At 71.4% G+C, this 53,924-nt stretch carries 58 protein-coding genes (1 of these 58 running past the window's edge); 34 read left to right on the top strand and 24 right to left on the bottom strand.

The window, feature by feature from the left end:
• The 7 genes from V6M57_RS10360 to V6M57_RS10330 all read left to right on the top strand — a co-directional run.
• Positions 1-424, top strand: the end of a protein-coding gene (locus tag V6M57_RS10360) for a long-chain fatty acid--CoA ligase (protein WP_332814911.1). The gene continues 1,289 nt to the left of window position 1, outside the view; the window shows 424 of its 1,713 coding nt (coding positions 1,290-1,713); its start codon lies beyond the left edge, outside the window; it ends in the stop codon at positions 422-424.
• Positions 425-533: 109 nt separating this feature from the next.
• A complete protein-coding gene (locus V6M57_RS10355; RefSeq protein WP_332814910.1) occupies positions 534-1,028 on the top strand; it encodes a MarR family winged helix-turn-helix transcriptional regulator in 495 nt (164 codons plus the stop codon).
• Positions 1,029-1,097: 69 nt separating this feature from the next.
• A complete protein-coding gene (locus tag V6M57_RS10350; RefSeq protein WP_332814909.1) occupies positions 1,098-2,678 on the top strand; it encodes an ABC transporter substrate-binding protein in 1,581 nt (526 codons plus the stop codon).
• Positions 2,679-2,782: 104 nt separating this feature from the next.
• The gene (locus tag V6M57_RS10345; protein WP_332814908.1) at positions 2,783-3,724 is read left to right on the top strand and encodes an ABC transporter permease; all 942 of its coding nucleotides are present in this window, start codon (positions 2,783-2,785) and stop codon (positions 3,722-3,724) included.
• A 38-nt stretch (positions 3,725-3,762) separates the two neighbouring features.
• On the top strand, positions 3,763-4,695 hold the full coding sequence (locus tag V6M57_RS10340) for an ABC transporter permease (RefSeq protein ID WP_332814907.1): 933 nt from the start codon (positions 3,763-3,765) through the stop codon (positions 4,693-4,695).
• Positions 4,696-4,697: 2 nt separating this feature from the next.
• Positions 4,698-6,365 (top strand): ABC transporter ATP-binding protein, encoded by a 1,668-nt coding sequence (locus V6M57_RS10335; RefSeq protein WP_332814906.1) that lies wholly within the window; start codon positions 4,698-4,700, stop codon positions 6,363-6,365.
• Between the two features lie 37 nt (positions 6,366-6,402).
• The gene (locus V6M57_RS10330) at positions 6,403-7,599 is read left to right on the top strand and encodes a M20 aminoacylase family protein (protein WP_332814905.1); all 1,197 of its coding nucleotides are present in this window, start codon (positions 6,403-6,405) and stop codon (positions 7,597-7,599) included.
• Positions 7,600-7,632: 33 nt separating this feature from the next.
• Here V6M57_RS10330 and ureG read toward each other — a convergent pair whose 3' ends face one another.
• From ureG to V6M57_RS10295, 7 genes are read right to left on the bottom strand one after another with little or no spacing between them, the layout of a single operon-like run.
• Entirely contained in the window at positions 7,633-8,274 is a 642-nt protein-coding gene (gene ureG, locus V6M57_RS10325; RefSeq protein WP_332814904.1) for an urease accessory protein UreG, read from the bottom strand.
• Entirely contained in the window at positions 8,271-8,990 is a 720-nt protein-coding gene (locus V6M57_RS10320) for an urease accessory protein UreF (RefSeq protein WP_332814903.1), read from the bottom strand. The genes ureG and V6M57_RS10320 overlap by 4 nt, the downstream gene beginning before the upstream one ends.
• Entirely contained in the window at positions 8,980-9,495 is a 516-nt protein-coding gene (locus V6M57_RS10315) for an urease accessory protein UreE (RefSeq protein WP_332814902.1), read from the bottom strand. Before V6M57_RS10315 ends, V6M57_RS10320 begins: the two co-directional genes overlap by 11 nt.
• Entirely contained in the window at positions 9,495-11,207 is a 1,713-nt protein-coding gene (ureC, locus tag V6M57_RS10310) for an urease subunit alpha (RefSeq protein ID WP_332814901.1), read from the bottom strand. Before ureC ends, V6M57_RS10315 begins: the two co-directional genes overlap by 1 nt.
• Before the next feature lie 22 nt (positions 11,208-11,229).
• Positions 11,230-11,538 carry an urease subunit beta gene (locus V6M57_RS10305; RefSeq protein ID WP_332814900.1) on the bottom strand — a complete coding sequence of 103 codons (309 nt, stop codon included), beginning with the start codon at positions 11,536-11,538 and terminating at the stop codon, positions 11,230-11,232.
• A gap of 10 nt (positions 11,539-11,548) precedes the next feature.
• Positions 11,549-11,851, bottom strand: a complete 303-nt coding sequence (locus tag V6M57_RS10300) for an urease subunit gamma (protein ID WP_332814899.1) — start codon at positions 11,849-11,851, stop codon at positions 11,549-11,551.
• Between the two features lie 13 nt (positions 11,852-11,864).
• Positions 11,865-12,761 carry an urease accessory protein UreD gene (locus tag V6M57_RS10295; RefSeq protein ID WP_332814898.1) on the bottom strand — a complete coding sequence of 299 codons (897 nt, stop codon included), beginning with the start codon at positions 12,759-12,761 and terminating at the stop codon, positions 11,865-11,867.
• A gap of 179 nt (positions 12,762-12,940) precedes the next feature.
• Here V6M57_RS10295 and V6M57_RS10290 point away from each other — a divergent pair, with 179 nt between their 5' ends.
• Genes V6M57_RS10290 through V6M57_RS10275 form a run of 4 tightly spaced genes read left to right on the top strand, consistent with a single transcriptional unit; the run spans position 12,941 to position 16,519 of the window.
• Complete coding sequence (locus V6M57_RS10290; protein WP_332814897.1) at positions 12,941-14,233, top strand: SDR family oxidoreductase; 1,293 nt, start codon at positions 12,941-12,943, stop codon at positions 14,231-14,233.
• A gap of 3 nt (positions 14,234-14,236) precedes the next feature.
• On the top strand, positions 14,237-14,713 hold the full coding sequence (locus V6M57_RS10285) for a DUF2269 family protein (RefSeq protein WP_332814896.1): 477 nt from the start codon (positions 14,237-14,239) through the stop codon (positions 14,711-14,713).
• Between the two features lie 4 nt (positions 14,714-14,717).
• Positions 14,718-15,641: an NAD(P)/FAD-dependent oxidoreductase gene (locus V6M57_RS10280; protein WP_332814895.1), complete on the top strand. Its 924-nt coding sequence runs from the start codon at positions 14,718-14,720 to the stop codon at positions 15,639-15,641.
• 20 nt (positions 15,642-15,661) lie between these two features.
• Positions 15,662-16,519: an ion transporter gene (locus tag V6M57_RS10275; RefSeq protein WP_332814894.1), complete on the top strand. Its 858-nt coding sequence runs from the start codon at positions 15,662-15,664 to the stop codon at positions 16,517-16,519.
• A gap of 42 nt (positions 16,520-16,561) precedes the next feature.
• Here the strand turns inward: V6M57_RS10275 and V6M57_RS10270 are convergent, their stop codons facing one another.
• Complete coding sequence (locus V6M57_RS10270) at positions 16,562-18,718, bottom strand: amylo-alpha-1,6-glucosidase (protein WP_332814893.1); 2,157 nt, start codon at positions 18,716-18,718, stop codon at positions 16,562-16,564.
• Positions 18,715-19,851, bottom strand: coding sequence for a glycosyltransferase family 4 protein (locus tag V6M57_RS10265; protein ID WP_332814892.1), 1,137 nt, complete (start codon positions 19,849-19,851; stop codon positions 18,715-18,717). Before V6M57_RS10265 ends, V6M57_RS10270 begins: the two co-directional genes overlap by 4 nt.
• Before the next feature lie 212 nt (positions 19,852-20,063).
• Here V6M57_RS10265 and V6M57_RS10260 point away from each other — a divergent pair, with 212 nt between their 5' ends.
• From V6M57_RS10260 to V6M57_RS10250, 3 genes are read left to right on the top strand one after another with little or no spacing between them, the layout of a single operon-like run.
• Complete coding sequence (locus tag V6M57_RS10260) at positions 20,064-21,221, top strand: DUF3182 family protein (protein ID WP_332814891.1); 1,158 nt, start codon at positions 20,064-20,066, stop codon at positions 21,219-21,221.
• A complete protein-coding gene (locus V6M57_RS10255; RefSeq protein WP_332814890.1) occupies positions 21,205-22,011 on the top strand; it encodes an alpha/beta hydrolase family protein in 807 nt (268 codons plus the stop codon). Before V6M57_RS10260 ends, V6M57_RS10255 begins: the two co-directional genes overlap by 17 nt.
• Positions 22,012-22,022: 11 nt before the next feature.
• The gene (locus V6M57_RS10250) at positions 22,023-22,493 is read left to right on the top strand and encodes a hypothetical protein (protein WP_332814889.1); all 471 of its coding nucleotides are present in this window, start codon (positions 22,023-22,025) and stop codon (positions 22,491-22,493) included.
• 19 nt (positions 22,494-22,512) lie between these two features.
• Here V6M57_RS10250 and V6M57_RS10245 read toward each other — a convergent pair whose 3' ends face one another.
• On the bottom strand, positions 22,513-23,847 hold the full coding sequence (locus V6M57_RS10245; RefSeq protein ID WP_332814888.1) for an NAD(P)/FAD-dependent oxidoreductase: 1,335 nt from the start codon (positions 23,845-23,847) through the stop codon (positions 22,513-22,515).
• 75 nt (positions 23,848-23,922) lie between these two features.
• On the opposite strand from V6M57_RS10245, the gene V6M57_RS10240 reads away from it, so the two are divergent.
• Entirely contained in the window at positions 23,923-24,942 is a 1,020-nt protein-coding gene (locus V6M57_RS10240) for a methionine synthase (RefSeq protein WP_332814887.1), read from the top strand.
• A gap of 74 nt (positions 24,943-25,016) precedes the next feature.
• Positions 25,017-25,523 carry a cupin domain-containing protein gene (locus tag V6M57_RS10235; protein ID WP_332814886.1) on the top strand — a complete coding sequence of 169 codons (507 nt, stop codon included), beginning with the start codon at positions 25,017-25,019 and terminating at the stop codon, positions 25,521-25,523.
• 162 nt (positions 25,524-25,685) lie between these two features.
• Here V6M57_RS10235 and V6M57_RS10230 read toward each other — a convergent pair whose 3' ends face one another.
• Positions 25,686-27,011 carry an erythromycin esterase family protein gene (locus tag V6M57_RS10230; RefSeq protein ID WP_332814885.1) on the bottom strand — a complete coding sequence of 442 codons (1,326 nt, stop codon included), beginning with the start codon at positions 27,009-27,011 and terminating at the stop codon, positions 25,686-25,688.
• A 62-nt stretch (positions 27,012-27,073) separates the two neighbouring features.
• Between V6M57_RS10230 and V6M57_RS10225 the strand changes: the two genes are divergently transcribed.
• The 4 genes from V6M57_RS10225 (at position 27,074) to V6M57_RS10210 (ending at position 30,147) form a co-directional block, all read left to right on the top strand.
• The gene (locus tag V6M57_RS10225; RefSeq protein WP_332814884.1) at positions 27,074-27,514 is read left to right on the top strand and encodes a hypothetical protein; all 441 of its coding nucleotides are present in this window, start codon (positions 27,074-27,076) and stop codon (positions 27,512-27,514) included.
• A gap of 61 nt (positions 27,515-27,575) precedes the next feature.
• Positions 27,576-28,880 (top strand): ergothioneine biosynthesis protein EgtB, encoded by a 1,305-nt coding sequence (egtB, locus tag V6M57_RS10220; RefSeq protein WP_442968808.1) that lies wholly within the window; start codon positions 27,576-27,578, stop codon positions 28,878-28,880.
• Complete coding sequence (gene egtD / locus V6M57_RS10215) at positions 28,877-29,869, top strand: L-histidine N(alpha)-methyltransferase (RefSeq protein ID WP_332814882.1); 993 nt, start codon at positions 28,877-28,879, stop codon at positions 29,867-29,869. The genes egtB and egtD overlap by 4 nt, the downstream gene beginning before the upstream one ends.
• Positions 29,866-30,147, top strand: coding sequence for a DUF427 domain-containing protein (locus V6M57_RS10210; RefSeq protein WP_332814881.1), 282 nt, complete (start codon positions 29,866-29,868; stop codon positions 30,145-30,147). The genes egtD and V6M57_RS10210 overlap by 4 nt, the downstream gene beginning before the upstream one ends.
• A 70-nt stretch (positions 30,148-30,217) precedes the next feature.
• On the opposite strand, the gene V6M57_RS10205 is transcribed toward V6M57_RS10210, so the two are convergent.
• The gene (locus tag V6M57_RS10205) at positions 30,218-30,682 is read right to left on the bottom strand and encodes a methyltransferase family protein (protein WP_332814880.1); all 465 of its coding nucleotides are present in this window, start codon (positions 30,680-30,682) and stop codon (positions 30,218-30,220) included.
• Between the two features lie 18 nt (positions 30,683-30,700).
• Complete coding sequence (locus V6M57_RS10200) at positions 30,701-31,171, bottom strand: bacteriohemerythrin (protein ID WP_332814879.1); 471 nt, start codon at positions 31,169-31,171, stop codon at positions 30,701-30,703.
• Between the two features lie 112 nt (positions 31,172-31,283).
• Between V6M57_RS10200 and V6M57_RS10195 the strand changes: the two genes are divergently transcribed.
• Complete coding sequence (locus V6M57_RS10195) at positions 31,284-32,012, top strand: 2OG-Fe dioxygenase family protein (RefSeq protein WP_332814878.1); 729 nt, start codon at positions 31,284-31,286, stop codon at positions 32,010-32,012.
• Between the two features lie 28 nt (positions 32,013-32,040).
• Here V6M57_RS10195 and V6M57_RS10190 read toward each other — a convergent pair whose 3' ends face one another.
• From V6M57_RS10190 to V6M57_RS10180, 3 genes are read right to left on the bottom strand one after another with little or no spacing between them, the layout of a single operon-like run.
• Entirely contained in the window at positions 32,041-32,802 is a 762-nt protein-coding gene (locus tag V6M57_RS10190; RefSeq protein ID WP_332814877.1) for an SDR family NAD(P)-dependent oxidoreductase, read from the bottom strand.
• Positions 32,803-32,829: 27 nt separating this feature from the next.
• Complete coding sequence (locus V6M57_RS10185) at positions 32,830-33,438, bottom strand: protocatechuate 3,4-dioxygenase (RefSeq protein ID WP_332814876.1); 609 nt, start codon at positions 33,436-33,438, stop codon at positions 32,830-32,832.
• Positions 33,439-33,463: 25 nt separating this feature from the next.
• Positions 33,464-34,123 carry an RluA family pseudouridine synthase gene (locus V6M57_RS10180; RefSeq protein ID WP_332814875.1) on the bottom strand — a complete coding sequence of 220 codons (660 nt, stop codon included), beginning with the start codon at positions 34,121-34,123 and terminating at the stop codon, positions 33,464-33,466.
• Between V6M57_RS10180 and V6M57_RS10175 the strand changes: the two genes are divergently transcribed.
• From V6M57_RS10175 to V6M57_RS10165, 3 genes are all read left to right on the top strand, one after another.
• Entirely contained in the window at positions 34,122-34,490 is a 369-nt protein-coding gene (locus V6M57_RS10175) for a DMT family protein (RefSeq protein WP_332814874.1), read from the top strand. The two genes, V6M57_RS10180 and V6M57_RS10175, sit on opposite strands and share 2 nt — an antisense overlap.
• A gap of 68 nt (positions 34,491-34,558) precedes the next feature.
• Positions 34,559-35,206, top strand: a complete 648-nt coding sequence (locus tag V6M57_RS10170) for a DUF47 domain-containing protein (protein WP_332814873.1) — start codon at positions 34,559-34,561, stop codon at positions 35,204-35,206.
• Between the two features lie 12 nt (positions 35,207-35,218).
• On the top strand, positions 35,219-36,229 hold the full coding sequence (locus V6M57_RS10165; RefSeq protein WP_332814872.1) for an inorganic phosphate transporter: 1,011 nt from the start codon (positions 35,219-35,221) through the stop codon (positions 36,227-36,229).
• Positions 36,230-36,403: 174 nt separating this feature from the next.
• Here V6M57_RS10165 and V6M57_RS10160 read toward each other — a convergent pair whose 3' ends face one another.
• Both V6M57_RS10160 and V6M57_RS10155 read right to left on the bottom strand, forming a co-directional pair.
• Complete coding sequence (locus tag V6M57_RS10160) at positions 36,404-36,850, bottom strand: TM2 domain-containing protein (protein ID WP_332814871.1); 447 nt, start codon at positions 36,848-36,850, stop codon at positions 36,404-36,406.
• Entirely contained in the window at positions 36,847-37,374 is a 528-nt protein-coding gene (locus V6M57_RS10155) for a GNAT family N-acetyltransferase (protein ID WP_332814870.1), read from the bottom strand. The genes V6M57_RS10160 and V6M57_RS10155 overlap by 4 nt, the downstream gene beginning before the upstream one ends.
• Before the next feature lie 147 nt (positions 37,375-37,521).
• On the opposite strand from V6M57_RS10155, the gene rpsP reads away from it, so the two are divergent.
• The 6 genes from rpsP (at position 37,522) to V6M57_RS10125 (ending at position 41,603) form a co-directional block, all read left to right on the top strand.
• Positions 37,522-37,794 carry a 30S ribosomal protein S16 gene (rpsP, locus tag V6M57_RS10150; RefSeq protein ID WP_332814869.1) on the top strand — a complete coding sequence of 91 codons (273 nt, stop codon included), beginning with the start codon at positions 37,522-37,524 and terminating at the stop codon, positions 37,792-37,794.
• 8 nt (positions 37,795-37,802) lie between these two features.
• Positions 37,803-38,369, top strand: coding sequence for a ribosome maturation factor RimM (gene rimM / locus V6M57_RS10145; protein ID WP_332814868.1), 567 nt, complete (start codon positions 37,803-37,805; stop codon positions 38,367-38,369).
• A 13-nt stretch (positions 38,370-38,382) separates the two neighbouring features.
• On the top strand, positions 38,383-39,150 hold the full coding sequence (trmD, locus tag V6M57_RS10140) for a tRNA (guanosine(37)-N1)-methyltransferase TrmD (RefSeq protein ID WP_332814867.1): 768 nt from the start codon (positions 38,383-38,385) through the stop codon (positions 39,148-39,150).
• 103 nt (positions 39,151-39,253) lie between these two features.
• Entirely contained in the window at positions 39,254-39,643 is a 390-nt protein-coding gene (gene rplS / locus V6M57_RS10135) for a 50S ribosomal protein L19 (RefSeq protein ID WP_332814866.1), read from the top strand.
• A gap of 66 nt (positions 39,644-39,709) precedes the next feature.
• Positions 39,710-40,429: a CoA pyrophosphatase gene (locus V6M57_RS10130; RefSeq protein WP_332814865.1), complete on the top strand. Its 720-nt coding sequence runs from the start codon at positions 39,710-39,712 to the stop codon at positions 40,427-40,429.
• A gap of 175 nt (positions 40,430-40,604) precedes the next feature.
• Positions 40,605-41,603 (top strand): CobD/CbiB family protein, encoded by a 999-nt coding sequence (locus V6M57_RS10125; RefSeq protein ID WP_332814864.1) that lies wholly within the window; start codon positions 40,605-40,607, stop codon positions 41,601-41,603.
• Positions 41,604-41,761: 158 nt separating this feature from the next.
• Here V6M57_RS10125 and rsgA read toward each other — a convergent pair whose 3' ends face one another.
• Genes rsgA through V6M57_RS10110 form a run of 3 tightly spaced genes read right to left on the bottom strand, consistent with a single transcriptional unit; the run spans position 41,762 to position 44,304 of the window.
• Positions 41,762-42,688: a ribosome small subunit-dependent GTPase A gene (gene rsgA, locus V6M57_RS10120; protein ID WP_332814863.1), complete on the bottom strand. Its 927-nt coding sequence runs from the start codon at positions 42,686-42,688 to the stop codon at positions 41,762-41,764.
• 12 nt (positions 42,689-42,700) lie between these two features.
• Entirely contained in the window at positions 42,701-43,036 is a 336-nt protein-coding gene (locus V6M57_RS10115; RefSeq protein ID WP_332814862.1) for a 4a-hydroxytetrahydrobiopterin dehydratase, read from the bottom strand.
• Positions 43,033-44,304 (bottom strand): M48 family metallopeptidase, encoded by a 1,272-nt coding sequence (locus tag V6M57_RS10110; protein WP_332814861.1) that lies wholly within the window; start codon positions 44,302-44,304, stop codon positions 43,033-43,035. Before V6M57_RS10110 ends, V6M57_RS10115 begins: the two co-directional genes overlap by 4 nt.
• A 52-nt stretch (positions 44,305-44,356) precedes the next feature.
• On the opposite strand from V6M57_RS10110, the gene orn reads away from it, so the two are divergent.
• On the top strand, positions 44,357-44,944 hold the full coding sequence (orn, locus tag V6M57_RS10105; RefSeq protein ID WP_332814860.1) for an oligoribonuclease: 588 nt from the start codon (positions 44,357-44,359) through the stop codon (positions 44,942-44,944).
• 204 nt (positions 44,945-45,148) lie between these two features.
• Positions 45,149-46,780, top strand: coding sequence for a DEAD/DEAH box helicase (locus V6M57_RS10100; protein ID WP_332814859.1), 1,632 nt, complete (start codon positions 45,149-45,151; stop codon positions 46,778-46,780).
• 266 nt (positions 46,781-47,046) lie between these two features.
• On the opposite strand, the gene V6M57_RS10095 is transcribed toward V6M57_RS10100, so the two are convergent.
• From V6M57_RS10095 to V6M57_RS10085, 3 genes are all read right to left on the bottom strand, one after another.
• Positions 47,047-48,282, bottom strand: coding sequence for a multidrug effflux MFS transporter (locus V6M57_RS10095; RefSeq protein WP_332814858.1), 1,236 nt, complete (start codon positions 48,280-48,282; stop codon positions 47,047-47,049).
• A 127-nt stretch (positions 48,283-48,409) separates the two neighbouring features.
• Positions 48,410-48,685 (bottom strand): hypothetical protein, encoded by a 276-nt coding sequence (locus V6M57_RS10090; protein ID WP_332814857.1) that lies wholly within the window; start codon positions 48,683-48,685, stop codon positions 48,410-48,412.
• Positions 48,686-49,033: 348 nt separating this feature from the next.
• The gene (locus V6M57_RS10085) at positions 49,034-50,155 is read right to left on the bottom strand and encodes a PepSY-associated TM helix domain-containing protein (protein ID WP_332814856.1); all 1,122 of its coding nucleotides are present in this window, start codon (positions 50,153-50,155) and stop codon (positions 49,034-49,036) included.
• 49 nt (positions 50,156-50,204) lie between these two features.
• Between V6M57_RS10085 and V6M57_RS10080 the strand changes: the two genes are divergently transcribed.
• Positions 50,205-52,304 (top strand): TonB-dependent siderophore receptor, encoded by a 2,100-nt coding sequence (locus tag V6M57_RS10080; RefSeq protein WP_332814855.1) that lies wholly within the window; start codon positions 50,205-50,207, stop codon positions 52,302-52,304.
• Between the two features lie 16 nt (positions 52,305-52,320).
• Positions 52,321-53,924 (top strand): FTR1 family protein (locus V6M57_RS10075; RefSeq protein WP_332814854.1); only part of this gene is annotated, 1,604 nt, incomplete at its 3' end.

The following is a 53,924-nucleotide window of genomic DNA, read 5'->3' as shown; positions in this document are numbered from 1 at the left end:
GGCCACCGAGGCGGCCTTCTTCGAGCTGGACGGCCAGCGCTTCTTCCGCTCCGGCGACCTCGGCCGCATGGACGAGGACGGCTATTTCTTCATCACCGACCGCCTCAAGCGCATGATCAACGCCAGCGGCTTCAAGGTCTGGCCGGCCGAGGTGGAGGCGCTGATGTTCCGCCACCCCGCCATCCAGGAAGCCTGCGTGATCGCGGCCCGCGACGCCTACCGCGGCGAGACGGTCAAGGCCGTCGTGGTGCTGCGCGCTTCGCACAAGGGGCAGGTCAGCGAGCAGCAGGTCATCGACTGGTGCCGCGAGAACATGGCCGTGTACAAGGTGCCGCGCATCGTGCAGTTCGCCGACGCCTTGCCCAAGAGCGGCTCCGGCAAGGTCATGTGGCGCACGCTGCAGGAGGCCGAGCCTGCGGCCTGAGCGCGCCAGCCTCAGGGATTGTCTCTAGTGACGCCGGCAGCAGCCGGGCCCAGACTAATTGTTGAAATATTCAACTATTGGTCTTGGCAATCAACTCCGCCTCCCCCTCATGCGCGAACCGCTGGACGTCAAGTTCGACTACCTGACCCTGACCCTGGATCTGGCCAACGAGAAGGCCAAAGCCGCGGCCTCGCTCGTCTACGAGCAGGAATGCGGCGCTTCGCTGCGCGAGCTGCGGCTGATGCGCTTCATCGCGGCCGAGCCCGGCCTGACGCTGGGCCGCCTGATCGAACACGCGTCGCTGGAGAAGACGCTGGCCTCCAAGGCCGTCTCGGCGATGGTGGGCCGCGGCTGGGTGACGCGTTCCGTCGGAACCAGTGACGCCCGGCACATCAGCCTGGAGCTGACCGAGGCCGGCGAGGCCGTCGTGCTCAAGGCGGACCCCATCGGCCGCTACATGGAGAAGACCCTGTTGAGCAACCTGACTGCCGAAGAACTCGTGGTGCTCAAGCGCTGCCTGGACAAGCTGGTCGCCACCGGCGAGGAAATGAGCGCGTCGCTGCAGGAGCTCATGGCCGTCGTCCGTGACCAACCGGTGACCTGAAGCCGCAGCCGTATTCCCCACCCGTGCATGCCGCACGTCTTCCGAACCTCCCAAAGAAAGGTGGCTCCCATGTACCGACGTCCCTTCCTCCGCGCGGCCGCCGCCGCGGTGCTGGCCTTCGCCGCCGTCGGCGCTTCGGCACAAGTCGATGCCAAGGTGCTGCGCATGGTGCCGCAGACCGACCTGAAGATCCTGGACCCGATCTGGACCACCGCGTTCGTCACGCGCGACCACGGCTACATGATCTACGACACGCTGTTCGGGGTGGACGTGGGCGGCAAGCCGCAGCCGCAGATGGTGGACAAGTACACCGCCTCGGCCGATGCCAAGGTGTGGACCTTCACGCTGCGCAAGGGTCTGGCCTTCCATGATGGCCAGCCGGTGACCGCCGCCGACGTGATCGCCTCGCTGACCCGCTGGGGCAAGCGCGACAGCCTGGGCCAGCGCATGTTTGCCGCCCTGGACAAGATCGAGGCGGTCGGCGGAACGGGCTTCCGCATGACCTTCAGGCAGCCCTTCGGCCTGGTGCTCGAAGCGCTGGCCAAGCCCTCGGGCAGCCCGGCCTTCGTCATGCCCAAGCGGGTGGCGGACACGCCGGCCGACAAGCAGATCGACGACTACACCGGCTCGGGCCCCTACGTGTTTGCGAAGAGCGAATTCCGGCCCGGGGAGAAGGTGGTCTACCTGAAGAACAAGGCCTACGTGCCGCGGACCGAATCGCCCTCGGGCACCGCCGGCGGCAAGCGGGTCTACGTCGACAAGGTCGAGTGGATCATCCTGAAGGATGCGCAGACCCAGTCGAACGCCATCGTCAATGGCGAAGTCGACATGCTTTCGTGGATGCCGCCGGAGCACTACGCCTCCCTGCGCACCAACCCGAAGCTGGAAACCGTCAAGCCCACCTTCGCCGGCTCGTACTACCTGCACCTGAACCACCACGTCCCGCCGTTCGACAACCCGAAGATCGCGCGGGCGGCGCTGCTGGCGGTCAACCAGGAGGCGCTGCTGCGCGGGCAGATGGTGTTCCGCGACCTCTATCGCACCTGCACCTCGATCTATCCCTGCGGCTCGCCGCTGGCCACCGAGACCCACCCGCTGTTCACCGGCAAGCCACAGTTCGAAGAGGCGAAGAAGCTGCTGAAGGAAGCCGGCTATGACGGCACCCCCATCGTGCTGATGCACCCGGCCGACTTCAACCTGCTGAACAAGCTGCCACCCATCATGGCGCAGCTGCTCAAGCAGGCTGGCTTCACCGTCGACATGCAGTCCATGGACTGGCCCACGCTGCTGATGCGCCGCACCAAGAAGGAGCCGGCCGACAAGGGCGGCTGGAACGCCTTCATCACCGGCTGGGGTGGCAGCGATACGCTCAACCCGCTGTTCTTCGCGCCGCTGACCGGCAATGGCGAGAAGGGCTGGTTCGGCTGGAACAACGACCCGAAGCTGGAAGAGCTCAAGGGCGCCTTCGTCTCCGCCACCGACCCGGCCGCCCGCAAGCGGCTGGCCGGCGAGATCCAGGCCCGCGCCATGGAAACCGGCCTGTTCGCGCCATTGGGCGAGACCAACAACCTGTCGGTGATCCGGCGCGGCGCGGTCGAGGGCGTGCTATTGGCTCCGGTGAACGTGTTCTGGAACATCAAGAAGAAGTGAGCCATTGGCCGACGGCGCTCCTGCGGGGCGCCGCCGCCTTTCCAGGAGCAAGGGCTGCGGCAGCGCGCCTTGCGCGGTCCTGTCTTCCTGTCCCGGACGCCCTGATGCTTGCCTTCGTCCTGCGGCGCATCGCCGCCACGGTGCCGGTCCTCGTGATCGTCGCGCTGATCGTCTTCCTCATGCTGCGGCTGGCGCCGGGGGACCCGGCCGCCGCCATCCTGGGCGACTACGCGTCCAGCGATGCGATCAAGAGCGTGCGGGCCCGGCTCGGGCTGGAACAGTCGATCCCCATCCAGTTCTTCCAGTGGTCCGCCCGCCTGCTGGGCGGCGACCTGGGCGAGTCCTATTTCCTCAAGCAGAGCGTCGCCGGCCTGATCGCCCAGCGCATAGAGCCGACGCTGTCGCTGGCCGCCTTGACGCTGGCGATGACGGTGCTGATCGCCGTGCCGCTGGGCGTGATCGCGGCCTGGCGCCACGGCGGCTGGCTGGACCGCTCGCTCATGGGCTTTTCCGTGCTGGGGTTCTCCATTCCCTCCTTCGTCATCGCCTACGTGCTGATCTGGGCGGTGTCGCTCAAGCTGGGCTGGCTGCCGGTGCAGGGCTATGCGCGGCTGGGCGAGGGGCTGCTGCCCTGGCTGCGCCACCTGCTGCTGCCGTCCATCGCCCTGTCCATCATCTTCGTGGCGCTGATCGCCCGCGTCACCCGCGCGGCCGTCGCCGAAGCCCTGACGGAAGACTACGTCCGCACCGCACGCGCCAAGGGCGTGAGCGAGGCGCGGGTGCTGGTGCGCCACGCGCTGGCCAATGCGGCGGTGCCGGTGGTCACGGTGATCGGCATCGGCATCGCCCTGCTGATCGGCGGCGTGGTGGTGACTGAAACCGTGTTCGCCATTCCCGGCCTGGGCCAGCTCACGGTGGATGCCGTGCTGTCGCGCGACTACCCGCTGATCCAGGCCATCACCCTGTTCTTCTCCTTCGTCTACGTGCTGGTCAACCTGCTGGTGGACCTGAGCTACCTGCTGCTGGATCCCCGCATCCGCTACTGAAACCGGCTCCACCGATGCGCACTGAAGTTCAACCTGCAATGGCCGCCGAATCCGTGGCCGACGCGGCCCTCGAGCCTTCGGGCGGCCGCAGTCCCGTGCCGCTGGTGCGCCGCGTGCTGGCCAACGGCGCCGCGCGCCTGGGCGGCGGCACGTTGCTGCTGCTGGTGCTGGCGGCGATGGCCGCGCCCTGGCTGGGCACCATCGATCCGACCGCCATCGACCCGGCCAGCGGCAACCTGCTGCCCGGCACGTCGGGCGAATTCACCAGCCTGGCCGGCGACACCTTCCAGCACCTGTTCGTCATGGGCAGCGACAGCCTGGGGCGCGACATCTGGAGCCGCGTGCTCTATGGCGCGCGGGTGTCGATGACGGTGGGTATCACGGTCGCCGCCCTGTCCGTGGCCGGCGGCATCCTGGTCGGCCTGGCGGCTGGCTACTTCCGCCGCCTCGACGGCGTGCTCATGCGCCTGATGGACGGGATGATGGCCATTCCCGGCATCCTGTTCGCCATCACGCTGGTGGCGGCCTGGGGCGGCAGCCTCTGGACCATCATCGTGGCCATCGCCATCCCGGAGATCCCGCGCGTGGCCCGCCTGCTGCGATCGGTGGTGCTGACGGTGCGCGAGGAGCCGTACGTGGAAGCGGCGATCGCGCTGGACACGCCGACCTTGCGGATCCTGCTGCGCCACATTCTGCCCAACGCCATCGCGCCGCTGATCGTGCAGGGCACCTACGTCTGCGCGGCGGCCATCCTGGTGGAGGCGATCCTGTCCTTTCTGGGCGTCGGCATGCCGGCGGACATCCCCACCTGGGGCAACATCATGGCCGAGGGTCGCATGCAGTTCACCCAGTATCCGCACAACGTGCTGGTGCCGGGCGCCTTCCTGGCGCTGACGGTGCTGGCGGTGAACATCCTGGGCGACGGCCTGCGCGACACGCTCGATCCCAAGTTCAACAAACGGGGGGGCTGAGGATGGAGCCGACCGCTGCGCAAGCCACGCCGGTCCTGTCCGTGCGCGACCTCGGCGTGCAGCTGCCCGCCGGCGGCGACCGCGCGCTCGCGGTGCGCGGCGTCAGCTTCGACGTGCACCCGGGCCGCACCGTCTGCCTGATCGGCGAATCCGGATCCGGCAAGTCGGTGATCGCGCAGACCGTGATGGGATTGCTGGCGCCGGGGCTGCGGCCGGTCGCCGGGCGTGTGGAGCTGCAGGGCGAGGACCTGCTGCAGGCCACGCCGCAGCGGCTGCGCCAGCTGCGCGGCGCCGCCATGGGCATGGTGTTCCAGGAGCCGATGACGGCGCTCAACCCGGTGCAGCGCTGCGGCGAGCAGGTCGACGAGATGCTTCGCCAGCACACCCGCCTGGCAGCCGCCGAGCGCCGCCGCCGCGTGCTGGAGGTGTTCGAGCGGGTGCACCTGCCGGACCCGGAACGCATCTACGCGTCCTACCCGCACCAGCTATCGGGCGGACAGCGGCAGCGCATCGTGATCGCCATCGCGCTGATCCTGAAGCCCGCGCTGCTGATCTGCGACGAGCCGACCACCGCACTGGACGTCACCACGCAAGCCGGGATCCTCAAGCTGGTCCAGGAGATGCAGCAACGCAACGGCACCGCGGTGCTGTTCATCACCCACGACTTCGGCGTGGTCGCCGACATCGCCGACGAGGTGGTGGTGCTGCAGCTGGGCGACCTGGTCGAGCGCGGTACCAGGGAGCAGGTGCTGCAGCAGCCGCGCCAGCCCTACACCCGCATGCTGCTGGACGCGGTGCCCGGGCTGCGCCCGCACGCGCGTCAGCCGGTGGCGCGAGTCAACGCGCTGCTGGAAGCGCGGGCGATCAGCAAGACCTACGTCACCGGCCAGTGGCCCGGGCCGCGACGGATGGTCGAGGCCGCACGGGATGTCTCGCTGGCCGTGCACCCGGGCGAGACCGTCGGCATCGTCGGCGAGTCCGGTTCCGGCAAATCCACGGTCGCGCGTTGCATCGCGCGGCTGATCGACCCCACGGGCGGCGACATCCTGGCCGCCGGCCATTCGGTGGCGCAGGCCCGGGGCAAGCGGCTGTCTCCGTTCCGCCGCCAGGTGCAGGTGGTGTTCCAGGATCCCTACCGCTCGCTCAACCCGCGCCGCACCGTCGGCGAATCGATCATCGAGGGACCGCTCAATTTCGGCGTGCCACGCGCGCAGGCCTGGGCCCGCGCCGAGGAACTGATGGCGCTGGTGCGCCTGACGCCGCGGGCGCTGCGCCGCTACCCGAGCGAGTTCTCCGGCGGCCAGCGGCAGCGCATCTCGATCGCGCGGGCGCTCGCCTGCGATCCGCAGGTGCTGATTGCCGACGAAGCGGTCTCCGCGCTGGACGTGTCGGTGCAGGCCCAGATCCTGGACCTGCTGCGCGAGATCCAGCAGCGCCTGGGCATAGGCATCCTGTTCATCACCCACGACCTGCGGGTGGCCAGCCAGGTCTGCGACCGGGTGATCGTGATGCAGCGCGGCCGCATCGTCGAAGAGGGCACGGCGCAGGCCGTGTTCGATGCGCCGCAGCACCCCTACACCCGCGCGCTGCTGGCGGCCGCGCCCGGACGCGGCTTCGACTTCGGCGGCAGCCGACACGCCATGGGCGCGGGAATGCCGGCCCCGGCATGACCACCCAGCCGCTCCTCCATTCCAGACCTCGCTTCGAATGACGCAGAACCCACCAGCCGCGCTCGGCTACTTCGAACGGCACGCCGACGACTTCGTGGCCATCCGGCACCGGATCCACCACCACCCCGAGCTGGGCTTCGAGGAATTCCAGACCAGCGAACTCATCGCCGACAAGCTGGCGCAGTGGGGCTATGAAGTCCGCCGCGGCCTGGGCGGCACCGGCGTGGTCGGCCAGCTGCGCCGTGGCGACGGAGCCCGGCGACTGGGCCTGCGCGCCGACATGGACGCCCTGCCGATCCAGGAGCGACCCGGCCTGCCCTATGCCAGCGGCCGGCCCGGGATCATGCATGCCTGCGGCCATGACGGGCACACCGCCATGCTGCTGGCGGCGGCGCGCTACCTGGCGGAGGAGGGCCGGTTCGACGGCACCCTGAACCTGATCTTCCAGCCGGCCGAGGAGGGCGGCGGCGGTGCCCTGCGGATGATCGAAGAGGGGCTGTTCGAGCACTACCCGTGCGATGCGGTCTTTGCCATGCACAACGGCCCCGGAACGCCGCAGGGCCACCTGGTGTTCCGCGAGGGGCCGATGATGGCTTCCTCCGACTACGTGACCATCACGCTGCACGGGGCCGGCGGACACGGGGCCGAGCCCCAGCATGCGGCCGACCCGATCGTGGCGGCGTCCAGCATCGTGATGGCGCTGCAGACCATCGTGTCGCGCAACGTGCCGCCGCTCGAGATGGCGATCGTCACGGTGGGCGCGCTGCACGCCGGGCGCGCCAACAACGTCATCCCCGACAGCGCCGTGCTGGAGATGTCCGTGCGGACGCTCAAGCCCGAGGTGCGCGTGCTGCTGGAGCAGCGCATCAAGGCGCTGGTGGCCACCCAGGCGGAAAGTTTCGGCGTGCGCGCCGATATCGACTACCGGCGCGGCTACGCGGTGCTGGTCAACACGCCCGCGCAAACGCAGTTCGCCCGCGAAGTGGCGCTGGAACTGGTCGGGCCGGAGCGGGTCGTCGGCGAAGGCCCGGCGCTCACGGCCAGCGAGGACTTCTCCTTCATGCTGGAGCGGGTGCCCGGCTGCTACCTGGTCATCGGCAATGGCGATGGTGCCGGCGGCTGCCAGGTGCACAACCCCGGCTACGACTTCAACGACCGCAACCTGCCGGTCGGCGCCGCCTACTGGGCGCTGCTGGCCGAACGCTTCCTGGTCGAGCCTGCCGGCCGCGCCTGAGCGGGCGCAAGGCGCCCCGGAGCCCCTGGATCCTCAGGCGCTGGACGCCTGCAAGCCCGGTTGCCCCAGGCCGCCCCTGTTCTCCAGGAAATCGACGATCACTTCGGCCCCGGCGCCGGTCTTCAGGTTGGTGAACACGAACGGCCGGTCGCCGCGCATCCTGCGCGCGTCGCGGTCCATCACCTCCAGGCTGGCGCCCACGTGCGGCGCGAGGTCGGTCTTGTTGATCACCAGCAGGTCCGACCGGGTGATGCCCGGGCCGCCCTTGCGCGGGATCTTCTCGCCCGCCGAGACGTCGATCACGTAGAGGGTGATGTCCGCCAGTTCCGGGCTGAAGGTCGCCGCCAGGTTGTCGCCGCCCGATTCGATCAGGATGAGATCGAGTGACGGAAAGCGCGAGCGCATCTGCGCCACGGCGGCCAGGTTCATGGAGGCGTCCTCGCGGATCGCCGTGTGCGGGCAGCCACCCGTTTCCACGCCCATGATGCGCTCCGGCGGCAGGGCGCCGACACGCGTCAGGATCTGCGCATCCTCCTGCGTGTAGATGTCGTTGGTGATCGCTGCCAGGTCGTAGCGGTCGCGCATGCGCTTGCACAGCGTTTCCATCAGGGCCGTCTTGCCGGAGCCGACGGGGCCGCCGATGCCCACGCGCAGGGGGCCGAAAGGTGAACTCATGATCGAAAGAGCCTCGTGTACTGGGTTTCGTGGCGCATGGACGCAATGTCCGCCAGGAAGCTCGCCGAGCCCAGCTCGTCGAGGCCGGCGGCGCAGGCTTCGCGTGCCAGGGCAATGAAGGTGGGTTCGAGCCCCGCCATCACCCGCAGGCCGTCGGTCTGGCCGAGCGGGACCAGCCGGACACCGGCGGACACCAGGTTGGCGGCGAATGCGTGGAGGAAGACCGGCAGCACGGCCTCCAGCGGCAGCCGGTGCGCCGCGGTGGCCGCGCCCACGGCCAGGGGCCAGGCCGTTTCGCCGGGGCAGTGAGCGGCGAAGGCCTCGATGGCCGGGTTCGGCCAGCCCGCCGCGACGGCGGCGAGGAAGGCCGTGCCCTGGCCGAGGCTCTCCAGCCGGCGTTCGGCCGTCGGCTGCAGGGCGGCCGCCAGTGCGTGGAGGCCCGCCGCTTCCGCCCAGTCCTCGGCGCAGACCGCTCGCCATGCGGCGCCCAGCAGGATCGCGTCGGATCGGCCGGCGCCGTGTCGCAGCACTCCCCGTACCCACCCGGCCAGCGAAGGTGCATCGTGCACCTGCCGCGTCTCCACGGCCCATTCGAGCCCATGGCTGTAGCTGAAGCTGCCGATCGGGAACGCGGGCGAGAACCACGCCTGCAGCTTCGCCAGCTCGGCCGGCGCCAGCATCATCCCGGGCGCCAGGACCCCGGGTTCAGCCCGCATGTTCATGGTGGTCGTGCCCGTGCGCGCCCGAAGGCGCAGGCGCGTGGCCGTGCGCCCGGCCATGCGGACCGGCCTGCGCGAACGCCCCGCCCTCGGGGTCGAATGGAGCCTCGATGGCCACGACGGTGCCGCCCAGTGCGTTGACCATCGCCTCCATCACGTGGTCGTGGCGGATGCGCAGCCGGTCGCGCACGAGCTGGGTCGGCAGATGGCGGTTGCCGAGGTGCCAGGCAATGCGGACCAGCGCGCCGGCGTCCGGCGCCGAGATCTCCATGAGCCGCTCGGGGGCCGCGTCCACCCGCACGATGCGGCCGTCGCTCAGGACCAGTCCGTCACCTGACCGCAGCACGGCGGGCTGCGGCAGGTCGAGCAGCCAGGCCAGCCCGGCCTGCCCGTTCATCGCGTGCCGGCGGCGGTGGCGCGCGTCGAAGTCCAGGACCACCGTGTCGGCGGCGGTCGACTCGTCCCAGGTTCCTGCCGGCCGGATTTCGTTGCAGGTGAGCATCAGAAGAGGAAGTACCGTTGCGCCATCGGCAGCACGGAGGCGGGCTCGCAGGTCAGCAGCTCGCCATCCGCGCGCACCTCGTAGGTTTCGGGGTCCACCTCGATGTCCGGGGTGGCGGCGTTGTGCACCATGGACGCCTTGCCGATGCCTGCACGCGTATTGCTCACCGGGAGGGTGGCCCTGGCCAGGCCGAGCTTGCCGCCCACGCCGGCCGCGTGCGCCGCCGCGCTGAGGAAGGTCACGCCCGTGTGCGCCTTGGCCCGGCCGAAGGCGCCGAACATCGGCCGGTAGTGCACCGGCTGCGGGGTGGAGATCGACGCGTTCGGGTCCCCCATCAGCGCCATGCTGATGACGCCCATCTTGAGGACGAGCTCCGGCTTGACCGCGAAGAAGGCCGGCGACCACAGCACCAGGTCGGCGAACTTGCCCACTTCGACCGAGCCCAGGTGGGTGGACAGGCCGTGCGCGATGGCCGGGTTGATGGCGAGCTTGGCGATGTAGCGCTTGACCCGGAAGTTGTCGTTGTCGCCGGTCTCCTCGGGCAGCCGGCCCCGCTGCAGGCGCATCTTGTGCGCCGTCTGGAATGTGCGCAGGGCCACCTCGCCGACGCGCCCCATGGCCTGGCTGTCGGACGACATGATCGACAGCGCGCCGATGTCGTGCAGGATGTCCTCGGCGGCGATGGTCTCCTTGCGGATGCGGCTCTCGGCAAAGGCCAGGTCCTCGGGGATCCTCGGGTCCAGGTGGTGGGCGGTCATCACCATGTCCAGGTGCTCGTCGATCGTGTTGACCGTGTACGGCATGGTGGGGTTGGTGGACGCCGGCAGCACGTACGGTAGCCCGGCCAGCTTGATGATGTCCGGCGCATGGCCGCCCCCGGCTCCTTCGGTGTGGAAGGCATGGAGGGTGCGGCCCTTCATGGCGCGGATGGTGGACTCGACGAACCCGGATTCGTTGAGCGAATCGCTGTGCAGCATCACCTGGATGTCGTAGTCGTCGGCCACCGACAGGCAGCAGTCCAGCGCGGCGGGCGTCGCGCCCCAGTCCTCGTGCACCTTGAGGCAGCAGGCGCCGGCCTCGATCTGCTCGATCAGGGCGTCCCGCCGCGACGAGCTGCCCTTGCCGGCCACCGCGAAGTTCATGGGAAAGCCGTCGAGCGCCTGCAGCATGCGCGCGATGTGCCAGGGCCCCGGCGTGCAGTTGGTCGCGACCGAGCCGGTCGCCGGGCCGGTGCCGCCGCCCACCATGGCGGTGGTGCCGGCGGCCAGGGCTTCCTCGATCTGCTGCGGGCTGATGAAGTGGATGTGGGTATCGACGGCGCCGGCCGTGACGATCTTGCCTTCACCGGCGATCGCTTCCGTGCCGGCGCCGATGACGATGTCCACGTCCGGCTGCACATCCGGGTTGCCGGCCCTGCCGATGCCGCAGATGCGCCCGTCCCGGATGCCGATGTCGGCCTTGACGATGCCCCAGTGGTCGATGATGAGCGCATTGGTGATGACAGTGTCGACCGCGCCTTCCGCCCGGGTGGCCTGCGACTGCCCCATGCCGTCGCGGGTCACCTTGCCGCCGCCGAACTGCACTTCCTCGCCGTAGACGGTGAAGTCGCGCTCCACCTCGACCAGCAGGTCGGTGTCCGCCAGCCGCACGCGATCGCCGGTGGTCGGCCCGTACATGTCGGCATAGGCCCGGTGCGAGATGCGGAAAGGCATGCGTGTCCTCCCGGGGTGTTCCTCAGGCGAGCGGCCCCATCACCTGGCCGGCGAAGCCGAAGACGCGCCGCGCCCCCCGGAACGGCACCAGCGTCACGTCGCGCGAGTGCCCCGGCTCGATGCGGACGGCGGAACCCGCGGGAATGTCGAGCCTGCAGCCGCGCGCCCGGGCGCGGTCGAAGTCGAGCGCCGCGTTCGCCTCCGCGAAGTGGTAGTGCGAGCCGACCTGCACCGGCCGGTCGCCCTTGTTGGTGACCGTCAGCGTGACCGTGTCGCAGCCCGCGTTGAGCTCGATGTCGGCCTCCAGTGCAAGGATCTCGCCGGGGATCATGGCGCCCCCCTCACCGGATCGGCTGGTGGACGGTGACGAGCTTGACGCCGTCGGGAAAGGTCGCTTCGACCTGGACGTTGCCCACCATCTCGGGTACGCCCGGCATCACCTGCTCGCGCGTCACCACGTGCGCGCCGGCTTCCATCAGTTCGGCGGCGGACTGGCCGTCGCGGGCACCCTCCACCAGGAAATCGGTGATGAGGGCCACGGCTTCCGGATAGTTGAGCTTCACGCCCCGCTCGAGCCGCCGGCGCGCCACCACGGCGGCCAACGCAATCAACAGCTTGTCCTTTTCGCGCGGTGTCAGCTGCATGGTCGCGGTCTCTTCAGCAAAGCCAGTTGCGGGGCAGGGGGCGCTGCTCGCGCAGGCAGGCCAGCGCCGCCGCCAGGGTGGCCCTGAGCGCACGGCTGTCGGGCGCCACCATCCGGACGACCAGGACGCCGTCGGCCACGCTGGCCCCTGCCGCGGTCGCGTCGAACCGGGCCATCGTGTCGCGCAGTGCATCTCGCCTGGCTTCCAGTTCGCTGCCGACGTGGACGATGCTGGCGATCGCGACACAGCCAGCCAGGGCCGTCGGACAGGCGATCGCGTCACCGAAGGGGTCCGACACCCGCGTGGCATCGGCGAACAGCAGCCGCCCATCGCGCTGCACGGTCCAGGTGTCGCGCAGCAGGCCGCTGCGGACCGATTCGCCGGCCGCCGTGCGGCCGAACAGCAGGGCTTCGGCCAGCGTGACTTCCGCGTCGTCGGCCAGCCGCACATCGAACCGGCGCCGCAGGCGCGACCGGTCGTACAGGATGGTTTCCTGCGGGATCCAGTCGAGCCGCGCGCGGCGCCCGACCCGCAGGCCGTGGTGGACGCAGGCGTCGCCGCCGATCGACCGGTAGACGCGTTCGCAGGCCGGGGTCGTGACGGTGGCTTGCGCGCCCTCGTCGAGGTCGATCTCCACCGACAGCACGTCGCCGCCGGTGAGCCCGCCCGCGGTGTTGATCAGCACGGCGTCGACTTCGCCTTGGCGCGCGGGGCGTGGCAGCCGCACCTTCAGGCAGCCTTCCTGGAACAGGCTGGCCAGGCGCGTGGCCCGGGACTCGTCCGATCCCAGGCCGATCCGGACCCGCCCCCGGGATCGTTGCAGCAGGTGCCGCTGCTGCGCCGGGGAGGGGCCGGGCGACAGGAACGCATTCACCTGGCTGGCGAACCCTGGCAGGTCTGACGAAGGCATGACCGCGCGATTCTGGGCTTCGACGCAGACGCGGGGCGTGGCGCGACTGCATTCATTGCAATCGGATGTATGCGGCTGCCGCGCCGGCCGTGGTGGGGGAAGCCATCCATTTCGCCGGCGGGCTCCGAATCGTCTTGTTGCAGGCCCCTCCTGCTTCGCCTGCCGCATCATCCCCGGCCATGCGCATCCTGCTCACCGGGGCCACCGGCCTGATCGGCGGCGCGCTCGCGCGCGCCCTGCTGCGAGAGGGCCATGAACTGGTCTGCGCGGTGCGGGACCCGTCGCGGCTGTCATTGGGAGCGGGCGCGGCCGCGCTCCAGGCGGACTTCGCCGGCGTGCCGGCGGCGGCGTGGTGGGCCGAGCGCCTGCGGGGTGTCGACGCGGTGGTCAACGCGGTCGGCATCCTGCGCGAATCGCCGGGGCAGACGTTCGAGGCGCTGCACCACCGCGCACCCGCCGAGCTGTTCCGCGGCTGCGTGACCGCGGGTGTGCGCTGCGTGGTGCAGGTCTCGGCGCTGGGCGCCGACGCCCAGGCCCGCAGCGCCTACCACCTGAGCAAGCGGGCGGCCGACGAGGTGCTGCGGTCGCTGCCGCTGGGCGGTGCCATCGTGCAGCCTTCGCTGGTGTTCGCCCCGCAGGGCGCCAGCAGCGGCCTGTTCATGGGCCTGGCCACGGCCCCGTTGCTGGCATTGCCGCAGGGCGGGGCGATGCCGGTGCAGCCGGTCCACCTCGACGACGTGGTGGCCGGCGTGCTGGCCGTGCTCGGGCATCCGCCGGCACGCATCACGACGCTGGCCTTCGCCGGCCCGCGACCGCTGGCCCTGCGCGACTACATCGCCGTGCTGCGCCGGCAGCTGGGCCTCGGCCGCGCACAGCCGGTGCTGCCGCTGCCCGCGGCCCTGTTCATGGCCGGCGCCAGCGTCGCCTCGCACCTGCCCGGCAGCTTTCTCGACGGCGACACGGCGGCCATGCTGTTGCGCGGCACCGCGGCGCCAGCCGCATCCTTCACCGAACTGCTGGGCCGCTCGCTCCGGGATCCGGAGACCTTCCTCGAGCCCGGGCAGGCACCCGCCTTGCGCGCACAGGCCGTGCTGGGCTGGGCGCGGCCCCTGCTGCGGCTGGGCCTGGCCCTGCTGTGGCTGTGGACGGCGGCCGTCTCGCTGGGCCTGTACCCGGTCGAGCTCAGCTACGGACTGCTCGCCCGCGTGGGCCTGCACGGCGGCATGGCCGCGCTCGCGCTCTACGGCGCCGCCGGGCTGAACCTGCTGCTGGGCGCGCTCACCCTGGGGTGCCCGCCGGGCTGGCGCTGGTGGCTGTGGCCGGCGCAACTCGCGCTGGTCGGCGGCTACACGGTGCTGGTCACCCTTTTCCTGCCCGAATACTGGCTGCACCCCTACGGGCCGGTCAGCAAGAACCTGCCCATCATGGCCGCCATCGCGCTGCTCTGGGGGCTGGAACCCCGGCGGCGCTGATGCATGGACTACCTCGCGCTCAAGTGGCTGCACATCCTCTCGTCCACCGTGCTGTTCGGCACCGGCATCGGCTCGGCCTTCTACCTGCTGCTGGCCACGCTGGGGCGCGACGTGCGCACGGTGGCGCGGGTCGGCGGCTACGTGGTCGTGGCGGACTGGCTGTTCACCGCCACCACGGCCGTGCTGCAGCCGCTGACCGGCGGGCTGATGGTGCGCAGCGCCGGCATGGCCTGGAGCACCCCCTGGCTGGCCTGGTCGGTGGGCCTGTACGGGCTGGCCATCGCCTGCTGGCTGCCCGTGGTGTGGATCCAGCACCGCCTGCGCGACGAGGCGCGCCGCTGTGCGGCCGCGGGGTTCACGCTGTCCGCGCGCTACTGGCGCTTCTTCATCGCGTGGGTGGCGCTGGGCTTCGTCGCCTTCTTCGCCTTCCTGGCGATCTTCTGGCTGATGGTCGCCAAGCAGGTGCCGTGGGCGGGCTGACCCGATGACGGCCGACACGCTCGACTGCCTGGTGGTCGGCGGCGGGCCGGCGGGGCTGGTGGCGGGCGTCTACCTGGCGCGGTTCCGGCGCCGGCTGCGGGTGGTGGACGCCGGCGGGAGCCGGCTCGCCTCCATTCCGCGCTCGCACAACGTGCCCGGCTATCCGGACGGGGTCGCCGGCGCCGAGTTGCTGCGCCGCCTGCGCGAGCAGGCCGGCCGCTACCGGGTGCCGATCGAGGGCGGGCGCGTCGAACGCCTGGCCGGCCGGGACGGCGCGTTCGAGGCCCGCTGCGGGGGCCGCACGCTGCGTGCGCACAAGGTCCTGCTGGCCACCGGCGCGCGCGACATGGTGCCCGACGTGCCGGGTGTCGAGGCCGGACTGGCGGCCGGCACGGTGCGCTATTGCCCGGTGTGCGACGGCTTCGAGACGCAGCACCAGCGCGTCGCCGTGCTGGGCCGCCGCGAGCACGGGCTGCGCGAGGCGCTGTTCCTGGCCGGCTTCGACAACCAGGTCACCTGGCTGTCGCTCGGCACCCAGCAGGACGTCGCGCCCGCGGAACTCGCGCAGCTGCGCGAGCGCAGCGTGCTCGTCGCCGACGCCATGCCGCTGCACATCCGCTGCCGGCCGGGCGAAGGCGTCGAGATGGAGATGGTCGACGGCCGCCGGCTGGCGTTCGGCGTGCTGTATCCGGCGCTGGGGCTGCGGCATGCGTGCGAGCTGGCCACGGCCCTGGGGGCCCGGGCGCGCGGCGACGGCCAGCTCGTGGTCGACGACCACCTGCAGACCACGGTGCCGGGCCTGTACGTGGCCGGCGACGTGGCCGCCGGGCTGAACCAGATCAGCGTGGCCTGGGGCCATGCCGCCATCGCCGCGACGGCCATCCACAACGCGCTGCCGCTGGTGGCGCCCCGGGCCGACCGGCCGTGACGGGTGGGGAGGACCGGCCGATGGACCGCATCGCCCCCGGCGGACCGCCGCCGCAGCCGTGGCGGCAGCGGCTGCACCGCGTGATCTGGCAGTCGGACACGGCGGCCGGGCGGCTGTTCGACCAGCTCGTCGTGGCCGCCATCCTGGTCAGCGTGGGCGTGGTGCTGCTGGACAGCGTGTACGGATGGCACCAGCGCTGGCGCGAAGTGTTCATGGGGACGGAGTGGTTCTTCACCCTGCTGTTCACGGCGGAGTACCTGGCGCGGCTGGCCAGCGTCGACCGGCCGCTGCGCTACGCGCTGAGCTTCTTCGGCATCGTCGACCTGCTGGCGGTGCTGCCGACCTACCTGGCGCTGTTCGAGCCGGAGCTGCACGCACTGATCGACGTGCGCATCCTGCGGCTGCTGCGCATCTTCCGGATCCTGCGGCTGACCGCCTACGTGGCCGAGTACCAGGTGATGGGCGAGGCCCTGTGGGCCAGCCGCCGCAAGATCCTGGTGTTCCTGGCGGCGGTGCTGATGATCGACCTGGTGATGGGCACCGTGATGTACGTGGTGGAGGGGCCGGAGAACGGCTTCGACGACATCCCCACCTCGGTGTACTGGGCGATCACCGCCATGACCACCGTCGGCTTCGGCGACATCACGCCCAAGACGGACCTCGGCCGCTTCATCGCCTCGGCCATGATGCTGGTGGGCTGGGGCACGCTGGCCGTGCCCACCGGCATCGTCACGGCGGAGATGACGGTGCGCCGCCACACGCGCCCGCCGCTGGGTGCCCGCAGCTGCGGGCAATGCGGCGCCACCGGCTACGGACCGGAGGCGCGCTATTGCCAGCAATGCGGGGCGGGCTTGCCTGCGGGCGGCCCGCCGGCGTGACCGGGCGCGGCGAGTGCCTGCGCCACGACCCCGGCCCGCCAATCACATGCGCACGCGCACCGCGATGTCGCCCTGCTTGTTCGGCACGTCGATGCCCACGTGGACGCCGTAGCGCTGCAGGCGCAGGTCGGCGCAGTGTCCGGCCACGCCCAGCCGGCGGACCTCCATCGAGTCGATGAAGTCGGGCAGGCGCGGCGCCTGCAGGGAGATCTCGCGCTGCTGGGCATTGACTTCCAGTCCGAGGCAGGACTGCAGCAGCAGGTACACGCCGGCGGCGGCCCAGGCCTGCGGCGAGCAGGCCACCGGGTACAGCGTGGGTCCTTCGCTGTCGCGCCGCGGGAAGCCGCAGAACAGCTCCGGGAGCCGGTGCTGGGCAAAGTGCAGGGTGGCCTCGAACAGGCCGCTGAAGATCCGCATCGCCGCCAGCGTGTGGCCGTAGCGCGCCAGCCCGGCGGCGATCAGCGCGTTGTCGTGCGGCCAGATCGAGCCGTTGTGGTAGGACATCGGGTTGTAGCGCGCCTGTCCCTGCGCCACCGTGCGGATGCCCCAGCCGCTGAAGAAGTCCGGCTGCAGCAGCCGCTCGGCCATGCGGGCGGCGTGGTCGGGGGCCGCGATGCCGCTCCACAGCGCGTGGCCGGCGTTGGAGGTGGCCACCTCGCAGCGCTCGCCGCTGGCGTCGATCGCGATCGCGTACAGCCCCAGCACGTCGGACCAGAAGCGCTGCTGGAACGCCTCGCGCAGGGCCTGCGCCTGCCGGTCCAGCCGCTGTGCCAGCGCCGGCTCGCCGAGCGCGCGCGCCAGCTCGGCGGCCAGCAGCCGCGCCTCGTAGACGTAGCCCTGCACCTCGCACAGCGCGATCGGCGGCTCGGCCATGCGGCCGTCGGCGTGGAACACCGAATCGTGCGAGTCCTTCCAGCCCTGCTGCACCAGCCCGTCGCTGCTGCGCCGGGCGTAGCGGACGAAGCCATCGGCATCGGAGTTGGCGTCGATCCAGTCGAGCGCCGCCTTCACGTGCGGCCAGATCCCGCGGATGAAGTCCAGCTCGCCGGTGCGCTGCCAGTAGGCGCCTGCCAGCCCGGCGAACAGCGGGGTCGAGTCCACGCTGCCGTAGTAGCGCGCGAACGGAACCTCGTGCGTGGCCGCCATCTCGCACTTGCGCGCTTCGTGCAGGATCTTGCCGGGCTCGGCGTCGCGGCCCGGGTCGACCTGCAGGGCCTGGCTCTGCGCCAGGAACGCCAGTACCCCGCGCGCGGGCAGCGGGTCGATCCACAGCAGCTCGCGCGCGGTGATGATGCCGTCGCGGCCGAAGGTGGTGGAATACCAGGGCACGCCCGCGTACGGGTAGCGGCCGGTGGGCAGCTCGGTCGACAGCATGGCGACGTCGGAGTCGGAACGCCGCAGCCACAGGTTGACCTGCGGGTTGGAGGTGCCGACGGCGCAGCACTCGGCCCGCTGCTCGCGCCGCGCGCTTTCGTTGGCGCGATAGGCCTGGTCGTAGTGTGGGCGCGGCTGCATCGGCGCGTCGGCGCGCTCGCAGGCGATGTCGCAGTACAGGTGGGTGGTGGCGCCGGGCGCGACGACCAGGTCGAACGCGGCTTCCCGCTCGGCCAGGTGGTCCGGGCGCGGCTCGAAGCACAGCCGGGTCCGGCGGCCGACGCCGTCCAGCCCGTCGTAGGCGTACACCATCTCGCCATTGACCACCTGCGGGGGCAGCAGCTGCCCGCGCTGCCGGCGCGGTGTCCCGCGCACCTCGAACAGGTCGGCGAAATCGGCTTCGAACGCCAGCGCCAGTCGCAGCCGGGCCGTCTCCTCGCCGTGGTTGACGATGCGGATGTGCTCGTGGCAGCAGGCCTGCCACAGCAGCTTGGCGCGGAAGATGTGCAGCGTGCCCTGGGGCACCGCGTGGCGCTCCAGGTCCGGGTTCATGAACTCGGTGATCAGCACGCTGTTGTCGTCCTTCACGCCCGAGCCCAGGAACATCGGGCGCACGCCCTCGACCGTCAGCCGCATCTCGCTGAGATAGCGCATGTCCTCGTGGTAGAGGCCCTGCTCGCCCAGGCCGGTGCCGTCGATGTCGCCGTAGCGGTCGGTCAGCATGAAGCTCTCGTCGTGCTTGAGGACGTGCGGGGTCACGTCGGCGCGGGCCGCGCTCGCCGCCACGTACCACTCGCCGCCGACGTGGATGCGCTGGCTCTTCATCGCTCGGTCTCGGCTTGGCGCCCGGCGGCGCCGGCTCCGGCGGCAACGGCAGGCCCGTCCGGCGCCGCCGGCACCGGGATCGGCGCCCGGCGGGCGGCCCGCCGCGCGCCGGCGCTGAGCTGCTCGTAGAGCGCCACGTACTGCTGGGCCATGCGCGCCGACGTGAAGCGCTGTTCGAACGCCTGGCGGCAGCGCGCCCGGTCGACCTCGTGCACGCGCCGCGCGGCGGCGATCGCCTGCGCCTGGTCGTGCACGATGAAGCCGGTCACGCCGTCGTCGATCAGCTCGGGGACCGAGCCATGGCCGTAGGCCACGACCGGCGTGCCGGAGGCCAGCGCCTCGATCAGTACCAGGCCGAAGGGTTCGGGCCAGTCGATCGGGAACAGCAGGGCCCGGGCCCCGCCCAGCAGCACCTTCTTGTCCACGTCGCCCACTTCGCCCAGGTACTCGACCAGCGGATGCGACAGCAGCGGCTCGATGGTGCGCTCGAAATAGTCGCGGTCGGCGTCGTCGACCTTGGCCCCCACCTTCAGCGGCGTGCCGCAGGCCACGGCGATCTCGATCGCCCGGTCCAGCCGCTTTTCCGGCGAGATCCGGCCCAGGAAAGCGAAGTAGTCCCGGGGGCGCGGGTTGAAGTCGAACAGCCCGGGCGGCAGCCCGTGGTGCACGGTGCCCATGAAGCTCGCCCCGGGCAGCGAATTGCGCTGGTGGCGTGAGATCGACACCAGCGGATGGCCGGCGAAGTGCCGGTGCAGCGGTTGCAGCGCGGGCAGGTCCAGGCGGCCGTGCAGCGTGGTCAGGCAGGCCACCGCCGGGCAGCGGCGCGCCAGCGGGTAGTGCAGCGTGTCGATGTGGAAATGGATGACGTCGAACTCGGCGGCGCGCTCGAACACCTCGTCGACCATCACCATGTGCCAGGCCGTCCAGTCGGGACGGTGCGGGTCGGTGCGCAGGCTGCGCTCGCAGACCGCAACGAGGTCGGCCGTGGTGACCGAATCGCCGCTGGCGAACAGCGTCACGTCGTGGCCGGCCTCGACGAGGGCCTCCGTCAGGTAGGACACGACACGCTCGGTGCCGCCGTACGCCTGGGGTGGAACGCTTTCGAAGAGGGGGGCTACCTGGGCGATCTTCATGGGAGGATTGGCGGAACAGTGAGCCAGACACTGTGGCAAGCGGCGTGCGCCGCCGGCGTAGGCCCATGCCTTTGTTACGCATGGGCGGCGGCTGTGGCCGGGCGATCCGCCCGATCGCCGGCGCGATCGCGCCTTCGTCCGACACCTGGCAGCGCAGCCGTCGCTAGAGTGGGCCGACAGTGCGCACCACCGCCGCGCTGGCAGGAAACCGCATGACATTGGCACAGCAGGCCGCGTCGCGGCCGGACGGCCGGTCCGCGCCGCCGGGCGTGGTGCTCGCGCTGGCCGCGGCCGGCGGCCGCCGCACCAGCAGCCACGAGCGCGCGGCGCTGGAGCGCCATGCCCGCGACATCGCCGGCCTGCTGGGCTGCGAGGCGGGGGGCTGGCACGAGCCTGGCCGCAAGTACGCCGATCCCGTCTATTTCGTGCCGAGCGATACCCTCGACACGAACGAAGCGGCCGGGCTGGGCATTCGCGGGCCGGACGACCTGTTCGGCGGCGTGGTGCCCCATCCGTTCGTGGCGGGCAAGACCCTCAGCCATCCGCTGGTGTCGGCCACGGCGGCCCGCCCGCCGGGGTGGAGCGTCGAGCTGGAACGGGCGGCCGGCGATGCCGTGCTGGACGGGTTCAGCGCGTTCAGCCGCGAGGACGCGCGCGCGGCCGGGCTGCGCCTGCTGGAAAAAAAGGGCGCGGTGCGCGTCAAGCCGGCGCTGGCCAGCGGCGGGCGCGGCCAGAGCGTTGCGCGCGACGCCGCCGGGCTGCAGTCCGCCGTCGACGCGCTGGCCAGCGGGGAACTCGCCGTGCACGGGGTGGTGCTGGAGGAAGACCTGGCGCAGGTGCGCACCTACAGCGTGGGCACGGTGCAGGTGCGCGACCTGCGCGCCAGCTACTTCGGCACCCAGCAGCTGACCCGCGACACCCGGGGCAACGAGGTGTACGGGGGCTCGGACATCGTCGTGCTGCGCGGCGGGTTCGACGCGCTCGCCGCCGCCGACGCGCCGGCGGACGTGCGGCGGGGCATCGAGCAGGCGCGCCGCTTCGACGCCGCGGTCCAGCGCTGCTACCCCGGCTTCTTCGCCTCCCGGCGCAACTACGACGTGGCCGCCGGCCGCAACCCGCGTGGCGAGCTGCGCAGCGGCGTCCTCGAGCAGTCCTGGCGTTTCGGCGGCGCCACCGGGGCCGAACTGGCGGCGCTGGCCCGGCTGCAGGCCGAGCCGGCGCTGGCGCGGGTGCGGGCCGTCTGCGTGGAAGTCTTCGGCCCGTCTCCCGAACCACCGGCCGGCGCCATCGTCCACTTCCGCGGCGAGGACCCGACGGCGGGCCTGCTGACCAAGTACACCGTGATCGAGCCCGATGCCCACGCGAGCTAACACGATCGACATCCCGGTCGGCACCGACCACATCGCCGGCACGCTGGTGGGTCCCGACACGCTGGTGCCGGGCGTGCTGCTGGTGCATGGCTGGGACGGCAGCCAGGAGCAGCACATCGCGCGCGCCCACGAGATCGCCACGCTGGGATGCATCTGCCTGACGTTCGACCTGCGCGGGCACGTGCGGCACCAGGGCCTGCGCGACACCGTGACGCGCGAGGACAACCTGCAGGACCTGCTGGCCGCGTACGACCTGCTGGTGAGCCATCCGGCGGTGGATCCGGACGCGGTGGCCGTCGTCGGCAGCAGCTATGGCGGCTACCTGGCCGCGGTGGCCACCACGCTGCGGCCGGTGCGCTGGCTGGCCCTGCGCGTGCCGGCGCTCTACAAGGACGAGGACTGGCAAGTGCCCAAGAGCCGGCTGAACCGCGAGGAACTGGCCGTGTACCGGCGCAGCCCGGTGGCGGCCGGCGACAACCGGGCGCTGGCGGCCTGCTCGCGCTTTCGCGGCGACGTGCTGGTGGTCGAGTCCGAGCACGACCCGGTGGTGCCGCGCGCGACCGTGCAGAGCTACGTGGCGGCGTTCACCGAGCCCGCCTCGCTGACCTACCGCCTGATCGCCGGCGCGGACCACGGCCTGTCGGAGAAGAGCTGGCGGCAGGCCTACACCGCGCTGCTGGTGGACTGGATCGGCGAGATGCTGCTCAGCGCCCGGGCCGGCCACACCGGCACGGCGGCGCAGGCGCCGCTGGCCAAGACCGGCGAGCAGGCATTGGGGGAATCCGATTGACAGGAGGCCGTATGGACGAATGGAAGCAGGCCCTGCGCGAGGGCGTGGTCACGGGCACCGCCGCCTGCGTGCTGTCGCTGGCCGTGCTCGCGCTGGCGGGCCGGCGCGAGGCGGGCAGCGCCGTCGCGCCGGTGAACGCGGTCAGCCACTGGTTGTGGGGCGAGGACGCATTGCACGAGGATCGCGCCACCGTGCGGCACACGCTGCTGGGGTATCTCACCCACCACCTGTCGGCGATCTTCTGGGCCGTGCTGTACGCCCGCCTGTGGGGGCACCGGCCCGCGGCCAAGTCGCTGCCGCAGGCCCTTGCCGGCGGCGTCGCGACCAGTGCCGTGGCCTCGGTGGTCGACTACGGCCTGATGCCCCGGCGGCTCACGCCCGGGTTCGAGCAGCGGCTGTCCACCCGCTCGACGGTGGCCGCCTTCGGCGCGATTGCAGCCGGGCTGGCGCTCGGGGCGCTGCTGCTGCGCCAGCGCGACTGAAGGCCGGCCTTCCGGGGCCTCAGCGCTCCACCGGCGCCGCCAGCGGATCCACCTCCGCCACCACCCGCGCATGTCGGTCGCGGCTCCAGTAGGCCCAGGCCCAGTCGATCAGCACCACCAGCCGGTTGCGGAAGCCGATCAGGAACCAGATGTGCGCGAACAGCCAGAACAGCCAGGCCGGATAGCCGCTGAACTGCAGTCGCCCGAGCGGCGTGGTGAGGTCGACCACGGCGGCGTTGCGGCCGATGGTGGCGAGATTGCCGTAGTCGCGGTAGCGGAAGGCGCGCGTCGGCTGGCCGGCGATGCGGCGCAGGATGTTCGCGGCCGCTGCACGCCCCATCTGCTTGGCCGCCGGTGAGACGCCGGGCACCGGTGCCGGCTCGCGCCCCGGCGCATGGCTGCGGGCGGCCGCGAGGTCGCCGATGACGCTGATCTCCGGATGGCCCGGCACGCCCAGGTCCGGATCGACCTGCACCCGGCCGGCCCGGTCCAGCGCGGCGCCCGTGGTCCGTGCCACGGCGCGCCCGAGCGGCGAGGCCGCCACGCCGGCGGCCCACACGATGCAGCGACTGGGGATGCGGTAGGAGGCTCCTTCGGCGGGCTGAACCTGCAGGCCTTCGGCGTCGATGGCGGTGACGCGCGCACCGGTGCGCACCTCCACGCCCAGGCGGGCCAGCTGCTCGCAGGCGCGCGTGCTCAGCGATGCGGGCATTGCCTGCAGCACGCGCGCGCTGCCTTCCAGCAGCAGCACGCGCGCCGAGGCCGGGTCGATGCGGCGGAATTCGCCCGGCAGCGTCTGGCGTGCGATCTCGGCCAGCGTGCCCGCCATCTCCACGCCGGTCGGCCCGCCGCCGATCACGACGAAGGTGAGCCAGGGTTCGCGTCGCGCGGCGTCGGGTTCCTTCTCCGCCGCTTCGAAGGACAGCAGGATGCGGCGGCGGATGCCGAACGCGTCCTCCAGCGTCTTCAGGCCCGGCGCGAAGGCCGCCCAGTCGTCGCGGCCGAAGTAGCTGTGGGTGGCGCCGGCGGCCACCACCAGGTGGTCGTAGGGCAGGGTCGCGCCGTCGTCCAGCGCGACCCGGCGCGCAGCGGCATCGATGCCGACCGCTTCCCCCAGCAGCGTGGTGACGTTGGCCTGGCGGCGGAACAGGTGCCGCACGGGCGCGGCGATCGCCGGCGCCGACAGCCCCGCGGTGGCGACCTGGTAGAGCAGCGGCTGGAACAGGTGGTGGTTGGTGCGGTCCACCAGCATGATGTCCACCGGCGCATGGCGCAGGGCACGGGCCGCTTCCAGCCCGCCGAAGCCGCAGCCGACGATGACGATGCGGGGGCGGGCGGTGGCGGGCGCGGGCATGCCGCGGATTATCCCGATGCGGCGCCGGCGCGAATCGGCCATCATGCGCCGCACGCCAGCCCACAGGAGACCGCCATGTTCCCCACCGCCACCGCCGGCAGCCTGCCCAAGCCCTCGTGGCTGTCCGAGACCCGCAAGCTCTGGCCGCAGTGGAAGGCGCAGGGCGAGGCACTGCGCCAGGCCAAGGCCGACGCCACGCTGCTGTGGATCAAGGCGCAGGAGGACGCCGGCCTGGACATCGTGGGCGATGGCGAGCAGTCGCGCCAGCACTTCGTGCATGGCTTCCTCGAGTGCGTCGAAGGCATCGACTTCGAGCACAAGGTGAAGATGGGCATTCGCAACAACCGCTACGACGCGATGGTGCCGCAGGTGGTGGCGCCGCTGCGGCTCAGGGGCCGGGTGCATGCGTTCGAGGCGCAGCTGGCGCGGGCGCATACCCGGCGCAAGCTCAAGTTCACGCTGCCGGGCCCGATGACCATCGTCGACACGGTGGCCGACCGCTTCTACGGCGACCGGGTGAAGATGGCGACGGCCTTCGCCGAACTGCTCAACCAGGAGGCGCGGGCGCTGCAGGCCGACGGCGTGGACATCATCCAGTTCGACGAACCGGCCTTCAATGTCTACCTGCAGGAGGCGGCGACCTGGGGCGTGCAGGCATTGGAGCGCGCGATCGAGGGGCTGGCCTGCACCACCGCCGTCCACATCTGCTACGGCTACGGCATCCAGGCCAACATCGACTGGAAGCATTCGCTGGGCGAGCAGTGGCGCCAGTACGAACAGGTGTTCCCGGCGCTGGCCGCCAGCCGGATCGACCAGGTCAGCCTGGAGTGCTACCACTCGCAGGTGCCGCCGGAGCTGATGAAGCTGCTGGCAGGCAAGGACGTGATGGTCGGCGTGATCGACGTCGCCACCGAGGAGGTCGAAACGCCCGAGCAGGTGGCCGACACGATCGGCCGTGCGCTGCAGTTCGTGGCGCGCGACCGGCTGATCCCCTGCACCAACTGCGGCATGGCGCCCATGGACCGCGAGGTCGCGCTGAAGAAGCTGCAGGCGCTGGTGCAAGGCGCCGAGCTGGCGCGCAAGCGGTTCGGCTGAAAGACCACGGACCCGCCGCCGCTTCGCGGCCGCGCGCCGTGCAGCCACGGCCGGCCCGGTGTACGCTGGCCGGCATGGCGCACGAGCACGACCCGCACGACCACGATCATCCGCACGAGCACGCCCGCTGGAAGCACGACGGCGTCCGGGTGATCCCCGGCAACCAGCTCGATGCGAACACGGCGCAGACGCCGGGCATGGACCGCCGCGCGGCGATCAACCTGGCGCGCGTCGGCGCGCAGAAGCTCTGGGCCGGCACGGTCAGCATCCATCCCAACGCCAAGACCGGTGCCCATCACCACGGCCACCTGGAGAGCGTGATCTACATCGTGCGCGGCCGCGCCCGCATGCGCTGGGGCGAGCACCTCGAATTCACTGCCGAGGCCGGTCCGGGCGACTTCATCTACGTCCCGCCCTACGTGCCGCACCAGGAGATCAATGCCAGCCCCACCGAGGTGCTGGAGTGCGTGCTGTGCCGCAGCGACGGCGAGGCCGTGGCGATCAACCTGGACATCGAGCCGGCGGAAAAGCCCGAGCAGGTGCTCTGGGTGGACCCCACGCATCCGGGCGGAGCCGTCTGACGCGGCATTTCCCGGCCGTGCCGCTGCGGGCTGGACCGTGTCATTGCGGGCTGGACCCGCAATCCATCCCCCACCGCTGGAACAAGCGCTCGGCATGATGAGCGGCTGGAGATGGATCCCGCGTTGCGCCGGGATGGCAGGCCATGCGGCGCGCCGCTACACCTACACCCCCGCCGGGTAAGTCTCCGGCACCTCCACGTCGGTGGTCGGCTGCGGGTGTTCGGGCAGCGATTCCAGCGCGCGCGTCCGGTCGACGTGGATCACGGCGTCGAACTGGGCGCCGATCCGGGCGTTGAAGTAGTGGCTGCGCCGTTCGGTCTCGGGCAGGTAGATCACGCCGATCGCGCGCTCCAGCAGCGGCTGGTCCAGCTGCGCCCGCAGGCCCTCGTCCGGCAGCAGCAGGAAGCGATCGTGTCCCACCTCGTGGAACAGCGCCTCCCAGCTGCCCGGCAGGCCCGGCCGCACGCGCTTGACGTGCGCCGGCTCGTCCCAGCCGGAGGCGGCACGGACACTGCCTTCGTAGGTGGTGAACCCGAGCAGGAACGCCTCGCCCGGCCAGCGCTTGCGCGCCAGCTCGCCCACGTTCCATTCGCCCTGCTCGGACATCGCCGTCGCGCTGGCATCGCCCAGGTGCGAGTTGTGCGCCCACACGGCCATGCGCGGCGGCTCGCCCAGGCGCTCCTGCAGGTGGGCGCCCAGGGCCTGCAGCGTGTCCACCATGTGCAGGTCGCGCAGGTTCCACGAGGAGGCGCGGCCGCGGAACATGCAGCGGTAGTACTGCTCGGCATTGCGCACCAGCCGTGCGTTCTGCCGGGCATGGAACAGCTCGTCGGAGTCCTCGCCATCGGTTCCGGTCGGGCGGCTGCGCAGCAGTTCGGTGAGCTGCGCCACCACGGCCTCTTCGCAGCTGAAGCCGGTGCCGAACCCGGCGGCATAGCCGTAGGCCTGCAGGTTCTGCTGGAAGTGGTCGAAGCAGGCATAGCGGCGGCGCGCGCGCTGCGCGGCTTCCGGGTCGGCGCGGTCCAGGTAGGCGAGCAGCTCGCGCACCGAGGCGAACAGGCTGTACAGGTCCATGCCGTAGAAGCCGACGCGCTGCCAGGGCGGCCGTGCCAGGTTGTAGTCGCGCAGCCAGGCGATGAATTCGCGCACCACCGTGTTGCGCCACATCCAGGTCGGGAAACGCTCGAAGCCCGACAACGCTGCGTCGGCGCTGCCATCGTCCAGCCCGCGCACCCATCGGTTGATGCGGGCGGCGTCGGGCCAGTCGCCTTCGATCACCACCGCCTTGCAGCCGTGCTGCTCGACCAGCGCCCGGGTGATCCCGGCCCGCAGCGCGTAGAAATCGTGGGTGCCGTGGCTGGCCTCGCCCAGCAGGGCCAGCCGGCGCCCGGCCAGCGCCTCGATCAGCTCGGCCGGAACGTCCTGGCCGAAGGGGCGGGCCTGGCGCCTCGTGGCGGCCAGCAGCGGATGGGATCGGAACCCGGGCATGCCCGCCTGCGGCAAACCGCATGCCGCGTGCGCGGCCATGTCCTGATTCCTAGAATGGCGCGATGGTCGATATTTCGGTGCTGGTGGTGCAGGCGGAAGCCGCGGAGCGGGCCCGCACCGTCGGTGCGCTTTCCCGCGTGTGCGAACCGACCCGCATCGGCAACGCGGGCAGCGCCGGCGAGGCCGTCGAATACCTGCTGGGCCATGGGCGGCACGCCGACCGCGCGGGCGCGCGGGTTCCGCAGTTCCTGCTGGTGGACCTGCCGACCGCAGCCGGGGTGCAACTGCTCGGAGCCATCCGCGGCGAGCCCCGCATCGCCGGACTGCCGGTGATCGCATTGCTCGAGCACGCCTTGCGCAGCGAACACGATGCCTGGTACGGCGCCGGGGCCAACAGCATCATCGGCAAGACGCCCGACGACGAACAACTGGGCCAGAAGCTGCGCCGCCTGTACGAGTACTGGACGACGGTCAACGTGGCCCCGCGCTCCTCCAGGATCTAGGCGCCGCCCGGGCCCCGAGGCCATGCCCATGCCGGCAACTCTGCCGTGGCTGCGTGCTGTAATGACCCGTCGGGTCACTGGCCCGGCTGGAGGGAACCCGATGCCCAGCGTCTCGACTGCGCCCTCGCGCCGCGAGGGTTCCGCATCCCGTGACCGCGCTGCCGCCGCGGCCCGTTACCAGCGCGTGCGCGCGCGCACCCTCGAGCTGGCCGCGCCGCTGTCCGCCGAGGACCAGTGCATCCAGTCCATGCCCGACGCCAGCCCGACCAAGTGGCACCTGGCGCACACGAGCTGGTTCTTCGAGGCGCTGGTGCTGCAGCCGCATGGGCGCGGCTACACGCCCTTCGATCCGGCTTTCGCGCGGCTCTTCAACTCCTATTACGAATCGCTGGGCCCGCGCCATCCGCGGCCGCAGCGCGGCCTGCTCACCCGCCCGGGCCTGGCGCAGGTGCATGCCTACCGCGCGCACGTCGACGAAGCCATGCAGGCCTTCATCGCGGCCGCGCCGCAGTGCGCCTGGGGCCAGGCCTCGGGCCTGGTCGAACTGGGCCTGCAGCACGAACAGCAGCACCAGGAACTGATCGCCACCGACATCCTGCATGCGCTGTCGTGCAACCCGCTGCTGCCGGCCTGGCTGCCCGCCGCCCAGCCGGTGCTGCGGCTGGCCTCCACGCCCGCGCCGCTGCGGTGGCTGGCGCACGCCGGCGGCGTGGCCGAGATCGGCCATGCCGGCGAAGGCTTCGCCTTCGACAACGAATCGCCGCGTCACCCGGTGCTGCTGCAGCCGTACGAGCTGGCCGACCGCCTGGTGAGCTGCGGCGAGTACCTGGATTTCATCGAGGACGGCGGCTATTCGCGTGCGTCGCTGTGGCTCTCCGATGGCTGGGCCATGGTGCAGGCGCAGGGCTGGCGGGCGCCGGCGTACTGGCTGGCGCCGGACGATCCGCGCGCACCGGCCGACGGCTGGCAGGTGTTCGGCCCGGCCGGCGTGCACGGCCTGGACCCGTCCGCGCCGGTCAGCCAGTTGAGCTTCTACGAGGCGGCCGCCTATACCGAGTGGGCCGGCGCGCGCCTGCCCACCGAGTTCGAGTGGGAGGCGATGGGGGACGCGCCGGGCATCACGCAGATGACCGGCCACGCCTGGCAGTGGACCCGCTCGTCCTACGATCCCTATCCGGGCTTCCGCCCGCTGGAGGGCGCCGCCAGCGAATACAACGGCAAGTTCATGGTCGGCCAGCTGGTGCTGCGCGGCGGCAGCGCGTTCACGCCCGAGGGCCACGCGCGCCGCAGCTATCGCAACTTCTTCCCGCCGGCGGCGCGCTGGCAGTTCTCCGGCGTGCGGCTGGCCAGGAGCGTGGGCGCATGAGGTCGCCGCGGCTCGCGGTGCCGCCGCTGGACCTTCCGGGCGAGGCGGAGCCCAGCTTCCAGGCGGACCTGCGGCGTGCGCTGGCGGCGCCGCCGCACGCCATCTCGCCCAAGTACTTCTACGACGCCGAGGGCTCGCGCCTGTTCGACCGCATCTGCGGCCTGCCCGAGTACTACCCCACCCGCACCGAATGCGCCATCCTGCAGCGGCATGCGGCGGACATCGCCGCGCAGGTCGGCACCGGCAGCGACCTGGTGGAGTTCGGCGCCGGCTCGTGCAGCAAGGTGCGGCTGCTGCTGCCGCGGCTGCAGCCGCGCCGCTACCTGCCGATCGACATCTCGGCGCAGCACCTGCAGCTGGCGGCCGCCGAGCTGGTGAGCGCGTACCCCGGGCTGGTGGTGGTGCCGCTGGCCGGCGACTACCTGGGCCCGGTGCGCCTGCCGCCGGCGCTGCCGGGGGCCCGCCGCGTCGGGTTCTTTCCCGGCTCCACCATCGGCAACCTCGCGCCGCAGGAAGCCTTGCAGTTCCTGCGCGGTGCGGCCCGCCTGCTGCGGGGCGGCGGGCTGCTGCTGGGCGCGGACCTGGTGAAGGATCCGGCCGTGCTGCACGCCGCCTACAACGATTCCCAGGGTGTCACGGCCGCCTTCAACCGGAACCTGCTGGCGCGCGCCAATCGCGAACTGGGCACCGACTTCGACCCGGGCGGGTTCTGGCATGGCGCCTTCTACAACGCCGCCCTGCAGCGCATCGAGATGCACCTGGTCAGCCGCCGGAGCCAGCGGGTGCGGCTGGCCGGCGACGCGTTCGACATTCCCGAGGGGCTGGCCCTGCACACGGAGAATTCGTACAAGTACACCGTCGCCGGCCTGCAGTCGCTGGCCGGGCAGGCCGGCTTCCGGCCGGCCGCGGTGTGGACCGACGAACAGGCGCTGTTCAGCGTGCACTGGCTGCAGGCGCCGGACGAGATGGATGGAAGGAAGGACGGATGAAGGCGACCTGGAACGGGGTGGTGATCGCGCAAAGCGACGACACGATCGTGGTGGAGGGCAACCACTATTTCCCGGAGGGCTCGCTCGACCGGCGCTACGTGAGCTTCTCGAACCACAAGACCACCTGTGCCTGGAAAGGGCAGGCCAGCTACTACTCGCTGCTGGTGAACGGCGAGCTGAACACCGACGCGGTCTGGTACTACCCCGACCCCAAGCCCGAGGCCGAGATGGTGCGCGGGCGGGTGGCGTTCTGGAAGGGCGTGAAGGTCGAGCCCTGACCCGATCGCACGGCGCCGGCAGCGGCTGCCCGCCTGCCCGCGTCGGCCGGCAACGGGCCTCGGCAGGACCTCACAGCCAGCGCCGCACGCGCGCGGCGTAGCGGGTGAAGGCCTCGCCGAAGTTCGCCTGCAGGACACGCTCTTCCGGCACGATCTGGAAGCGGGTGATGTACAGCACGAACGCGAGCGGTCCGGCCAGCGCCAGCCAGGAAGACAGGTGGACGGCCCAGGCCGACAGCAGCAGCGCCATGCCCAGGTACATCGGGTTGCGCGTGAAGCGGTACACACCGCCGGTGACCAGGGCCGACGCGCGCTGCGGCTGCAGCGGATTCACCGTGGTGCGGGCGCCGCGGAAGGCGGCCAGGCCCGCCAGGTCGACGCCCAGGCCGGCAGCGACCAGCACGGCAACGGCGGCCACCCTGGCCACCGGGGGCAGCGGAATCGGGGGCCCGAATCCCGAGAGGCCCCACATGCCGGCGGCGGCCATCGCACCGATCACCGGAGGCGGAATCTTGTGGTCGAGCCAGCTGGACACCCGGCGACTGTACGCCCCTCAGCTGCAGTCGCTGGTTCCGCAGTGGGTGATCGGCTGCGGGGGCAGCGCCTCGGGGCGGGCGACGAGGCCGGTGGCGTCGTCGTAGCCGACGCTGCGCAGGTGCCGGGCGAGGGCGGCGTCCATGGTGGCGGAGTGCTGGGGGAACCAGATCGCCAGTTCGCGCACCATCTGGCGCACCGGTTCGAGCCGGCCCTCGGCGGCCATGCGCACGCCGTCCTGCAGCACCTGCAGCACCATGCGGTGCTGGCCGCTGTGGCAGTTGACGGCGGCGAAGCCGGTCGCTTCCATCCAGTCGTCCTCGCGGCCGAAGTGGTCGGCGGTGTGCGCGACCATCTCGTTCCACGCTGCCGGCAGCGCCTCGTCGCTGCTCGCCTCGCAGCGTGCGAGCAGCGCTATGAACTCGCGGTGCGTCTCGTCCATCACGTCCAGCCCGAGCGCCAGGTCCTCGGACCAGGGCAGTAGCGGCATCGACCAATCCTCCTTAGGGTGCGACAGGCTAGGTCCGCGCCGACCGGAATTCCTTGACCCAAGTCATTTCTGCGGCGGGCCAAGGGCGCCGGCGCGGCGCTAAGCTGTCGGCATGCTGCTCGCGCCTTCCTGTTCTTCCGCGGCCGAGGCCGCTCCCCTGTTGCGCGAGCGCGGCTACGCGGTGCTCGGGCCGCAAGCCGTGTGCGAGCTGGCCGGCTGCGAACGCTCCGAACTGCTCGCCCTGAATGCCGCCTGGAACGACCTGCCGCCCGACGGCTACCTCAAGGATGGCGGGCGCTACCGGCGGCGCCGGCACTCCTGCTTCCGGCTGGAAGGCGGCGTGCTCGTGCAGGCGCCGCACCGCGCCCACTGGCAGCCGCTGGAATACAACGCCCTGCACGGCGGCATGCAGCGCTGGTTCGAGCCGGTCCAGCCGCAGGTGGTGGCCGCGCCGGCCTGGTCGGGGCTGCTGAAGGGCGTGGGCGCCGCCGCCTCGGCGCTCAAGGGGACGCGGCCCTGGTTCATCGAGGCGCACCAGTTCCGCATCGATACCACCGACGGCATCGGCCGGCCGACGCCGGAAGGCGCGCACCGGGATGGTGTCGACGTGGTGGCGGTGTTCCTGGTCGCGCGCCAGGGCATCAAGGGCGGCGAGACGCGCGTGTTCGAGGCCCAGGGCCCTGCCGGGCAGCGCTTCACGCTGGGCGAGCCCTGGAGCCTGCTGTTGCTGGACGACGAGCGGGTGATCCACGAGAGCACGCCGATCCAGCCCTTGGCCGAGGGCGGCCACCGCGATACGCTGGTGCTGACCTGCCGCGCCGGCGGCTTCCAGGGCGACTGAGCAGCGCCGCCCGGCGCCGCCGGATGGCTCAGTCGCGCACGTCCGCCACCGGGTTCGAGCCGAAGTCGGACCGGCGCAGGTAAGCCAGCACCCGCGCCGCCGCCTCGGCCGGGGTGCTGAGCGCGCCCTGGTCCTTCAGCCCCTGGAAGCTGGCCCTGTCCGCAAAGCGCTTCGGGTCGGCGCCGCGCAGTTGCACCTGCATGTCGGTGTCGATCACGCCGGGCGCGAGCGAGCACACCTTGGCGCCCTGGGGCCGGCCCGCTTCCTCCAGCGCGACGCAGCGGGTGAAGTGGTCCAGGCCGGCCTTGGCTGCGCAATAAGCCGCCTGCGAAGCCATCGCGCGCCGGCCCAGGCCGGAGGAGATGTTCAGCAGCTTGCGCTCGCACGGCCAGGCCGCCGTGGCGCGCAGGAACGCGCCGGCCAGCAGCATGGGCGCTTCCAGGTCCACGCGCAGCGCCTGTGCCAGGTCGGCCGCGGCGACGTCGCCCAGCGGCGCGATCTGCGGCAGCACGCCGGCGTTGTTGACCAGGGTGACGCTGGCCAGGCCTTCGGGGCCGCGGGCCGTCAGCCAGGTCTCCAGCCTGGCCGCGGCCGCTTCGGCGCGCGACAGGTCCTGTGCCCATTGCTCCAGCCGGCGGCCGGCCCGCCCGGCGTGCTGCGCCAGTGCTTCGTCGGGCTTGCGCGAGAGGCACAGCAGGTCGTGGCCGGCATCCAGCAGCTGTTCGGCCATGGCCCGGCCCATGCCGCGCGAGGCGCCGGTGAGGAGGGTGAGGTGGGGCGATGCGGTCATGGTGGCGATGCTAAGCCGCCGCGGCGCTCAGGCCTGGACCACGATGGCGAACTGCGCCTGCAGCCCCTGGCTGCCGGCGCGGAAGGGCACGGTCAGCGCGCGCCGGCCGGCTTCGTCCAGCCGCCGCCAGAGGAAGTCGCGCTCGTTGTGCGGGTCGCCCTGCACGTACAGCTGGGTGGTCAGCAATTCGTGCCGGCCGTCCTTGACCTTCACATGGATGTGCGGCGTGCGCCCGCCGTAGGGCACCGGGCGGATGGTGCGGAAACGGTAGCGGCCGTCGGGGCCGACCGACACGCGGCCGAACCCCTGGAAGTCCGGGTCGGCGCGGTCGCCGTCGCCGGGATGGTGGTAGTGGCCGGCCTGGTCGCACTGCCAGATCTCCACGCTGGCACCCGCGACGGGCCGCCCGTCGACGTCGGTCACCGTGCCTTCGAGCCATGCCGGCTGGCCCTTGGTGTACGGCTGCGTGCCGTTGCGCAGCAGGTCGTGGTCGCTGTCGGAGGGCAGGCGAACCGGATAGAACGGGCCTTCGGTTTGCGCGGGCGTGGGCCGCAGCGGCTGGCGGACCTGCGCATGCAGCAGCGCGGGCGCGCACACCAGCGCGGCGGTGGCGGTGCGGCGGGTGAGGGAGTGCATGGCCCGCAGCCTAGCGCAGGCGGGCTCAGAAAGGCGCAGGACTGCTCCATTCGATGCGGTCGGCGGTCGCCGGATGCCCCAGCCGCAGCCGGCACGCATGCAGCAGCAGCCTCGGCGCTGCCGCCTGCACCGGCCCGGGCGCGTACAGCGGGTCGCCCAGGATGGGATGGCCGATCGCCGCCAGGTGCACGCGCAGCTGGTGCGAGCGGCCGGTGACCGGCTCCAGCTCGAGACGGGTCGTGCCCGGCAGCGGCCCGCTGCCGAGCCTGCGCCAGCGGGTGAGGCTGGGCCTGCCGTGCCCGGCGTCGACGATCTGGCGCGGCCGGTTGGGCCAGTCCACCCGCAGCGGCAGGTCGATCTCGCCGGCATCGCCGGGCGGCTCGCCTGCCACCACGGCCACGTAGCGCTTGTCGACGTCGCGCGCTGCGAACGCCATGCCCAGCTGCCGCTGCACCGCGGTTCCGCGCGCGAACACGCACAGCCCGGAGGTCGCCATGTCCAGCCGGTGCACGACCCGCGCGTCGGGGTAGTGCGCCTGCACGCGGGCCGACAGGCAGTCCTGCTTGTCCTGGCCGCGCCCCGGCACGCACAGCAGGCCGGCCGGCTTGTCGGCCACGACGAGGTGCGCGTCGGCATGGACGATGCGCGCCGCGAGCCCATCGGTGCCGCTCGATAATTCCGCCATGATCGCGTCGGCCGCCCTTCCGTTTTCGATGCAGGCGATTGTGCTGCTCATCGCCTCCAACGTCTTCATGACGATGGCCTGGTACGGCCACCTGCGCAACCTGGCGAGCAGCCCCTGGTACGTGGCGGCGCTGGCGAGCTGGGGCATCGCACTGGCCGAGTACCTGCTGCAGGTGCCGGCCAACCGCATCGGCTACCGGCAGGCCGGCTTTTCGGTGGCGCAGCTGAAGATCGTGCAGGAGGTGATCACGCTGTCGGTGTTCGTGCCGTTCGCGGCGCTGTACCTGCGCGAGCCGCTCAAGCTCGACTACCTGTGGGCGGCCTTGTGCATGGTGGGCGCGGTGTACTTCATGTTCCGCAGCGCCTGAGCGGAGCGGGCCTCGCAGGGGCCGACGTTACACTCGGCCGTCAACAAGAAAGACTCGAAGGCCCACCGATGCTGTTCGGCAAGCTCCTGCCCCGCGAGGGCAATTTCTACGAGTTGTTCAACCAGCACGCCGGCCGGGTGGTCGAGGCGGCGCACGCGTTTGCCAGGCTGGTCGCCAATTACGACGACATGAACCTGCGCGAGCAGTACACGCGCGAGGTCGACCACGCCGAGCGCTCGGCCGACCGGGTCACGCACGAGGTCAACCGCCTCATCCACAAGACCTTCATCACGCCGATCGACCGCGACCAGATCCACCGGTTGATCAACACCATGGACGACGTGGCCGACCTGATCCAGGACTCGGCCGAGACCATGTCGCTGTACGACCTGCGCCGGGTCAACGAGGAGATCACGCGGCTGGCCGACCTGTCCGTCAAGTGCTGCGAGCGCCTGCGCGAGGCCGTTTCCATGATCGGCAGCCTGGCCGACCCGGCCACCGCCGAGGCCGCGCTCAAGACCTGCGAGGAGATCGACCGGCTCGAGTCCGACGCCGACCGCGTGATGCGCGCGGCCATGACCAAGCTGTTCCGCGACGAGCCGGACGTGCGCGAGGTGCTCAAGCTCAAGGCCATCTACGAACTGCTGGAGACCGTCACCGACAAGTGCGAGGACGTGGCCAACGTGATCGAGGGCATCGTCCTCGAGAACTCCTGAGGGCCGGCCCGGATGGAAACCATGCAGGCCGCCCTGTGGGTGGTGATCATGCTGGTCGCGCTGGCGCTGGCATTCGACTTCATGAACGGCTTCCACGACGCGGCGAACTCGATCGCCACGGTCGTGTCCACCGGCGTGCTGCGGCCCACCCAGGCGGTGCTGTTCGCGGCCTTCTTCAACGTGGTGGCGATCGGGGTGTTCCACCTGAGCGTGGCGGCCACCGTGGGCAAGGGCATCGTCGAGCCGGGGGTGGTCGACACGCACGTCGTCTTCGGCGCGCTGCTGGGCGCCATCCTGTGGAACGTCATCACCTGGTACTACGGCATCCCGAGCAGCAGTTCGCACGCGCTGATCGGGGGCATCGTGGGCGCGGTCATCGCCAAGACCGGCGTCGGCTCGCTGATCACCGGCGGCATCGCCAAGACGGTGCTGTTCATCTTCGTCTCGCCGATGCTGGGCTTCCTGTTCGGCTCGCTGATGATGGTGCTGGTGGCCAACGCGTTCCGCCGCGTGCGGCCCTCGCGCATCGACCGCTGGTTCCGCCGGCTGCAGCTGGTCTCGGCCGGTGCCTACAGCCTGGGGCACGGCGGCAACGACGCGCAGAAGACCATCGGCATCATCTGGCTGCTGCTGATCGCCACCGGCTACGTGTCCAAGGGGGCCGATGCCCCGCCGATGTGGGTGATCGTCAGCTGCTACCTGGCGATCGGCCTGGGCACCATGTTCGGCGGCTGGCGCATCGTCAAGACCATGGGGCAGAAGATCACCAAGCTCAAGCCGGTGGGCGGCTTCTGCGCCGAAACGGGCGGGGCGATGACGCTGTTCCTGGCCACCGCGCTGGGCATCCCGGTGTCCACCACCCACACCATCACCGGCGCCATCGTCGGCGTCGGCGCCACCCAGCGCGCCAGCGCCGTGCGCTGGGGCGTGGCGGGCAACATCGTGTGGGCGTGGATCTTCACCATCCCGGCCAGTGCCTTCATGGCGGCGGTCGGCTACTGGTTGAGCCTGCAGGTATTCTGAGGCTGGCTACGGAGCAAGCCGGGGCAGTTCGCCCGCCCGTGTCATTGCGGGCTTGACCCGAATCCATCACCCGGCGCCGGGACACGCGAGGCGTCGTGCTGCGGGCGGGGGATGGATCCCGGCTTTCACCGGGATGACATGCAGGGGAGTGCGGTTAAGGGCCCCCTCGCGCCCTCACCGCGAAATCTTCCGTCCTTCTTCCACCTGGTACTGGAAGTACCCCTGGAAGCCGATCGCGATGCTGGCCATCAGCACGCCGGTGCCGATCATCAGGGCGGCGACGATGGCCCAGATGGTGGCCCAGCCGGTACGGCCGGCCGGCGCTTCCGGGTCGGCCTGCGGATTGAACCGCGCATTCCAGCGATCCGGCGTCATCAGGCCGTAGACGATGGCCGTCAGGCAGCACGCGGCGAAGGTGATTCCCCCCACCGGGATCAGCGCCCAGCTGAGCGCGTCGTTCTGCCCCAGCGACCACATGCGCAGCACCCCGTAGGCGCCCGCCAGCGTCGGCAGCGGCAGCAGCCAGCCCAGCCAGTCGCCCGGGCCATGCAGGTAGAAGCGGTGCAGGCCGAGGGCGCCGCCCGCGAAGGCCAGCCAGGCCGCCAGGGTCTTGTTCTTCATGCCGCCTCCGGCGGGGTGCTGCTGCCGGCGCCCAGCGGCTTTTCCATCAGGACGATGTCCAGCCAGCGCCCGAACTTCCAGCCGCACGCGGCAATGGTGCCCACCGGGGTGAAGCCCAGCGAACGGTGCACGCCGAGCGAGGCGGCATTGGCCGAATCGCCGATCACGGCGATCAGCTTGCGCACGCCGGCCGCCTCGGCCTGCGCGACCAGCGCCGACAGCAGCTGCTTGCCCAGGCCCCGGCCGGCCGCATCGGGGTGCAGGTAGATCGAGTCCTCGGCCGAGAACCGGTAGGCGGGCCGCGGCTTGAACCACTGGCAGTAGGCGAAGCCGAGCACCCGGCCGTCCTGCTCGGCCACCAGCCAGGGCAGGCCCCTGGCCTGCACGTCGGCGTGGCGGGCGGCCATTTCTTGGGCCGTGGGCGCGGTGGTCTCGAAGGTGCCGGTGCCGTTGAGCACGTGGTGGGCGTAGATCGCGGCGATCGCGGGCAGGTCGTCGGCGGTGGCCGGGCGGATCAGGGGCATCGGGGCAGGCAGTCTATAATCGCGGGCTTTCCAGCGTGTCGCTGGCCGGGTGGCCATGTCGCGTGTCTCAACGCTGGGGGATCAACGTCGAAGCCGGCTTCGTGGCCCTTCCAAGGGGGCGCCGGCGTTCCACCCGAAGGATAAATCATGGTCGTCATCCGACTCTCGCGCGGCGGTTCCAAGGGCCGTCCGTTCTTCAACATCGTGGTCGCCGACAAGCGCGTGCGCCGCGACGGCAGCTTCATCGAGCGCCTGGGCTTCTACAACCCCACCGCCAAGGGCGGCGAGGAAACCCTGCGCCTGGCGCAGGACCGCCTGACCTACTGGCGCAGCGTCGGCGCCCAGGCCTCGCCCACCGTCGAGCGCCTGATCAAGCAGGCCGCCCAGGCCACGCCGGCCGCCGCCCCCGCCGCGGCCTGACGCCTCCCATGGCCCCCGGGCTGGAGCCGGCCGAGCTGCCGGCCGATGCGGTCGAAGTCGGGCGCATCCACGACGCCTGGGGCATCAAGGGCTGGTTCAAGGTCCAGCCCCACAGCGCTTCCCCGGAAGCGCTTTTTTCTTCCCGCCGCTGGTACCTGCAGCCGCCCGAGAGGGTGGTGAAGCCGGCCTTCGCCGGCACCGTGCTGCTGCGCGTGCGCGAGGCGAAGGAGCACTCCGACAGCGTGGTGGCCAGTGCCCACGAAGTCGGGGACCGCGCCGCCGCCGAGGCGCTCAAGGGCGCCCGCATCTTCGTGCCGCGCTCCAGTTTTCCGACGCCCGCCGACGACGAGTACTACTGGGTCGACCTGATCGGATTGGACGTGGTCAACCGCGAGGGGGTCGCGCTCGGCACCGTGCGCGACCTGCTGGCCACCGGCCCGCAGACCGTGCTGGTGGTCGGCTACGAAGCCGGCGGCCGGCCGGCCGAGCGCATGATTCCCTTCGTGTCCGCGTACGTCGACCAGGTGGACATCGCGGGCCGGCGCGTCACGGTCGACTGGCAGCCCGACTACTGAAGCAGGCGCCCCCATGCGCTTCGACGTCCTCACGCTGTTCCCCGAACTGTTCGGGCCCTTCCTCGAAAGCGGGGTCACGCGCCGCGCCTTCGAATCGAAGCAGGTCGACGTGCGGCTGTGGAACCCGCGCGACTTCGCCGAGGGCAACTACCGCCGCGTGGACGACCGCCCGTTCGGCGGCGGCCCGGGCATGGTGATGATGGCCGCTCCGCTGGCGCGCTGCGTGGCGGCGGTGCGGGCCGACCGTGGCGATGCCGTGCCGCTGGTGCTGTTCTCGCCGACCGGCCGGCGGCTCGACCACGGCCAGGTGGCGCAATGGTCCGCCGGGGAAGGCGCCATCCTGCTGTGCGGGCGCTACGAGGGCATCGACCAGCGCTTCATCGAGGCCCACGTCGATATCCAGCTGAGCCTGGGGGACTTCGTGCTCTCGGGCGGCGAGATCGCCGCCATGGCGCTGCTGGATGCGGTGGCGCGCCTGCAGCCCGGGGTGCTGAACGAGGCCGGCAGCCACGAGGCCGACAGCTTCAATCCCGCCATCGACGGCCTGCTGGACTGCCCGCACTACACCCGTCCGGAGGAGTGGGAAGGCCGGCGGGTGCCGGCCGAACTGCTCTCCGGCCACCACGCGCAGATCGAGCGCTGGCGGCGCGAGCGCCGGCTCGAGGCCACCGCCCGCCAGCGCCCCGAGCTGCTGGCCGCCGCGCGCGCGGCCGGCCGGCTGGATGCGCGGGACGAAGCCTTCCTGGCCACCCTCGGCCCGACCGGGGCCGACGCGCTATAATTTCCGGCTTTCCGATCCTCTGCCCGGCCGCCCCGGGCCCGCCCGGGCAGGGCGGCTGACGCGGGGCCTTTTGCGCAGCGCGGGCACGATCGAAGGAACCGCCATGAACCTGATCCAGACCCTCGAGCAAGAGGAAATCGCCCGCCTGGGCAAGAACATCCCCGACTTCGCGCCCGGCGACACCGTGGTCGTCAGCGTCAAGGTCGTCGAAGGCAACCGCAAGCGCCTGCAGGCCTACGAAGGCGTGGTCATCGCCAAGCGCAACCGCGGCCTGAACAGCGCCTTCACCGTGCGCAAGATCTCCAGCGGCGAAGGCGTGGAGCGCACCTTCCAGACCTACAGCCCGCTGATCGCCGGGGTGGAAGTCAAGCGCCGCGGCGACGTGCGCCGCGCCAAGCTGTACTACCTGCGCGAGCGCAGCGGCAAGTCGGCCCGCATCAAGGAAAAGCTGGTCTACTCCAACAAGGACAAGGCGGCCGCTGCCGCCGAGTAACCGGCCGTCCCGCCAGGAGCCGCCGCCGCCCGCGCAGGGCCGCGGCGGTTTTTCGTTCCGAACGCCATGCCCATAGACCCGATCCCGCCGCTGCCGGCCGACCTGCCCCCGCTGTCGAAGCTGCCCAACTTCGATCCGCGCGCGGTGCCCGTGGCCGGGATCGACTCGCACCTGCCCGCGGTGGCGCGCGAGGCGCTGGTGCCGGGCGCCATCCGCGAGCGCTTCCGCGCCGCGCCGGCCTGGGAGCCGGAGATCTGGGCCGAGCGGCGCTTCACCGACCGGCAGCCCGCGCTGGCCTCGGTGCTGGTGCCCATCGTCATGCGCGACGAGCCCACCGTCCTGCTGACCGAGCGCGCCACCCACCTGAAGACGCATTCGGGGCAGGTGGCTTTCCCCGGCGGCAAGCGCGACGAGACCGATGCGGACGAAGCGCACACGGCGCTGCGCGAGGCGCAGGAGGAGATCGGCCTGGACGCCGGCCGGGTCGAGGTGCTGGGCAAGATGCCGACCTTCACCACCGGCACCCGCTTCATCGTCACGCCGGTGGTGGGGCTGGTGCGCCCCGGCGCGCCGCTGCGGCTGAACCCGCACGAAGTGGCCAATGCCTTCGAGGTGCCGCTGCGCTTCCTGATGGACCCGGCGCACCACCGGCGCCACATCTTCGAGTTCATGGGCGTGCAGCGCGAGTGGTTCTCCATGCCCTACATGGACGGCCGCGACGAGCGCTTCATCTGGGGCGCCACGGCAGCCATGCTGCGCAACTTCTACCGGTTCCTGTCGGCCTGAGGATTTCACCCCCTTCCGGGTGGGCCTGCCCTTCTCCTGTCGCCTCGGGGGAAGGCCGGTCTTTCTCCCCCCTGGGGGAGGGCCGGGGTGGGGGCATGCACGGCGCCGGCATGCCCCACCCCGACCCCCCGGAAGGGGGAGGGAACGAGACCGCGCCACCGTATCATCTGCGCCCATGTCCTTCTTCGCCATCCTGTTCGCGCTGCTGATCGAACAGGTGCGCCCGCTGGCGCGGCACAACCCGATCCATGCGGGGCTGCGGGCCTGGGCGCGCTGGGCCAGCCGCAACTTCGACGCGGGCAAGGCCCACCACGGCTGGATCACCTGGGGCGTGGCGGTGGTGCTGCCGGCGCTCGTGGCGCTGGGCATCCACTGGGCGCTGCTGCTGCTGGTCGGCTGGCCCGCCGCCATGGTCTGGAGCGTCGCGGTGCTGTACGCGACCCTGGGGTTCCGGCAGTTCAGCCACCACTTCACGGCGATCCGCGACGCGCTGGATGCGGGTGACGAGGACCGCGCGCGCGAACTGCTGGCCCAGTGGCAGCAGGTCGACGCGGCCGAACTGCCGCGGCGCGAGATCGTGCGCCACGTGATCGAGTACTCGGTGCTCGCCGCCCACCGGCACGTGTTCGGCGTGCTGGCCTGGTTCTCGGTGCTGGCGGCCTTCGGCCTGGGCCCGGCGGGCGCGGTGTTCTACCGGATGAGCGAGTTCGTCACCCGCTACTGGCGCCACCGCAGCCGCCTGCAGGCGCAGCCGTCCAGCGAGGCGCTGCAATCCGCGGCCGGCCGCGCCTGGTCCGCCGTCGACTGGCTGCCGGCGCGCATCACGGCGCTGGCCTTCGCGGTGGTCGGCAGCTTCGAGGAGGCGATCGACTGCTGGCGCCATCACGCGCAGCGCTTCCCGGACGACAACGACGGCGTGGTGCTGGCCGCCACCTCGGGCGCGGTGGGCGTGCGCCTGGGCGGCGAGGCCCTGCGCTCGGCCTTCGCGCCGAACGGCTCGCAGGCGTTCAGCGTGGCGGCCGCCGGCGCGCCGGACCCCGCCGACAGCGAGAGCACCCCCGGCCGCGAAGCCGAACCGGCCCACCTGCGCAGCATCGTCGGCCTGGTCTGGCGCTCGGTGGTGCTGTGGATGGTGCTGCTGGCGCTGCTGACGCTGGCGAACCTGCTGGGGTGATGGGGAAGAGGAGGGCGGCAGAGCTGCCCTCCGGGCCAGACCGTGCGGAATAACATGCAGCACGGTCTCCTTTGTGAGAAGGAACCGGCTTTGCCGGGCCTTCTCACACATGCCAAGCCACTGAAGAAAGTCGCGCAGCGACTTTCTTCAGTGAATCTTCAGTACCGCTGCGGCGCGCTCAGTTCGTCGAACAGGTCGCAGTAGATCCGGTACCGGTTCGAGGTGACCGGGTGCTCGGCCTCCGCGTGGGCGGCGGCGGAGATGACCGCGCAACCCGGCTCGTGCCGGTGGGTGCAGTTGTAGAAGCGGCAGTGGCCCAGGTGGGGCCTGAGGTCGCGCATCAAGCCGGCCAGGTGCGCCGGGTCGATGTGGTGCAGGCCGAATTCCTGGAAGCCCGGCGAGTCGATCAGCGCCGTGGTGCGCGCGTCGTCCACCCAGTACCAGGTGGTGCTGGTGGTGGTGTGCCGGCCCGAGCCAAGCGCGCGCGAGATCTCGCCGGTCTGCGCCGCCGCGCCGGGCACCAGCAGGTTGATCAGCGTGCTCTTGCCCGCGCCCGAGGGCCCCAGCACCAGCGTGGTCCTGCCCTGCAGGTGCGCCAGGAGGTGCCGGCGGTCCACCTCGCCCGACAGCCGCAGCGACAGCGGCAGCACGCCGTAGCCCATCTGCTGGTAGGGCAGCAGCCGGGTCCACGCACGCTCGAAGGGCTCGACCAGGTCGCTCTTGTTCAGGGCCACCAGCGGCGTGATGCGCTCGGCCTCGGCGGCGATCAGCGCGCGCGCCAGCTGCTGCTCGGAGAACTCCGGTTCGGCCGCGATCAGCAGCAGCACCTGGTCCAGGTTGGCGGCAAAGGACTTGGTGCGGACCTCGTCCTGACGGTAGAAGAGGTTGCGGCGCGGCTCGACTTTCTCGATGCTGCCCTCGTCGTGCGCCGGCAGCCACCGCACCCGGTCGCCGACCACGGCCTGGGTCTTCTTGCCGCGCGGATGGCAGATGCGCCGGCTGCCGTCGGGGGACTCCACCAGCACGTGGCGGCCGAAGCCGGCGACCACCAGGCCGGGCGACAGGCCGCCCCCGCGATCAGCCAAGGGCACCGTCCATCAGGCCAGCAGGCCGTCCACCAGGGCGGCGCACTCGAAGTCCGAAGTCGACAGGCCCTTGACGTCGTGGGTGTTGAAGCGCACCACGCAGCGGTTGTAGTGCACCGACAGGTCCGGGTGGTGGTCCTGCGCGTGGGCGACGAAGGCCACGGCATTCACGAACGAGATCGTCTCGTAGTAATTCGCGAAGGTGAACGTCTTCTCGATGGCGACATCGGGGCCGTCGCCGGCCAGCTGCCAGCCGGGCAGCGAGCCCATGCGGGAGACGACCTCGGTCGGGGTCAGCGCCCGTCGTGGCGTCTTCGACCCGTCCTTCTTCTTCAGCATCGAGCTCATGGGGCACCTCCGGCAGCGGCCATCCTCGCCAGCCGTTCGGAAGCGGGCGGGTGCGAGTAGTAGAACCTGACGTACAGGGGATCGGGCGTGAGTGTCGAGGCGTTGTCCTCATACAGCTTGAGCAGCGCATTGCGCAGGTCGTGCGAGCCGGTCTGCGAGACCGCGAAGGCGTCGGCCTGGAACTCGTTGCGGCGCGACAGCAGCGCCAGCAGCGGCGAGACGAAGAAGGTGAACAGCGGCACCACCAGCAGGAACAGCACCAGCGCCAGCGCGTCGTTCGGTCCTTCCAGGTTGGGGGCCACGCCCAGCCCCGTGTAGAACCAGGGCTGGCGCGACAGCAGCCCCAGCAGCCAGAAGCCGATGGCGCTGAAGGCGAACAGCAGCGCGATCATCTTCACCAGGTGCTTGTGCCGGAAATGCCCCAGCTCGTGCGCCAGCACCGCATCCACCTCGCCGGCCGACAGCCGGGACAGCAGCGTGTCGAAGAACACCACCCGCTTGGCCGCGCCGAAGCCGGTGAAGTAGGCGTTGGCGTGGGCGCTGCGCCGGCTGCCGTCCATGACGAACAGGCCTTTCGCGCGGAACCCGCAGCGCTGCATCAGTGCCGTGACGCGCGCCTTCAGCGCCTCGTCTTCCAGCGGCTTGAACTTGTTGAACCAGGGCGCGATGAAGAGCGGGTAGACCACCATGGCCAGCAGGTTCACGCCCATCCACACGGCCCAGGCCCAGACCCACCACATCGGGCCCGCCGCCCCCATCAGCCACAGGACCAGCCACGCGATCGGCCCGCCGATCAGCACCGCCAGCACCAGGCCCTTGGCCAGGTCGGCCAGCCACAGCGTCCAGGTCATCTTGTTGAAGCCGAAGCGTTCCTCGACCACGAAGGTGCCGTACAGGGAGAACGGCAGGTCCAGCAGGCCGCCGATCAGCGCGAAGGAGGCCAGCAGGGCGAGTTGCTGCCCCATGCCCGGACCCAGCACGCCCAGCAGGGCCTGGTTGAGCGCGTGCAGGCCGCCCAGCAAGGTCCAGCCCAGCAGCACCGCGGCGCCGAACGCCATCTCCAGCAGCCCGACGCGCGCCTTGGCCAGCGTGTAGTCGGCCGCCTTCTGGTGCGCCGCGAGCGACACCGTGCCGGAGAAATCCGCCGGCACCTCGGCGCGGTGCCGCGCCACGTGCCGGATCTGGCGGGTGGCCAGCCAGAACTTCACGCCCAGCCCCGCCAGCAGGGCGACGGCGAAGGCCAGGGTCCACAGGTACGAGGCGCTCATCGCGGCGAGTGTAGGGAATCCGCGGCGCGGCCGCAGCGGTGACAATCGGGCGATGACCGACACCACTCCCGCCGCCGAAGTGGCGACCCTGCAGAAGAACGACCAGAACCTGGTGTGGCTCGACTGCGAGATGACGGGGCTGGACCCCGAAACCGACCGCATCATCGAGATCGCCGTGGTGGTGACCGGGCCGCAGCTGCAGCCGCGCGTGGAGGGCCCGGTGTTCGCCATCCACCAGGCCGACGAGCAGCTCGACCGGATGGACAACTGGAACAAGACCACGCACGGGCGCAGCGGGCTGGTCGACCGGGTCAAGGCATCGATCATTTCGGAGGCGATCGCCGAGCAGGCCCTGCTCGACTTCATCGGGCAGTACGTCGCCAAGGGCCTCTCGCCGATGTGCGGCAACACCATCGGGCAGGACCGGCGCTTCCTCGTCAGGTACATGCCGCGGCTGGAGGCGTACTTCCATTACCGCAACCTCGACGTCAGCACGCTGAAGGAGCTGGCGCGCCGCTGGCGCCCCGAGGTCTACAACAACTTCAGGAAGCAGCAGGCGCACACCGCCCTGGCGGACGTGCACGAGTCGATCGACGAGCTGGCCCACTACCGCGAGCACTTCATCCGGCTCGGGGAATAAGAGCCGCCCCCCGGCACGCGGCGCGCGCTTGTGGGACAATAGCTGGCTTCGCGGCGCACCCCGTGCCGCAATCCCCGCATCCGACCTTCATGCACAGGCCCCCCGATGGGCCACCGGCGCACGCGCCGGACGTCGTTGATGGTTGCATGTTCCCTTGACCATTGACGACGGCGGCGCCGGACGGCCCCGCCGCATGAAAGCTTCATGACCGACACGTTCGACGTGCAGGGCGACTTCGCGCCTGCTCACACCTCTTTCGAAGACACCACCGCCACGGCCGCGCCGCCGAACGGCTTCGCCCGCCTGGGCCTGGAGCCCGAGTTGATCGCCGCCGTGGAGGACCTCGGCTTCTCGCAACCCACCGCGGTGCAGGACGAAGTGATCCCGCGCGCGCTGCCCACCGGCGTGGAGGGGGGCGACGCCTTCATCGACCTGATGGTGTCCAGCCAGACCGGCAGCGGCAAGACCGCGGCCTTCCTGCTGCCGGTGCTGCATACGCTGCTGCAGGTGCAGCGCGAGGGCGTCGAGCGCGAGCGCGCCGAGGAGAAGCGGCTGGCCGACGAGGCCGCTGCGCGCGGCGAAGCGACGCCCCGGCGCCGCCGCCGCAACCCGACCGATCCGCGCAACTTCAAGCCCGCCGTGCCGGGCGCACTGGTGCTGTGCCCGACGCGCGAGCTGGCGCAACAGGTGGCGCACGACGCCATCGACCTGGTCAAGCACTGCAAGGGCCTGCGCATCGCCAACGTGGTGGGCGGCATGCCCTACCAGATGCAGATCGCGCGGCTGCAGAACGCCAACCTGGTGGTCGCCACCCCCGGCCGGCTGCTGGACCTGCAGCGTTCGGGCCAGATCCAGCTCGACCAGGTGCGCTTCCTGGTGGTCGACGAGGCCGACCGCATGCTGGACCTGGGCTTTGCCGACGACCTGGCCGAGATCCAGCAACTGACGGCGCAGCGCCAGCAGACCATGATGTTCAGCGCCACCTTCGCGCCGCGCATCCAGCAGCTGGCCGCGCGCGTGATGCGCCAGCCGCAGAAGATCCAGATCGACACGCCGCAGGAGCGCCACGCCAACATCCGGCAGGTGCTGTTCTGGGCCGACCACCCGCAGCACAAGCGCGCGCTGCTGGACCATTGGCTGCGCGATGCCTCGATCGACCAGGCCATCGTGTTCGCCTCGACCCAGGTCGAGTGCGATGCGCTCGCCGCGGACCTGCAGCAGACCGGCTTCGCCGCCGTGGCGCTGCACGGCGCCCTGAGCCAGGGCCTGCGCAACCGCCGGCTGGGCGCGCTGCGCAACGGCCAGGTCCAGATCCTGGTGGCCACCGACGTGGCGGCGCGCGGCATCGACGTGCCGACCATCACGCACGTGTTCAACTTCGGACTGCCGATGAAGAGCGAGGACTACACGCACCGCATCGGCCGCACCGGCCGGGCCGGGCGCGACGGCCTGGCGGTGACCTTCGCCGAGTACCGCGACCGCTTCCGCATCTTCGACATCGAGGCCTTCACCAGGCAACCGTTCAAGGCCGAGGTGGTGCAGGGGCTGGAGCCGCAGCAACGGCCGCCGCGCGCGGCGCAGCCGGGCTTGGGCGGACGCGGACGCAGCGGCGCACCCGCGCCGCGCGGCGGCGCCGGCCATGGGGGGCGGCGTAGCGCCGGCGCCGAATACGGCCGCAAGGCGGGCTTCGGCGACTTCAACGGCGATCGCCGTGAGCGCCGCGAATCGTCCCCTTGGGAGAAGCCCGCGCCGCGCTCGTTCGCCAAGCCCGGCAACGGCGGCAAGGTGTTCGTGCCGCGCGACGCGAAGAAAAGGGCGTACAAGCCGGCGCGCTGACTTCCGAGGCCGGCTGACTTGGAGACCCCCGCGCTGACCTCCGAGGCCGGCTGGCTTAGAGGTCCCGCGCTGACCTCCGAGGCCGGCGCGCTGACTTCGCAGCCCGTGCCTTCCCGTGTCATTCCGGCGAAAGCCGGGATCCATCACCAGGCGCCTGAACACGCCAAGCGCTGATTCCAGCTCCGGGTGATGGATTGCGGCTCAAGGCCGCAATGACAGGGGACTGTGTCATGCCGGCGAAAGCCAGGAGAAAGCCGGAATCCATCTCACGCGTGCGCCACCACGTGCCGCCCGATCTCCGGCCAGCGGCGGTGCACGTACAGCCAGGCCACCAGCCCCACGCCCATCATCAGCAGCGAGGCGATCGCCAGCCAGGCGGTGGAGTGCATGACCAGCGGGGCGATCGCGCCGGCGACGATGCCGTTGGCGGTGGAGCCGATCACGGCCTGCAGCGACGAGGCCAGGCCACGCCGGCCGGGATTGAGGTCCAGCACCAGCAGGGTGACCACCGGCACCATCAGCGACCAGCCGAAGGCGAACAGCGCGATCGGCAGCAGCGCCCACCAGGCCTGCGCGACGAACAGCAGGTTGGCCGCCACGTTCAGCAGCGACACCGCCAGCATGATCACGAAGCCGTGCCGGATCTGCTGCTTGGGCGGGATGCGGCCGGCCAGCCGCCCGCTGAACCAGGCGCCGCCCATGATGCCGGCGATGGTGAGCAGGAAGAACCAGAAGAACTCGGTCGGCGCCAGCCGCAGGTGCGTGCCCAGGAACTCCGGCGCCGCCAGCACGTACAGGAACATGCCGTTGAAGGGCACGCCGCTGGCCAGCGCCAGCAGCAGGAAGCGCGGGCTGGCCCCGAGCGCCCAGTAGCCCTGCATCAGGTTGCGCACCTTGAAAGGCTGGCGGTGGTCCAGGTGCAGCGTCTCGGGCAGCAGCCTCCAGTTGGCCGTCCACAGCACCACGCCGACGGCGGTGAGGAACCAGAAGATCGAGTGCCAGCCCAGGTGCACGAACAGCCAGCCGCCGATGATGGGCGCCACCGCCGGTGCCACGCCGAAGTAGATGGTCACCTGGCTCATGACCTTCTGGGCCTGCGCCGGCGGGAACATGTCGCGGATGACCGCGCGCGACACCACGATCCCGGCGCCGGTCGACAGGCCCTGCAGCCCGCGGAAGAACACCAGCTGGCCGATGGTCTGCGACAGCGCGCAGCCGGCCGAGGCGAGCGTGAACACGGCGATGCCCCACAGCACCACCGGACGCCGGCCGAAGCTGTCCGACAGCGCGCCGTGGAACAGGTTCATGAAGGCGAACCCGAACAGGTAGGCCGACAGCGTCTGCTGCATTTCGACCGGCGTCGCGCCGATCGCGGCGGCGATGCCGGAGAAGGCCGGCAGGTAGGTGTCGATCGAGAACGGCCCCAGCATGCCCAGCACGGCCAGCAGCACGGCCAGCGCCCAGCGTGGCGCGCGCCACAGCTTGTCGGCGTCGGGGTTCACGCGTGGCGCTCCGAAGGGACGGGCGGTGTTTCCTTGGGGCGTCCGGTCGCGTGCGGGAACGAAATCATGTGGCCCCGATGTTAGGGGCAAGCGGTGGCGGCAACCGGCGCGGCGTTGCGCGCGCCCCTCAGCCCCGCGCCGCGGTCGCTGCGTCCTTGTCGTGTGCCCGCCGCAGCCCGTAAGGCGGCGGCACGGCGAGGTCGAAGAAGGACTTGTCCAGGTGGCGGGCAAAGCGCGCCGGCCAGGCCTCGCGCGGATAGAAGGCGGTGCCGTGCGGGCCCGACAGGCGCACCAGGCCATCGTGCTGCAGCGCGATGCGGAAGCCGCCGGGGTCGCGTCCGCGCTCGCGCAGCAGGGTGGCGAGCAGTTCGAGTTCGTCGGGGAGCAGGTCGGATCCGGTCACGTCCGCATCATGTTGGCGGCGCCTGCCTGAGCGGTAGGCGCACCGGAGGCAGCGCGTGTAGGACGGGGCCTCGCGGCAACCCGGCGCGCGAGCCGTCGCACGCAGGCGTGCAGCGCCGTCCTACGAAGTGGCGCCGCGGCCGTGGCGACGATGGCAGCCGAAAGGGAAATCGTCACATGAAGCCATACCGCCGCAGGCGGCGCAGGGGGCACTGAGATGGCCCCGGAAGAGTTCGGCCTGGTCGGCACACCCTACTTCTGGACCGGCATCGCCAGCCTGGTCGCCCTGTGGGCGATCCTGATGCTGGTGCTCTGGGCGGGCGCCTGAGCGTTTGCCGGCGGCCTGCCGTCAGCGCGACGGTTGCCGGCCCGCCGGGCTGCGCACGCCCCGTGCCGTGCGCAGGCGGCGCCGCTTCCACCACAACAGCAGTCCACTGCCACCCAGCGTCGCCAGGGCCAGGCCGGTGGCGCCCACGAGCACTTGATGCGCGGGCCCGCCGAGTGTGCCCGTGTGCAGCGGATAGACGAAGGACACCAGCCGGTTGCCGGCATCCAGTTCCGACCAGCGCGCCGTGCGCAGCACCCGGCCGCTGCGCGGGTCCAGCCACACGGACGTGAGGCCGTTGGGGTGCGGGTCGTCCGGCAGCTTCAGCCGTACGCGGACCGGCAGCGCGGCCTTGGCTGGAACCTGCACGTAGCCCACCCTGGCCGCGGGGTAGAGCGCCGTGGCTTTGCGCACGAGCGCATCCAGCGGTGACCCGCCTTCGCCGGCCGCGCCGTGCAGCTGCGGTGGCGCCAGCGGCGCGCTGCCCACTGCCGTGCTCACGAGCGTGCGCAGCGGCGGCCAGGCCATGTAGGCACCGCTCGCCACCGAGAGGGCGATCACCAGGCCGAGCAGGGCGCCCGCCGTGTTGTGCAGTTCCAGCAGGCTCCTGGCCGCCCCGGCGCGCCAGTGGACGCGAAAGGACGGCGGCCAGCGCCGCGGCCACCACAGCACGAGCCCCGTCGCCAACAGGCAGAGATAGGTGCCCGCCGCGGTGGCAAGCACGGCCTTGCCGGTTTCGCCGAGCAGCAGCGAGCTGTGCAGCTCGAACAGCAGGTTGTAGGCCCCCTCGGTCTCGCCCCGGCGGCCCAGTTCGTGACCGCGCGAGTCGAAATAGACCACGCCGTCCCAGGGGCCGCTGACATACACCCACAGGCTCTCGCCCGCTTCGCGCGGCGGCCTGAACGTGTACGCCGTGCCGGGTCCGAACGAGTGATCCAGGTGCCGGCGGACATCTTCCAGCGTCGCAGCCGGCGCCGACGAGGCCCCGGTCGGATCGCGGAACAGGCCCGGATGGCGCCACTGGTCCAGCGGCCGGGCCAGGGTGAGCAGGGCACCCAGCAAGCCGGCCAGGACCAGCAGCCCGCCCAGTGTGAGCGCTACCCAGCGGTGCAGCTGGAGCCAGGTGTGGCGCAGCGCGGGTTGCATCCGTTACACTTCGCGAATACGAACAATTCTCATTGAGGTTGACTTTACCATGCTCCAGTTCCCCCGCCTGCATCCCACCCCCCTCGTTGCCGCGCTTGCGGCGCTTGCCTGGTGCGGGGGCGCGGCAGGGCAGGACGCGGGGGTGCGGACGCTGCCGGAGATGCGGGTGACGAGCGAGCGGCCGGCCAGCTTCAGCTCACGCAACGTGCAGGCCGGCGCCTTCCGCGACCAGGATCCGCTGGACGTGCCGCTGACCAACAACGTCATCACCCGCGGCGTGCTGGACGCGCAGGGCGCCAACAGCCTGTTCGAGGCGCTGCGCAACACCGCCGGGGTGACGCGCTCGCAGCTCAGCGGTTCGACCTACGACAACATCTCGATCCGCGGCATCCTGGTGGAAAACCGCGGCAACTACCGGCTCAACGGCTCGCTGCCGGTGGTCAACCTGATCGACATCCCGCTGGAGAACAAGGAGCGGGTCGAGGTGCTCAAGGGCGCGAGCTCGCTCTACTACGGCCTGGTGCCGCCCAGCGGCGTGGTCAACTTCGTGACCAAGCGCGCCGGCCCCACGCCGGTGACCAGCGTCGCCACGTCGGTCAACAACCACGGCGGGGTCGACGCCCACCTGGACGTCGGCCGGCGCTTCGCCGATGGCGACATGGGCCTGCGCTTCAACGCCGCGGCCGGCAAGGTGGACATCGGCATCGACAATTTCAGCGGCGACCGCGGCCTGGTGGCACTGGCCTACGACTGGCGGGTGCGCCCCGGCTTCAGCCTGAAGGCGGACCTGGAGCACTATCGCAAGGACGTGAGCGAGCAGGCCGCGATCGCGGTGCCCGCGGCGGTGGGCGGCGCGATCACGCTGCCGGGCATCCCCGGCAACCGGCGCAACCTGGCCGGCGAGTGGCAGCACTACGACGCCGAGGCGACCAACCTGCTGCTGCGCGGCGACCTGGCGCTGGGCGACAACTGGTCCATGGTGCTGGAGACCGGGCGCGCGGAAACCGTCCGCAGCCGCCGCTTCTCGCAGTTCCAGAACTTCGACCTGGGCACCGGCGAAGGTTCGCTCGTGATCTTCTTCGCCGACGGCCAGAAGTACGTCAACGACAACCACCGCGTCGAGCTGACCGGGCTGCTGGGAACCGGCCGCATCCAGCACGAGCTCACCATCGGCTACACGCAGAACGAGCGCAACGCGTACTCGGGCGACTCCGCGCCGAGGGCGACGGTGCCGCAGAACCTCTACAACCCCCGGCCGGTGGCGCCGCTGGACCCGGCGCTGGCCGCCGGCACCGACTCGACGATCACGGACAAGGGGCTGTACGTCTTCGACCGGGTGAGGCTCGGCGAGCGCTGGCAGGTGCTGGCCGGCCTGCGCGCGGCGGACTACAGCAACGTCACCGCGACGTCGCGGTTCGACGCGGACGAGGTCTCGCCCAACCTGTCGGTCATGTTCAAGCCCCACCCCGACACCTCGGTGTACGCCAGCTACCTCGAAGGCCTGGAGGAGACCGGCACGGCGCCGGCCAACCGCGCCAACACCGGCGAGATCCTGCCGCCGGCCGTGAACAAGCAGAAGGAGATCGGCGTCAAGACCCGCGCCTTCGCCGGCGTGTTCGCGCAGGCCGCGCTGTTCCAGATCGACCGGCCGCAGACCACGGTCGATGCCGGCAACCGCTTCGTGCTGGGTGGCAAGAGCCGCTACCGCGGCCTGGAGCTGTCGGCCAGCGGCGAGATCACGCCGCGCTGGTCGGTGATCGGCTCGATGCAGCTGCTCGACGCCACCATCGCATCGGTGGGGGCGGCCAACGCCGGCGAGCTGGGCAAGACGCCGGAGAACACGCCGCGGCGCACCTTCAGCCTGTTCGGCGAGTACCGGCTGCCGCAGGTCGCCGGCCTGTCGCTGAGCGCGGGCCTCTTCCACGTGGGCAAGCGCGCCGTGAACAACCTCAACCAGGCCTGGGTCGGGAGCTACGCCACGCTGTCGCTGGGCGCGCGCTACCGCACCCGGGTCGCGGGCCAGAACGTGACCCTGCAGGCCAACCTGGACAACGCCACCGACCGCGACTACTGGGCCACCGCCGGCAACGGCCTGCTGGGCACCGGTGCGCCACGCACCCTGCGCGTGGGGGCCAAGGTCGATTTCTGACGCGAAGGAGTCCTGCATGAGCCGCACCTCGAATCTCGCGCGCGCCGCGTCGGGCTGGCAGCCCGTGCTGCGCTGGCTGCTGGCGGCGCTGTGCCTGCAGCTCGGCGCCACGGCGGCGCTGGCGCAGTCGCCCGCCGACGCCGCCCCCTCGGTGGTCCACATGCTCGACTACGTCAGCGTGGACTACCCCGAGTTCGTGCAGGACGGCAAGGTGCTCGACGAACCCGAGTACGAGGAGCAGAAGGAGTTCGCGACCCGCTCGCTCGCGCTGCTGCAGCGCATGCCCGATGCGAACGGCAAGCCCGCGCTGCTGCACAAGGCGGGTCAGCTGGTGGCCGCCATCGAGGCCAAGGCGCCCGGCAGCGAAGTCTCCGCGCTCGCGCGGCAGGTCGCGGCGGACGTGATCCGCCTCTACTCGGTGGCCATCGCGCCGCGCCAGGCGCCGGACCTGGCGCGCGCGGCCACGCTGTTCCAGCAGCAGTGTGCGTCCTGCCACGGGGCGCAAGGCCGCGGCGACGGGCCGGCCGCGCAGGGCATGGACCCGCCGGCCAGCAACTTCCACGACGAGGCGCGCATGCGCCAGCGCAGCCCCTACGGCCTGTACAACACCATCACGCTGGGCGTGGGCGGCACGCCCATGCGCGCCTTCACCGAGCTGTCGGATGCGGACCGCTGGGCCCTGGCTTTCTTCGCCGCCGGCCTGCGCCACTTGCCCGCCACGAAGGCTCGCGGCGAGCAGCAGTGGCAGCAGGGCGTGGGCAAGGCCGAGCTGGGCAGCCTGAAGCAGCTGGTGACGGCCGCGCCGGGCGAGCTCGCGGCCAGGGGCGGCGACCTGGCGGCCGTGCAGGCGTACCTGCTGTCGCAGCCGCAGGCGCTGGACGCGAACCGCCCCGGCGCCCTGGTGTTCACGCGCAGCCAGCTGCAGCAGGCGCTGGCGTCGTACCAGCGCGGCGACCGCGAAGCCGCGCGCCGCCAGGCGATCACCGCCTACCTCGAAGGCTTCGAGCTGGTCGAGTCCAGCCTGGACAACGTGGCGCCGGACCTGCGCATCGCCACCGAGAAGGAAATGATGGCGCTGCGCCATGCCATCGACGACGGCCAGCCGGCGCAGGCCGTCGCGGCGAACGTGGAGCGCATCGCCGCACTGCTCGAGCAGGCCGAAGGCAAGCTCGGCGAGGACGGCCTGTCCGCGCAGGCGGCCTTCACCAGTTCGTTGCTGATCCTGCTGCGCGAGGGGCTGGAGGCCATCCTGGTGCTGGCCGCGATCATCGCCTTCGTGCGCAAGACCGGCCGGCGCGACGCCATGCCCTGGATCCATGCCGGCTGGATCGCGGCCGTGGCGCTGGGGGCGGCGACCTGGCTGGTGTCCAGCCAGGTGCTGGCGATCACCGGCGCCAGCCGCGAACTGACCGAGGGCGTCTCGGCGCTGCTGGCCTCGGCCATGCTGCTGTACGTGGGCGCGTGGCTGCACAAGCGCTCGCATGCGCAGGCCTGGCAGTCCTTCATCCGCGAGCAGGTGACCTCGGCCCTGGAACGGCGCACCCTGTGGGCGATGGCCGGCATCGCGTTCCTGGCGGTGTATCGCGAACTGTTCGAGGTGATCCTGTTCTACCAGGCGCT

Origin of the sequence: Ramlibacter sp., assembly GCF_036676645.1 — a bacterium.
Lineage (GTDB): Bacteria > Pseudomonadota > Gammaproteobacteria > Burkholderiales > Burkholderiaceae_C > Ramlibacter.
The sequence above is the reverse complement of the archived record's forward strand: the minus strand, read 5'-3'. Positions and strand labels throughout refer to the sequence as shown.

Coding starts and splice junctions, on each gene's coding strand:
- trmD (WP_332814867.1), top strand. CDS start 38,383: ATGCGCTTCGACGTCCTCACGCTGTTCCCCGAACTGTTCGGGCCCTTC.
- V6M57_RS10330 (WP_332814905.1), top strand. CDS start 6,403: ATGACGCAGAACCCACCAGCCGCGCTCGGCTACTTCGAACGGCACGCC.
- V6M57_RS10115 (WP_332814862.1), bottom strand. CDS start 43,036: ATGAGCTCGATGCTGAAGAAGAAGGACGGGTCGAAGACGCCACGACGG.
- V6M57_RS10130 (WP_332814865.1), top strand. CDS start 39,710: ATGCCCATAGACCCGATCCCGCCGCTGCCGGCCGACCTGCCCCCGCTG.
- V6M57_RS10175 (WP_332814874.1), top strand. CDS start 34,122: ATGATCGCGTCGGCCGCCCTTCCGTTTTCGATGCAGGCGATTGTGCTG.
- V6M57_RS10110 (WP_332814861.1), bottom strand. CDS start 44,304: ATGAGCGCCTCGTACCTGTGGACCCTGGCCTTCGCCGTCGCCCTGCTG.
- V6M57_RS10290 (WP_332814897.1), top strand. CDS start 12,941: ATGCGCATCCTGCTCACCGGGGCCACCGGCCTGATCGGCGGCGCGCTC.
- V6M57_RS10085 (WP_332814856.1), bottom strand. CDS start 50,155: ATGCAACCCGCGCTGCGCCACACCTGGCTCCAGCTGCACCGCTGGGTA.
- V6M57_RS10250 (WP_332814889.1), top strand. CDS start 22,023: ATGGACGAATGGAAGCAGGCCCTGCGCGAGGGCGTGGTCACGGGCACC.
- V6M57_RS10180 (WP_332814875.1), bottom strand. CDS start 34,123: ATGGCGGAATTATCGAGCGGCACCGATGGGCTCGCGGCGCGCATCGTC.
- V6M57_RS10270 (WP_332814893.1), bottom strand. CDS start 18,718: ATGAAGAGCCAGCGCATCCACGTCGGCGGCGAGTGGTACGTGGCGGCG.
- ureG (WP_332814904.1), bottom strand. CDS start 8,274: ATGAGTTCACCTTTCGGCCCCCTGCGCGTGGGCATCGGCGGCCCCGTC.
- V6M57_RS10160 (WP_332814871.1), bottom strand. CDS start 36,850: ATGAAGAACAAGACCCTGGCGGCCTGGCTGGCCTTCGCGGGCGGCGCC.
- rimM (WP_332814868.1), top strand. CDS start 37,803: ATGGCCCCCGGGCTGGAGCCGGCCGAGCTGCCGGCCGATGCGGTCGAA.
- V6M57_RS10100 (WP_332814859.1), top strand. CDS start 45,149: ATGACCGACACGTTCGACGTGCAGGGCGACTTCGCGCCTGCTCACACC.
- V6M57_RS10355 (WP_332814910.1), top strand. CDS start 534: ATGCGCGAACCGCTGGACGTCAAGTTCGACTACCTGACCCTGACCCTG.
- V6M57_RS10165 (WP_332814872.1), top strand. CDS start 35,219: ATGGAAACCATGCAGGCCGCCCTGTGGGTGGTGATCATGCTGGTCGCG.
- V6M57_RS10255 (WP_332814890.1), top strand. CDS start 21,205: ATGCCCACGCGAGCTAACACGATCGACATCCCGGTCGGCACCGACCAC.
- V6M57_RS10240 (WP_332814887.1), top strand. CDS start 23,923: ATGTTCCCCACCGCCACCGCCGGCAGCCTGCCCAAGCCCTCGTGGCTG.
- V6M57_RS10155 (WP_332814870.1), bottom strand. CDS start 37,374: ATGCCCCTGATCCGCCCGGCCACCGCCGACGACCTGCCCGCGATCGCC.
- V6M57_RS10225 (WP_332814884.1), top strand. CDS start 27,074: ATGGTCGATATTTCGGTGCTGGTGGTGCAGGCGGAAGCCGCGGAGCGG.
- V6M57_RS10125 (WP_332814864.1), top strand. CDS start 40,605: ATGTCCTTCTTCGCCATCCTGTTCGCGCTGCTGATCGAACAGGTGCGC.
- V6M57_RS10210 (WP_332814881.1), top strand. CDS start 29,866: ATGAAGGCGACCTGGAACGGGGTGGTGATCGCGCAAAGCGACGACACG.
- V6M57_RS10235 (WP_332814886.1), top strand. CDS start 25,017: ATGGCGCACGAGCACGACCCGCACGACCACGATCATCCGCACGAGCAC.
- rpsP (WP_332814869.1), top strand. CDS start 37,522: ATGGTCGTCATCCGACTCTCGCGCGGCGGTTCCAAGGGCCGTCCGTTC.
- V6M57_RS10245 (WP_332814888.1), bottom strand. CDS start 23,847: ATGCCCGCGCCCGCCACCGCCCGCCCCCGCATCGTCATCGTCGGCTGC.
- V6M57_RS10305 (WP_332814900.1), bottom strand. CDS start 11,538: ATGATCCCCGGCGAGATCCTTGCACTGGAGGCCGACATCGAGCTCAAC.
- V6M57_RS10315 (WP_332814902.1), bottom strand. CDS start 9,495: ATGCTCACCTGCAACGAAATCCGGCCGGCAGGAACCTGGGACGAGTCG.
- V6M57_RS10190 (WP_332814877.1), bottom strand. CDS start 32,802: ATGACCGCATCGCCCCACCTCACCCTCCTCACCGGCGCCTCGCGCGGC.
- V6M57_RS10285 (WP_332814896.1), top strand. CDS start 14,237: ATGGACTACCTCGCGCTCAAGTGGCTGCACATCCTCTCGTCCACCGTG.
- V6M57_RS10080 (WP_332814855.1), top strand. CDS start 50,205: ATGCTCCAGTTCCCCCGCCTGCATCCCACCCCCCTCGTTGCCGCGCTT.
- V6M57_RS10280 (WP_332814895.1), top strand. CDS start 14,718: ATGACGGCCGACACGCTCGACTGCCTGGTGGTCGGCGGCGGGCCGGCG.
- egtD (WP_332814882.1), top strand. CDS start 28,877: ATGAGGTCGCCGCGGCTCGCGGTGCCGCCGCTGGACCTTCCGGGCGAG.
- V6M57_RS10185 (WP_332814876.1), bottom strand. CDS start 33,438: ATGCACTCCCTCACCCGCCGCACCGCCACCGCCGCGCTGGTGTGCGCG.
- V6M57_RS10335 (WP_332814906.1), top strand. CDS start 4,698: ATGGAGCCGACCGCTGCGCAAGCCACGCCGGTCCTGTCCGTGCGCGAC.
- V6M57_RS10295 (WP_332814898.1), bottom strand. CDS start 12,761: ATGCCTTCGTCAGACCTGCCAGGGTTCGCCAGCCAGGTGAATGCGTTC.
- V6M57_RS10320 (WP_332814903.1), bottom strand. CDS start 8,990: ATGCGGGCTGAACCCGGGGTCCTGGCGCCCGGGATGATGCTGGCGCCG.
- V6M57_RS10230 (WP_332814885.1), bottom strand. CDS start 27,011: ATGCCCGGGTTCCGATCCCATCCGCTGCTGGCCGCCACGAGGCGCCAG.
- orn (WP_332814860.1), top strand. CDS start 44,357: ATGACCGACACCACTCCCGCCGCCGAAGTGGCGACCCTGCAGAAGAAC.
- V6M57_RS10260 (WP_332814891.1), top strand. CDS start 20,064: ATGACATTGGCACAGCAGGCCGCGTCGCGGCCGGACGGCCGGTCCGCG.
- V6M57_RS10265 (WP_332814892.1), bottom strand. CDS start 19,851: ATGAAGATCGCCCAGGTAGCCCCCCTCTTCGAAAGCGTTCCACCCCAG.
- V6M57_RS10340 (WP_332814907.1), top strand. CDS start 3,763: ATGGCCGCCGAATCCGTGGCCGACGCGGCCCTCGAGCCTTCGGGCGGC.
- V6M57_RS10300 (WP_332814899.1), bottom strand. CDS start 11,851: ATGCAGCTGACACCGCGCGAAAAGGACAAGCTGTTGATTGCGTTGGCC.
- V6M57_RS10275 (WP_332814894.1), top strand. CDS start 15,662: ATGGACCGCATCGCCCCCGGCGGACCGCCGCCGCAGCCGTGGCGGCAG.
- rplS (WP_332814866.1), top strand. CDS start 39,254: ATGAACCTGATCCAGACCCTCGAGCAAGAGGAAATCGCCCGCCTGGGC.
- V6M57_RS10350 (WP_332814909.1), top strand. CDS start 1,098: ATGTACCGACGTCCCTTCCTCCGCGCGGCCGCCGCCGCGGTGCTGGCC.
- V6M57_RS10345 (WP_332814908.1), top strand. CDS start 2,783: ATGCTTGCCTTCGTCCTGCGGCGCATCGCCGCCACGGTGCCGGTCCTC.
- egtB (WP_442968808.1), top strand. CDS start 27,576: ATGACCCGTCGGGTCACTGGCCCGGCTGGAGGGAACCCGATGCCCAGC.
- V6M57_RS10170 (WP_332814873.1), top strand. CDS start 34,559: ATGCTGTTCGGCAAGCTCCTGCCCCGCGAGGGCAATTTCTACGAGTTG.
- V6M57_RS10200 (WP_332814879.1), bottom strand. CDS start 31,171: ATGCCGCTACTGCCCTGGTCCGAGGACCTGGCGCTCGGGCTGGACGTG.
- V6M57_RS10195 (WP_332814878.1), top strand. CDS start 31,284: ATGCTGCTCGCGCCTTCCTGTTCTTCCGCGGCCGAGGCCGCTCCCCTG.
- ureC (WP_332814901.1), bottom strand. CDS start 11,207: ATGCCTTTCCGCATCTCGCACCGGGCCTATGCCGACATGTACGGGCCG.